The sequence below is a fragment of the Streptosporangium sp. NPDC001559 genome (assembly GCF_042893955.1).
In the GTDB taxonomy this organism is placed as follows: Bacteria; Actinomycetota; Actinomycetes; order Streptosporangiales; family Streptosporangiaceae; genus Streptosporangium.
Genome location: NZ_JBIAVG010000025.1, coordinates 1 through 57671 on the forward strand (window position 1 = coordinate 1; position 57671 = coordinate 57671).

A 57671-nucleotide genomic window follows, 5' to 3' on the forward strand; every position below is an offset into this window, starting at 1 on the left:
CGTCGAGGCCCAGCAGAAGAGCTCCGGCTCCCTCCTGCACTGGACCAAGCGCATGATCGACATCCGCAAGCGCCACCCGGTCTTCGGCCTGGGCGCCTACACCGAGCTGAACTCCTCCAACCCGAGCGTCCTGGCCTACGTGCGTGAGCTGGGCGACGACCGGATCCTGTGTGTGAACAACCTGTCGCGGTTCCCGCAGCCGGTCGAGCTCGACCTGCGCCGTTTCGAGGGTTCGGTGCCGGTGGAGACGATGGGTGGAGTTCCGTTCCCGCCGATTGGCGAACTTCCGTATCTTTTGACGCTTCCTGGGCATGGGTTCTACTGGTTCACCCTGCCGCCCACATCCCAGGAGGCGTGAGACCGTGTTGACGGAGCTCCTTTCCGGCTGGATCACCCATCAGCGATGGTTCGCCGGTAAGGGGCGCCCGATAGACGAACTCGGCGTCGACTCCGACGTCGAACTGAGCCCCGGTCTGCGCCATCTGATCATCTCGGTGCGCCAGGCCGGGGACCACGACCGCTACCAGCTTCTGCTCGGCACGGACGGCGACGCCTCAGGCCGCTACAGCCACGCCAGGATCGGCGGCGACTACTACGACGCCGTCTACAACCCCGACCTCACCGGGCCCCTGCTCACCGGGATGGCCGAGGGCCGTGACCTGGGCCCCCTGCGCTTCCGCCACCTGGAGGGCGCCTCGATCGACACCTCCCTGCGCAGTCTGGTGCTGAGCGCCGAGCAGTCCAACACCTCCCTGGTGTACGGCGAGACCTACATCTGCAAGCTGTTCCGCCGCCTCATCCCCGGGGTCAACCCCGAGCTTGAGATCGTCACCGCCCTGGCCCGCCACGGCGCCGGGCACATCGCACGGCCGTACGGGTGGATCGAGACCGACCTCGACGGGGAGACGACCACGCTGGCGATGACCCAGGAGTTCCTCGCGACCGCGAACGACGGCTGGTCACTGGCCCTGGCCAGTGTCCGCGACCTGTACGCCTCACTCGACCCCTCGGCGGAGGACGCGGGGGGCGACTTCAGCGCCGAGGCCTACCGGCTGGGCGTGGCGACCGCCGAGGTCCACCGTGAACTGGCCGTCGCCTTCCCCACCGGAGTGCTGGAGTCCCAGGACGTCAAGCAGCTGGTCGAGGACCAGCGCCGCCGCCTGGCCCAGGCGATCACCGAGGTGCCCGCGCTGGCCGCGCACGCGCGGGTGGTCGAGGACGCCTACCAGCGGATGGCCGACGTGGTCTCCGAGATGCCCGTCCAGCGTGTCCACGGTGACTACCACCTCGGCCAGGTGATGCGCACGACGACCGACTGGGTCGTCCTCGACTTCGAGGGCGAGCCCGGTCAGCCGCTGGCCGAACGCCGCGCGCTGTCGTCCCCGCTGCGCGACGTGGCCGGGATGCTGCGCTCCTTCGAGTACGCGGCCCGCCACCTGCTCGCCGACAATCCGGACGCCGAGGCACTGCGCCCCAGGGCGGCCGAGTGGGCCGCGCTGAACCGCGCGTCCTTCCTGGACGGCTACGCGGCGGGCGGCGGCAGGCTCCACCCCCAGGACACCGTCCTGCTGCGCGCCCTCGAACTGAGCAAGGCCGTCTACGAGGTCGCCTACGAGGCCCGCAACCGCCCCACCTGGCTGCCCGTCCCCATGGCCGCCTTCGAAACGGACCGCTGAGAGGCCCCGCCAGGGACGCACCGCCCGCGTCCGAGGACGGGCCGAACGGCCCCCTGCCCGTCACCGACCGCGAGCGTGGGCCAAGCCGCCCGCCGGTGCCCTGACCCGTACCGGGCCTCCGCACGAAGACTCATGGAGCACGGGCTTTCAGGACTCCAGCCGGCCCAGGTCGGCCAGGGAGCCGTTGAACAGGAAGTCGGAGGTCTGGGTCATGGCCATGACGACAAGGTCGCGGGCGGGGTGGTTGAACCAGAAGGTGCCGTAGCCGCCGTTCCAGCCGTAGCGGCCGGGGACCGAGGAGATCTCGTCCGGCTCGGTGACGACGGCCACGCCGTACCCCCAGCCGTGACCGGCGAGCACGATGTCGCCCGACGCCCGCTGCCCGGCCGTCAGGTGGTCGGTCGTGATCAGCTCGACGGACCGCTCGGACAGCACCCGGCGTCCCTGGTGGACGCCCCCCGCCAGCAGCATGCGGGCGAAGGCCAGGTAGTCGTCCACGGTGGAGACCAGACCGGCCGCTCCCGAGGGGAAGGCGGGCGGCCTGGTCCAGTCTTCGTCGGTGGTGTGCGTCTGCGGCGTCAGCTCGCCGGTCGGACCGGTCATGTAGTGGACCGGCAGCCTGCCGAGGTGTTCCGCGGGCAGGTGGAAGCCGGTCTCGGCCATGCCCAGCGGCTCGAACAGGCGTGTCCTGAACAGGTCGCCGAGCGACATGCCCGTGGCGCGGGCGACCAGCACGCCGAGCACGAGGGAGGCGGTGTTGTACTGCCAGCGCTCCCCCGGCTGGCACATCAGCGGCAGCGTGCCGAAGCGTCGCATCCACTCGTCGGGGTCGTGCGGCGTGCGGGGGTCGGGCGGGCCGGTGACGAGTTCGAGCTCCTGGGCCGCCTCGATGACGGGATAGGGCAGGTCGATCGTGGGGTACGGCGAGTCCGGCGTGACCCCGAAGACCAGGCCGTATCCCATCCGGAAAGTCAGCAGGTCCTCCACCGTGATCGGGCGTGCGGCGGGGACGGTGTCGTCGAGCGGGCCGTCGAGGCGCCTGAGCACCCTACGCCCGGCCAGTTCGGGAAGCAGCCGGTCGACCGGTTCCTCCAGCCTCAGCGTGCCGTCCTCCACCAGCGCCATGGTCGCCGCGGCCAGGACGGCCTTCGTCATCGACCCGACGCGGAAGATCGTGTCGCGCCGCATCGGCTCGTCGCCGCCCAGGGCCTTCGCCCCGATCGGCTCGACGAGCGTCTCGTCCCCCTGGGCGGCGAGAAGCACCATGCCGGGCAACTCGCCCTTCTCGACACGCGCGGCCATCGCCTGGCGCACCCGGTCGAACCCGGCTCGCAACGGAGAGGTTGTCATCGTCGTGCCTCCACGCTCAGGGCTCCCACCCACCGGTACGGCGTCACCCCAACCCTGCCATCCCCGACCGACATTTTCCGTGCGCCTTCGGGGTACGGCGGTGCCGTACCACCACTTCCGTCTCCGGAGAGAGGCGAAGAAAAGGGTGCCGTAAGCCGGAGAGAGGTTGGGAAAGAGCGGACATAAGGCTTTCCCATAGCTTTTCGCAATCGCCTGACGGGTTCACGGAAATTACCAGGACAAGCCCTTGCCGTCCTCGCGAACCGGTGAACGGGTGGGCACCGCCCATCTCAGGGCATGAATCCGGTCACGCCCTCACCACCCGTACGGCCCCGCGACGCACCAGGTGTTTCGGCTGCCCCATAGTCCTCGTGACATAACACGCGCCACGCACGCCACTCCCGGAACGGATTGAATTCACAAACCCTGGCGGACCAATTCACTGACTTCCGCGATCGCCACGGGAGGGGCAATCTTGACGGTGATCCTTCCGGCCGAAAAAACCTTCTCATCGGCTCGGGGAAAACACGAGAAAACTCATCGGAAGTCTGGAGAATCGAACATGGATCACGGAAGGAAAACAAAGGGAATCTTATCCGGATCGGGGGTGCTGCTGGCGTGCGCCCTGCTGGTCGCCGGCGTCGGAGCCGTACCGGCGCAGGCGAGCGCGGCCGCGGTGAACTGCGGCGACACACTGACCGCGGACGCCGCCCTGACCGCCGACCTGGTGTGCGCCGGCGGCGGGCTGACCATCGCGACCGACGGCGTGACCCTCGACCTGGGCGGGCACGTCCTCACCGCGACCGGCCTCACCCTGCGGGCCTCGGGCGTGACCGTGAAGAACGGCAAGATCGTGGGAACGGGCGGAGAGGCGGTGACCGTGCAGCCGGGCGCCGCCGGCGGCACCGTGGAGGCGACGCTCTCCGACGTGCAGGTCACCGCAGGGGCGACCCGGGTGCAGGACGCGACCCTGACCGTGGCGGGCAGCAACCCGGCCCTGTGCCTTCTGACGGGCCTGACGGTGCTGAAGTCCACGGCGACGGTCGAGCAGTGCGTCGTGCACGGGGAGGTCAGCGTCCAGGACTCCCCCGAGGTCACGGTGGCGTCGAGCACCCTGGCCAACGGGAAGCTGACGACCGCCAGGTCCGGTGGCGTCTACAACGGGACGGTCTTCGACAACTTCCCGGTGACCGTCGCCGCCGACGCGGGTGAGAACGTCTTCCAGGACAACCTCCTCAGGAACACCGACACCGCCCTTGAGGTCAAGGGCGGGCAGCGGACCACCTTCGACGGCAACGTCTTCATGAACAACTCCGTCGGGCTGCTGAGCACCGGCGGGTTCGCCCTCACGACCGTGAAGAACAACGTCTTCCACAGCAACAAGACGGTCGGCCTGCTGGTCAACCAGAACCTGGCCGGGGTCAACCCCGACCCGATCGCCGACAACATCTTCTTCGCCAACGGCATGACTCCCCGCAAGCTCACCGACCTGGGCGGGAACACCGTCCGCGGCGGCCTGCACCTGTTCACCGGCACCGTCACGCAGGCCGCCCTCACCGTGGCCCGCAGCACCGGCCTGGCCAACGGCGGCTTCCTCATCTGGGCCAGGCCCGGCTCGGTGACGGACGGCGGCGGCAACCGGGGTCCGTGCGGTCCCAAGCCCAAGTCCGGCCTCACCTGCGCCTGACCCTGCTCCTGTTCCGCGTGTTCCACGAAGGCGTCCGCGCCTGACCCCACTCTTTGAAGGCCTCTCGAAGGCCCCCTGAAGCGGCTCCCGCCGGGACACGGCGGGAGCCGTTCAGTAGTCCGAGGTGATCCGTCGCTCGATCCGGTGGCGGATCCCGGCCGCACGGGGGTCGTCGTAGTCGGCGAGCAGGCCGAGCGCCTTCGTCCAGTGCCGTCTGGCCGCCTCGGGGTCCTCCTCCACCAGGGACGCGCCGAGTGCGTCGAGGTCCAGGGCCTCGTGCCAGGTGTCACCGAGCATGTGGTGGATCGAGGCGGCCTGGCGGTGGAAGTCGGCCGCCTCCCCGTGCCGGTCGAGCGCGTAGAAGGTCTCGCCGGTGCCGTACCAGGCCAGTGCCTCCCGGCTGCGGTCCCCGAGGCGTCGGTGGAGCGTGGCCGAGCGCTGGAAGGAGGCCAGCGCGTCGACGAACTGCCCGGCCGCCCGCTGGGCGTTGCCGAGGGCGATGAGCCAGAAGCCCTCAAGCCGGTTGTTCCTGAGCACGAGGGCGATTTCGACCGCATCGTTCGCCGTGGCCAGCGCCTGTTCGATCTCGCCCCGCTCACGCAGGATGTCGCTGAACAGGCGCAGCGCGTTGCCCTCACCGCGTTTGCTCTCAAGAAGGCGGTGCATCTCCAGTGCGCGCCGTACGGCCTGCTCCGCCTCGGTGAGCCGTCCGGCGTGGTAGTGGGTGCTGGCGAGGTTGGCCAGGGTGGTGGCCTCCCAGTGCGCGGAACCCTGCTCCCGGAAGGCGGCGACGGCCCGCTCGAAGTGCTGCGCCGCGTCGTCCAACCGCCTCCTGCGGAGGTTGACCAGCCCGATGAGGTTGAGCGAGTGGGCCTGACCGAGCCGGTCGTCCACCTCGGTCCAGATCTCCAGCGCCTGGCGGTGGCTCTCCAGGCTCTCGTCCAGGCGGTTGATCCGGACGTAGCCGATGCCGAACTCGGTGAGCAGCCGTGCCCGCGCGGGCAGGTCGCCGAGCCGTTCCGTCGCGGCCAGGCCGAGCCTGCCGACCTCCAGCCAGTCGGCGACCGGCGCCGAGGGCGGCTGGCTGTTGGCCAGCACGACCGCCAGCTGCCAGGTCAGCTCGTCGTATCCGGCGGAGATCGCGGTCCTGGCGACCTGCAGGAGGTTGGCGTGCTCGCGTTCCGACCAGTCGACGGCCGTGTCGTAGTCGGCGAAGGTCAGCGGTCGCACACCCTCCGTGGGAGGCGTGAGCCGTATCCGGTTCTCGGCGGGGCCGATCCAGTTCTGGGCGGCGTCGGCGGTGTGCAGGTACCACTCCAGGACGCGGCGGAGCGCGGCCTGCCGGTCGTCGTAGGAGCCGTCCCGCTGCGCCTGGTCGGCGGCGTAGGCGCGCAGCAGGTCGTGGAACTGGTAGCGGCCCGGCGTCGTCTGTTCGAGCAGGTGGGCACCGACCAGGGAGTCCAGCAGCTGCCGTGTCCTGCTCGGGGTCAGCCCGCCGAGCGCGGCGGCGGCGTGCAGCCCGAACTCGGGGCCAGGGTGCAGGCCGAGCAGCCGGAAGAGCCGGGCGACCTGGTCGGGCAGCGCGCGGTAGGACCACGCGAACACCGTCCGCACGGCCCCGGCCTCCTCGTCGTCCCCGGTGCTCAGGGCGTCCCACAGGGCGGACTCGTCACGCAGGTCGGCGATCAGGTCGTCCAGCCGCATGTGGGGGTAGCTGACGGCCCGTTCCGCGGCGATCCGCAGGGCCAGCGGCAGCCGGGCGCACAGTCTGGCCAGCTCGGTGAGCTTGCTCTCGTCGTCCTCCGGACGGTATCCGGCGGTGACGGCCCGCAGCAGGGCGACCGCCTCCGGCTCGGGGAGCGTGCCCAGCGTCAGGCGGTGCGCCCCGTCGCGTACGGCGAGGATCGACAGACGACTGCGGCTGGTGACGACGACCAGGCAGCCCGCGCTGCCGGGCAGCAGGGGGCGGACCTGGCTCACCATGGCCGCGTTGTCGAGGACGACCAGCATCCTGCGGCCGGCCAGCAGCGAGCGGTAGAGCGCGGCGGCGGCGTCGAGGTCCTGCGGCACCGAGTGGGCACGGACGCCGAGGGCGACCAGGAACCGGTGCAGCGCGTCGTAGGCGGTTACCGGCTCTCCGGGGTCGTAGCCACGCAGGTTGACGTAGAGCTGCCCGTCGGGGAAGCGCTCCTGGATCTGGTGGGCCCAGCGCAACGCGAGCGAGGTCTTGCCGACACCCGCCGTCCCGGCGATCACGCACACCGAGATGACCCTGGGGTCGCCGTCCTCACCGGTCAGGACCGCGTTCAGCCGTTCGAACTCCTCGACGCGGTTGACGAACCCTCGCACGTCCGCGGGAAGCTGACGCGGAACCGGAACCGGAGCCGGGGAGGCGCCCCTGTTCCTGCCGCCGTGGTCGTGGAAGTGCACTCCCCCGCTGACGTTCCTGGCCTGCACGACGTCACGTGAGGACCCCGACAGTTCGGAGTACGAACCGCCGGGGTTTTCTTCATCTTCTCTGTGCTTTTTGACGGCTACTCCGTTTTCGACCCGACCGTGGACGAGGAGAGGGAGGTGAGCTCCCGGTCGACATAGGACCTGACGTCCTCGCCCGTCTCGTAGAGGCCTCTGATGTAGTCCTCCCAGTCCCTGACGAGGTGGGGAGTGGTGTAACGGAACGCGCCGTCGGGGACACCGCCCTCGGTGTAGAGGACGCGGTAGAGAGTCCGGCCGCCGAGGACGACCACCTCGGGAAGCGGGCCGCCGCGTTCGAAGACCGCGACCGCCTCGGCGGCGACCACCCGGATTCGCTCGCCGCACTCCGCGCGCATCCGCAGCGAGCGCAGCTCCCAGCGCATGTACGGCGTGAGCGGCGTCTCGACGACCCGCACCCGGTGGAAGAAGGAGTTGCGGAGCTCGTCCTCACGCGTCATGGCGAGCAGGCTGTCCGTGCGCTCTTCGAGCAGCCGCATCGACTCGTCCCAGTCACCCCGGCGGAAGGCGTCGTAGCTGGGAACGGCCTGCTCCTCGAAGTGCTGGCGCCGTTCGAGCTTCCAGGAGTCGCGGTTACGGAGGACCGCCTCCCGCTGCCGGAAGTCGCGCCGGTAGGCCTCTCTGACGAGCCTCTCGCCCTGGGCCGGGATGAGATGGGGAGCGCGGAGGTCAGACATCGGCGATGTCCGGCTTCGCGACGCTGAGCATGATGCCGGGGATGACGACCAGTCGCTCGTCCGGAGCGAGGGAGACGCCTTCCGGCAGACGTGGCCCGTAGACGGCGGTGAGGTCTCTGCCGATCACCGCGATGTCACCGTTGTCCAGCTGCCAGATGTCGGGGCACTCGTCTCGACCGTCGGAACGGTCAAGCTCCTTGGCCGACTTTCCCAGGCGCCGTTGGAACAACGCGGACGGGTCAGCCTCCCAGGAACGAGCCATGCCTGCCTCCCAGTCGGCTTGGCCGTACGTGTGACTTGCACGGAGCATATGCGAGACGGCCTCCCGGAACAATGGAAAGTTCGCCTTCGCCGCCGAACATCACCCAAAAAACAAACGGCTAGCCCTAAACAGGATGAAAGCAGACCAATAACCGGCAATCATCCAACCCAGCCGAGAGGCCATGGAGGCCCCTGACCTGGGGATCAACTCCACAGAAAGCCTTTTTCCCGCAAACGATCATGACCTCGTATTCCGACGTCACCCCCTTTGGGCGCCGTTTCCGGCAGACACCGGACGCCGAAGACACCAAGCACGGCACACCCGCGATATCAGCCTCCGAAAAGCCGCTTCCGGCACTCGCGGGCGCCGTCGTCCCGAGTACAGCCAGCACCACGAGAAGAGAGGTGCTGGTGGGATGTCTCCGGGTACGGCGTCGCCGTGAGGATCGACGGGCTCTTCCATCGTCCAGAAACAGGAGAGGCCCGTGGCGAAACGACATATCCCCATCGCCCTCATGATCGGCGCCGCCCTGGCCGCCGTGACACCCGTACTGCCTGCCCTGGCGGGCGGATCGCGCCCCACGGCCGCGGCGGTCTCCGACGTCCCCTGCCCGGTCGTGAAGGGAACGGCGGCCCGCTGCGGAGAGATCACGGTGCCGCTGGTCCGCGCCGACCCCTCAGCGGGCACGAACCGGATCGCCTACGCGCTCCTGCCGCGCACCGACGTCGGCCGTCCCCCTGCGGGAACGGTCATGGTGGTCAGCGGCGGTCCCGGCGAACCGGCGATCGCCTACGCGGAACGCTTCGCCGAGGACATGACCGCCCTGCGCGACGACCACGACCTGCTCCTGGTCGATCCGCGTGGCACCGGCGGATCGGAGCCGGTCGGCTGCGGTGTCCCCGCGGACTACGACCTGCTCCCCCGAGAGCGGCAGATCGACGAGGTCGAGGCGTGCGGACGACGGCTCGGAGAGCGGGCACGGGCCTACACCTCGGCGGAACTGGCCGACGACCTGGACGCCGTCCGCTCACGCCTCGGTGTCGACAGGGTCGATCTGTACGGCGTGTCCTACGGCACCTATCTGAGCGCCGTCTACGCCTTCCGGCACCCGGAGCACACCCGCAGCGTCGTCCTGTCCGGGGCCTATCCCCTGCGCTTCGACCCGCTGGGCCGCCCGAACGCGCGGGCGGTCGAACGGGCCCTGCTGCGGCTGTGCGCGCGCAGCGACGGCGCCTGCCAGGGCGAGAAGGCGGTCGCCAACCTCGAACGGCTGGCCACCCGCCTGCGGGAACGCCCCATTCCCTTCGAGATCGAGGTCTCAGGGCGCCGCCGTACCCTGCTACTCGACGAGCACATGCTCGCCTTGATCCACTTCTACGTGGCGAGCAGCAACGGCACCCCGCGAGTCTGGTCCGAGCTGCCGGCCATGGTCTCGCGGGCGGTCTCCGGTGACACGGCCCCGCTCGTCGCCCTGGCCGGGCAGCTCGCCGAGGGACTCGCCTCCCAGCCGCCGGAGAAGCGGGCCACCAGGGCTCAGGCCCTGTCGATCGTCTGCAACGACTATCCGACCGTGTGGGACCGGCGGGCCACCGTCGAGGACCGCACCGCCGCCTTCACCGGGGCGCTGCGACGGGCCGAGGGGCGGTTCGGGCCGTTCAGCGCGCGTGGCTGGACCGAGGCCGTGATGGACGGCGCCGACCTGTGCCTCAAATGGCCCCGTACCGACCGGCCCACGGGCCACGGCACCGCGCCCCGCGTCCCGGTGCTCGTGCTCTCCGGTGAACTCGACACCAACACCCCCGTCTCCCAGGGGCGCCTGGCCGCGGAGCAGTTCCCGGTGAGCACCTTCGTGGAGGTTCCCTCCGCCGGACACGTGCCGACCTGGGAGGAGACCGGTTGCGCGGCCAAACTGGCGACGGCCTTCATCCGCACCGGCTCGACCGGTGACCGCTCCTGTCTGAAGGCCATCCCGCCCCTGCCGGTCACCGGCCTCCGCTGATCTCGCCGTACGGCGAGGCCCTCTCACACGGCGGGCCTCGCCGTACGAAAAGCCGTTGAGAGGTTGTCGGGCCTCCGTGAGAGGCTGGACGGCGGTGATCAAGGCCGATCAAGATGAGAGGACCACGAGTCATGACCGACAACCGCGTTTCCCCCGCTTTCATCGCCGACGAACGCGCCATGCTGGACAACTGGCTCGACTGGCACCGCGAGACCCTGGCCGTCAAGTGCGCCGGCCTGCCCGACGAACGGCTTCGCGAGCGTTCCGTGCCGCCGTCGACCCTGTCGCTGCTCGGCCTGCTTCGTCACATGGCCCATGTGGAACGTGTGTGGTTCCGCCGGGTGCTGAACGGTGAGGACGTCCCGCTCCTCTACTCCAAGGCCGACGACTACGACGCCGACTTCAACGCCGTGGACACCGCCTCATCCGAGGAGGCCTTCGCCATCTGGCGGGCCGAGATCGACGCGGCCCGCGAGATCTCCGCCCGGGTGCCGCTCGACGCCATCGGAAAGCAGCAGCGCCACGGCCAGGACGTCTCGCACCGCTGGATCCTCGTCCACATGATCGAGGAGTACGCCCGCCACAACGGCCACGCCGACCTGCTCCGCGAACGCCTCGACGGCGCCGTCGGCGAGTAGCCCACTTCTCTCTGTCACCAAGGAGTCGCGGCCAGGTTCGTCGAAGAGAGGTGAGATTCGCACCCTGTCCGCGTGGTGGCGGACTTCGGCGACGCCGAATACACCGTCGCCTGACCGACCCGTTCACCCAGCCGTTGGTGAAGGCGCTGGGCACCATCGGAGAGCGGCAGGGCTCTCGCACCGCTGGATCCTCGTCCACGTGATCGAGGAGTACGCCCGCCGCAACGGCCACGCCGACCTGCTCCGCGAACGCCTCGACGGCGAGTGACCTTCTCCAGGGACAGACCAGGTAAGCCGGAAAGGACCGGCGGCCGTTCCGGTGGTTGAGAGCCGGTCTCCCGGTGGCGCGAGCACCGGCTTTCGCCGCCCCGCCTTGACGTGGACGGTTCCAGGTCGTCCATGGGCTGCCGGGCTGCGGATGTCGAAGTCGTCTCCCGAGGCGGGGAGGTCACCTGCCGGACGGCGAAACGACTAAAAGGGCAAGAGGGATATACACCTCCTGCCGCTACCAAGCTATAGCGCATGGGGGGGCTTGCCACAAGGCCCCGGTTCTGCCGCACAATCCTCCTTCGACACCGGAACGTACGGACATCGGGGGCTGTGGAATGCGCGTTGTGTTGGTGACCTACGGGTCGCGCGGGGACGTCGAGCCGATGACGGGGCTGGCGGTGCGGCTACGGGCGCTCGGCGCCGAGGTGCGAGTGTGCGCGCCGCCGGACTTCGCGGAACTGCTGGACGATGCCGGCGTGCCGCTGACTCCCCTCGGCTGGCCGATCCGCGCGCTGGCGACGGGGGCGATCCCCGACAAGGCGAAGGCGGGCCTGGCCGGAATCGCCGCCGAGCTGACCGCCATGGCCTACGAGGCGGTCGCCGAGGTGGCCGAGGACCGCGCCACGGTGGTGGCGACCGGTTCCTTCCCCGCCGTGGCCGGTGCGCGGGCGGCGGCCGAGAAGCTGGGCGTGCCCTATGTGTTCACGTCCCTCTCCCCGTCCTACCTGCCGTCGCCGCATCACGCGCCTCGTCCCTGGCCGGGCCAGGCGATCCCCGAGGGGGTGACCGGCAACCGGGAGCTGTGGGCCCTCAACGCCGAGCACAAGGACGCGTTGTTCGGCGAGACGATCAACGACCACCGGGCGTCGGTCGGCCTGCCCTCGGTGAACGGCATCCGCGACCATGTCTTCACCGGCCGCCCGTTCCTGGCGACCGACCCGGTCCTGGGCCCCTGGCAGGAGACGCCGGAGCTCGACGTGACGCAGACCGGCGCGTGGATCAGGCCGGACGAGCGTCCGCTTCCCGCCGACCTGGAGGCGTTCCTGGCCGCCGGGGACAAGCCGGTGTACGTGGGCTTCGGCAGTATGCCGATGCGGGGCGCGAGCGCCCAGGAGATCTCCCGGGCCGTCATCGAAGCCGTTCGGGCACGGGGTCGCCGTGTCCTGCTCGGGAGCGGCTGGGCCGACCTGACAGCGATCGACGACCGGGACGACTGCCTCGTCGTCGGCGAGGTCAACCAGCAGGCGCTGTTCGGCCGGGTGGCCGCCGTCGTGCACCACGGCGGCGCGGGCACGACAACGACGGCGGCCCGTGCCGGAGCGCCGCAGGTGATCGTGCCTCAGGTCGCGGACCAGCCGTACTGGGCGGGCCGGGTGACCGGGCTGGGCATCGGCGTGGAGCACGATGGTCCGACGCCGACCGCCGATTCGCTGTCGGCCGCGCTCAAGGTCGCCCTGGCTCCCCGGACGGGTGCCCGCGCGGCCGTCGTGGCCGAGACGGTCCGCACCGACGGGGCGGAACGGGCCGCGAGGCTCCTGCTCGACATGGCTGACCGGAGTGGGTCCGCGCTTCCCTAGAAGACGGCCCCACTCGGGTTCACCGTCAGAAGTCGAACTCGCCCTTCTTGGCGCCGTCGATGAAGGCGTCCCACACGCTCGCGCTCACCACGAACGGCGCCTGACCAGGGGCCTCGGTGTCACGGACCCCCACCCGGCCACCCGACAGCGGAGCCACCTCGATGCAGTCGCCCTGGTCGGAGCCGCTCTTGGTGGCCTTGCGCCAGGACGCGGCCTTCAGCTCGTCGCTCAGGTCCACAGTTTCTCCGCCTCTCTGATCAACGCGATGGAAACAGGCTGGGGGTGCGCCTCGGCTCGTAGAGCGTCGTATCTGCTGTGGACGAGCTCCACGTCCTCCGGGCGATCCGACACCTGCCCGTGAGCCGCAGACTGGATATACACCGTATCCGCCCGCCCAGGAAGCCTCGCGATCACGAAGCCGCCGAGGATGCCGGTCGTCACCCCGAGCGCCATGGGAACGACCTGGAGGCCGATCCGGGGGGACTCTACCGCCTCCAGCAGGCGTTCGAGCTGCCTCCGCATGACCGCCTTGCCGCCGATGGGACGGCGCAGGACGCCCTCGTCCAGGATCGCGCGGAACAGGGGCGGGGCGGCGCGGGTGAAGATCTCCTGCCGCTTCATCCGGGCGGTGACGGCCTTCTCCACCTGCTCCTCGGTGATGCCGGGTTCGCCCCGGATGACCAGCCGGGCGTACTCCTCGGTCTGCAGCAGGCCGGGGACGACGAGTGGCTGCCAGGTGTGCAGACTCTGCGCCTGCTGTTCGACGTCCAGCCAGGTTCGAAACCAGTGGGGGCTGGTGGCGTGGGTGAGCTTCTCCCACAGCAGGACCAGTTCACCGCCCGCCTGGATGGCGTTGTCGTAGCGCTCCATGAAGTTGCGGCTCGGCCTGCGCTCGCCCCGCTCGATGAAGCCCACCAGGCTCTGGCTGAACTGGGTGACCTCCGCGACCTGGTCCTGGGTGAGGCCGAACCGCACACGGCGCTGACGCATTTCAGCCCCCAGGATGACCAGAGGCTTGGCCGAAGGGTCGGACTTGGTTATCACGGACATTTCTTCTCCGTCCGCCAGGGGGATTATTACAGCGCCAGCACACCAGCACAGTCTCAGCACACGCCAGCACAATTTCAGCACAGCGCAGTACAAACTGTGGCCACGATGTGGTTCAACTTTCCGTGCCCAACGTAGCCAGTCAGGGGCACTCTGTGAAGTGGGCGGGGACGCGAAGAAGCCCCTCTGAGAGGCCTTGTCATGCAAGTAGTGCGCCCCCTCATACCGTCACCATAAAAATCACCGGATATGTCCGGATCAAAGGGGTGAAAAAATGCGCGTCGAGGGTCGGGAAACGCATTACCAGGACGGCGGCCCACCGGACAGGGAGATGTCGCTTCTGGGTAAGGAGAACGCGGAAACGGCCCTCCGGCCCTTGGCGTTTTCCAAGGACGCGCTCTCCCCCGAGAACACTCTGCTCTCCGAAAGCGCCTCCCCCGGAACCGCCGCGTTCCCCGGTGCCGCCTCCCCCAGGAATGTCCCGCTCCCCGGCGCCGCGTCCTCTCAGGAGGTGCCCTTCCTCGAAGGCCCGCCGTACGCCGGAAGCGTGCCGTACCCGAGGGAGGGGGCGTGATCTGGCGGGAGGGCTGGGGGCGGCTTGGGGGGCGGCATCGGCGCGGTGAGCCGCTCTCCGGGCCTCGGACGCGGCGGTGGGACCCCGCCAACCGGGCCGGCGCCGAGCAGCTTGACCAGATCGAGCCCGCCTGGGCCGTCTGGTACGGCGTGGCTACCCGGTGCTTCTACGCCGCGGCCGTCTGGCCGACCCCGGAACCCCTGGTCGTGTGCGCCGGTTCGGCGGACGAGCTGTGCCGCCTGATGCGCGCCGCCGAACAGACCGCACCGCCCCGCCCCAGCGTCCCGGCAAGCCTCCCGGGAGCCGTCCCGGCCGGTCCGGACGTCACGGCCCCCGGAGTTTCCCGGGTCACGGGAACTGGACGCGGGCCCTCCATCCCCACGACCCCGGGAGCCCCAATGCGCCGGACACAGGACGGGCTGCGTACCGCCTGCTGGGACCTGCCGTACGATCCGTCGATCGTCAGTGGGGCACGCCGTTCTGTGGGGGCCGCGCTGGAGTCCTGGGGGCTGGCGCATATGACGGACGACGTGGTCCTGGTGACCGGCGAACTGCTGGCCAACGCGGTCACCCACGGCGAGCCCCCGGTCAGGCTCTCCCTGTGGCTGGGGGCCGGGGAGCTGTGTGTACGGGTCACCGACCACGGCCCCGACCGGCCCCGCCACCTGGACCTGGGGGTCGAGGCCGTACACGGCAGGGGGCTGGGCATCGTGGACACCCTCGCCGACGCCTCCGGTGTCACGCCCCTGCCCGACCCTCCGGGCAAGACCGGCTGGGCCCGCTGGCGTCTGGCCGCCCGTCCCCGGCCCCCGGCCGGATGAACGAAACGGCCGTGGAGGTGGTCCCTCCACGGCCGTGTCCCCCGTCGCCGATTGGTCAGGCCACCTCGGGCACTCCGGGGTCACCCGCTCCTTCTCCGGCCGCGACGGCCGCCCGCACCGTCACGGCCCTGGCGTGGTCGTCAGTCGACGTAGTCGTTCACCTGCGACTCGTACGTGGTCAGGTTCTCGGTCGTGCTCGCCTTCAGGCCCCACCAGTGGATCGCGGAGGGCGCCACGTCGTAGGAAACGACGGAGAAGCTGCTCTCCCCGGAGCAGTCACCGTTGAGCAGGAACGTGCGGTAGATGTTGAGCGCGGGGATCTCGTAGTGCACTCCCACTTTCCATCCGTCGCCGCAGAAGGTGTCCTTCACCGTGAAGGAGTTGCGGCCCTTGGCCATGTTGTGCGTGCCGGCGTTGAACCACACCTCCCCCGCCCAGTTGCCGTCGGCGTGGTAGACGACCTGGTGGGACGTCGCCGCGTGGGCGACCCCGCTGGTGGTGGCGAGGGTGAGCGCCACGACGGCGGTGGGCACCGCGACGCGCAGTAGTCGGAAACGCATGTGAAAGTCCTTCCGATGCCGATCCTGATCCGGCCGCCGGTTCCGTTCACCGGCTGACCGGGATCCGTTTGCAGGGACGCCGGTGCTGTGGAACGGCCTCACGGTGCCGCCACGGTGCCGCCGGGGCAGGCGAGCAGTGGTGGGCCGGGAGGCCGGTCGCACCGGCCTGGCCCTGTCGTACCGTCCGGGCCGACGGCGCGGGAAGAGATCGGACAGCGGGGTGGACATCCATGCACAGCAACGAACAACCGGTGTGTCGTCGCAGGTCAACGACGTGTCAACACACCGGAGGAGAACACGGGCTTCCACCGGGAACCACAACGAACACGCTCATGCCGGTCAGGGTCCCGGGGTTGACGCCTCGAACTCCTTCGTCTCCCCGGTCGGGAACCTCACGTAGCCGAGGGCGGTCGTGGACCGGTTCATGCCGAACAGCATGCCCGACCAGAGGGGCGGGGTCTTGTCGTAGAAGCTCACGCAGTCCATGGGGTAGCAGTCACGTGTCGTCGCCGTGACGATCTCGACCCGGCCCCGCCATCCCGTGGGCATCCGCAACGCCGCCCAGTTGGTGCCGCACTCCGCCGAGTACCAGTTCTCCAGCTTGCCCACCACCTTGCCCTTGTAGGAGAAGGTGGAGGCCGCGGCCAGTTGCGCGTTCTTCCAGCATCCTGAGGCGTCGGGGTCCTTCTTGTGGCATCCGTAGCCCGGGGTGGCGCCGCCGCACGCCATCACCGGGGTGGGGTCGGGGCCCGGCGGGAAGGTCGGCCCGGACTGGTTCGTCAGGGGCTGGACGGCCGTCGCCGGGCCGCGTGCCGGGGAGGACCCGGGGAGGATCGTCGGCAGGAGCAGGAAACCCGTGGCCGTCAGGAGTGAGGAGGCCACGCTCGCCGCCAGCAGGTGCCACCAGCGCGGCCCGCCCCGGCCCGGTCGTTGGGAGGCCGGAGTCACGGGGGCGTCGGGTACGGCGGGAGCCGGCGACACGGAGCCGGGCGGGTCGTCCGTCCCGGCCGCGTCCGATACGGGCGACGACGGAGGGTCGGTGACGGGTTCCGGCCCGGCGCTCGCCGTGACGTCCGGGACCGGAGCGGGCCGAGCCGCCTCGTGTTCGGAGGCGGCGTCCCACCAGCCACGCCACCGTTCGAGGTCCTGGGAGCCGCATGCCTGGACGAACGCGGCGGCCACCTCCCAGGTCGGCAGCCGTCTGCCGCTCTCCGCGATGGACAGGGTGCTGTGCGAGTATCCCGAGACCTCCGCCAGCCTGCGCAGCGTGAGTCCCGACCTCTCGCGGGCCTCCCTCAGCCTGGCGGCGAAACGCATGGTCGGCCCGTCGCCTTCCAAGGGCGTCTTCCTTCGCGCCATCTCTCTCCCCGGCTTCACAAATGATCTTTACCGATGAGCAAAACGGTGTTGATTGTCCACGGTTACTCGATCATGTCAATTTCTCATGGATCGCAGCCATATGTTCGCCGCCTCGACAGCCCGCCCACCGGCTGCGATCGGCACGCCGGGCGGTTGACACGTCTTCGACGCCGGGGTTTGTGAACCGTTCCAAACAGGTGGGTCACAAGGAGGTTCCGGATTCGTTTTTGGGATTGCCCCGCCGGGAAAATCCCTCTAAATCCATTTAAATGCGATATGGGGATGTAGCTCGAGGTCGTGTGGTGTTAGCGGCGGCGGTGGGGGCGCTGGCCGCGGGAGTTCTGGGAGGCCTCGCGGCCCGGCTGCTGATGCGCGGGGTAGCGGTCGCCGTGGGCGTGGACACCTCCTTCACCCTGGTGGCGACGGTGATGATCACCGTCGTCTTCGTCGTGCTCGCCGTACCGGCCGCGATCACCGCGACCGCACGGCCGGGCATCAGGCGCGGCGGCAGGTGGGTGACCGTGCTGGTCACCGGCTGGACCTCGGCCAGGACCGGGTTCGCCGACGCCAAGTCCATCCTGCTGGCCGAAGAGGAGCGGCTGCCTTTGCTCGCGGCGCTGGCGGTGGCCTTCGCGGCGGTGGTCACGGCCCACGGACGGTTCGCGCAGTGGCTGACCCGCCGCCTCGCGACCTCGGGGGAACCCGCGAGGCCGTACGCGACGGACTCCGGACGCCCGGAGCCGGGGACGGAGTTCGCCGACGGCGAGGCCTTCATCCGGGGGTCCTGCCAGAGCCCCGCCCCGCCGGTCCGCCGGGCCGGCGGTCACTGAGCCCGTCAGCCTCCGGCCGCGACCCGCGCCTCCTGGAAGCGGGTGATCCGTACCACGACGATGGCCAGCAGGGCGGCGGCCAGCAGTGTGGGGATCCAGGTGAACGGGTCGAGGCCGAACCCGACGAGCGCGCCCACCTCCTCGGGCGGGCGCCCGGCGAGGCTCAGCAGCGTGACGGACGACAGCGGGATCACCCAGAAGGCCAGCAGCCACGCGATCCACCAGGCCCACACCAGCCAGGAGTGCGGTTGCCTGCCGATGCTCTCCCCCCGCACGCCGCCGGGACGGGAGGCGGCCCAGACGTCGTCCACGATCTGTTTGGGGATCCACCACCCGACGATCGGCAGCGCCCAGCCGAGCACGATGAAGATCTTGAACCAGCGGTGCGGGACCCGGGTGAGGGACTCGGCGTTCAGGCGTGCCCGTACCAGCCAGACCAGGAAGACGACGACCAGACCGGCCCTGACCAGGGCCCTGGAGGCCGTCAGCGCGACCAGGAACGCGGAGTTCGACAGCAGCGGGAGGGCGCCCTCACCCACGACCTCGACGACGGTGGCCAGGGGGTCGGCCGCGACCGCCCAGGCGGCCCCCACGAGGGTGTCGAGGCCGAGCAGGGTCAGTACGGCCGTCGCGAGCCCTCTGACCGGCCGCAGCGGGCGGGGCGGCGGAGGAAAGGCCGTCTCCGCGGGGAGCGGCCAGTGATGAGGGCGCGTGGGAACGGGTGCCCCGGCCGTGTCACCGCACATCGCCGCCCTCCAGGTGATCAACGGAACCGACGGCCAGTATTCCGCACCGCGTGATAGCGACATACAGGATTTTCCTCATCGCATATCCGCACATTTTCACGACACGCATGGTGATAGCGGACAAGGGCATGGGTCGTAACGCCCGAGTAGGGCAGGGTTAGGGGATACCGATCTACGGGAGTGATCCATGAACGCGGACTTGGACCTGGAGCGGCTCGCGGGCGGAGCGCACCACGATCCGCACTCGATCCTCGGCGCGCATCCGGGAGCCGGCGGTGTGACCGTCAGGACGCTGCGACCGCTGGCCGAGAAGGTCCAGGTCGTCGTGGACGATCGCACCCATGACATGGAGCACCTGGCCCACGGCGTCTTCGCGGTGACGATTCCCGGTCTTGACAAGATCCCCGACTACCGGTTCCTGGTCACCTATCCGGGCGCGGAGCCGTACGAGATGGCCGATCCCTACCGGCACTGGCCGACGCTGGGCGAGGTGGACCTGCACCTGATCGGCGAGGGGCGCCACGAGCGGCTGTGGGAGGTGCTCGGCGCGCGGGTCATGCGGCACGAGGACGTCGAGGGTACGGCCTTCGCCGTCTGGGCGCCGAACGCGCGGGGCATCCAGGTGATCGGCGACTTCAACCACTGGGACGGCACCGCCCACCCGATGCGTTCGCTGGGCAGGTCCGGGGTCTGGGAGGTGTTCGTCCCCGGGCTCGGCGAGGGCGAGCGCTACAAGTTCAACGTGCTCGGCGCGGACAGCGTGTGGCGGGCCAAGGCCGACCCGATGGCCAGGCGTACCGAGATCCCGCCCGCCACGGCCTCGGTCGTCGAACGGTCCTCCTACGAGTGGCACGACGAGGAGTGGCTGCGCGGGCGCGCGGCGGCGGACGCGCTGAAGGAGCCGATGAGCGTTTACGAGGTGCACCTCGGCTCGTGGCGGCCCGGCCTGTCCTACCGGGACCTGGCCGTCGAGCTGGTCGAGTACGTGGTGGACATGGGGTTCACCCACGTGGAGTTCCTGCCTGTCGCCGAGCATCCGTTCGGCGGCTCGTGGGGTTACCAGGTGACCTCCTACTACGCGCCCACGTCCCGCTTCGGCGGCCCGGACGACTTCCGGCACCTGGTGGACAGCCTGCACGCGGCGGGCGTCGGGGTGCTGGTCGACTGGGTGCCCGCGCACTTCCCGATGGACGACTGGGCGCTGGCCAGGTTCGACGGCACCGCGCTCTACGAGCACGCCGACCCGACCAGGGGCGAACACCCCGACTGGGGCACCTACGTCTTCGACTTCGGCCGCAGGGAGGTGCGCAACTTCCTGGTCGCCAACGCGCTGTACTGGCTGCGCGAGTTCCACGTGGACGGGCTGCGGGTGGACGCGGTCGCCTCGATGCTCTACCTGGACTACTCGCGGCGCGAGGGCGAGTGGCGGCCCAACGAGTACGGCGGGCGGGAGGACCTCGACGCGGTGGCCTTCCTGCAGGAGATGAACTCGCTGGTCTACCGGGACCAGCCGGGCATCATCACCGTGGCCGAGGAGTCGACCGCGTGGCCCGGGGTCTCCCGGCCCGTGCACCTTGGCGGTCTCGGCTTCGGGTTCAAGTGGAACATGGGCTGGATGCACGACACCCTGGCCTATCTGGCGCACGAGCCGGTCTTCCGGCAGTACCACCATCACCAGATGACCTTCTCCCTGATGTACGCCTTCTCGGAGAACTTCGTGCTGCCGCTGTCGCACGACGAGGTGGTGCACGGCAAGGGGTCCCTGCTCGGCAAGATGCCCGGCGACGAGTGGCAGCGGTTCGCGAACCTGCGCGCGCTCTTCGCCTTCATGTGGGCCCACCCGGGAAAGCAGCTGCTGTTCATGGGCGGCGAGTTCGGGCAGGGGTCCGAATGGTCGGAGGTCCGAGGTCTCGACTGGTGGGTGCTCGACTTCGACGGCCACAAGGGGGTGCAGCGGCTGGTGCGCGACCTCAACCGGATCTACCGGGAGACGCCCGCGCTGTGGACCCAGGACGACACCCCGGACGGTTTCCGCTGGATCGACGCCGACGACGCCCAGGGGAACGTCCTCTCCTTCGTGCGTCTGGCCCCCGACGGCTCGGCGCTGGCCTGCGTGGTCAACCTCTCCGGCGCGCCGCACGAGAACTACCGGCTGGGGCTGCCCCTTCCCGGCACCTGGGAGGAGGCGCTCAACACCGACGCCTACGACTACGCGGGCAGCGGGGTGGGCAACATGGGCGCGGTCGAGGCGGTCGAGGAGGAGCGGCACGGCCTGCCGTACTCGACGCGGCTGCGCGTGCCGCCGCTGGGCGCCGTCTGGCTCCGGCACGACGCGCCGCCGGAGAGCCCCGCCACCGAGACAGCCGGGAAGACAGCCGAGGAGGCGGCCGGGGACACCGTGAAGAAGACCTCCGGAAGGAAGGGCACCAGGAGGACCACCCGCCACTGAGGGTCCCTTGACCGACGGGACAACCGCCGGGTCAACGTCACAGGAAGATTTTTTCGGCCGGGCCGGGCCGGTCACGCAGCGTGTGACCGGCCCTTTTCCGTTCAGGCCGGGTTCGCCAAGGCTTCCGTGAACCTTAAATCCGCCTTATATCGGTCAGCGAGCCATTGACCGCCCACGAAGGAGAACCTACGCTCTGGAAACTAATAGGAAACTTTCCTATGAATTCGGGGGCTAGGAACTCTTTGACCTGGAGCGACCCTTGCGACGAATGACCATCGGCTCCTTGATCGCAGCCACAGCGCTGATAGTCCCGGTGGGGATCGGGATGGGCAGCGCCACGGCCGCCACCTCCGCCACCGCCGTCTACACCACCACCTCTGACTGGGGCACCGGCTTCCAGGGCAACGTGACGGTGAAGGCGGGCTCGACCGCCCTGACCAGCTGGAAGGTCGAGTTCGACCTCCCCGCCGGCAAGTCGATCGCGTCCGCGTGGGACGCCGACATGACCAAGAGCGGCAGCCACTACACCTTCGCGAACAAGTCGTGGAACGGCGCGCTCGCCTCGGGTGCCACGGTGAGTTTCGGCTTCACCGGATCCCCCGGCGGAGTCTCCGGTGTGACGAACTGTAAGTTGAACGGCGCGCCTTGTGAGGGCGGGGACGCCACCCCGACGCCCACTGTGACGCCGACCGTCACCCCCACCGTGACGCCGACCGTGACGCCCACGGTCACGCCGACCGTGACCCCGACCGTGACGCCCACGGTCACCCCCACCGTGACCCCGACCATCACGCCCACCGGCCCCGCCGGGAACAAGAAGGTCGTCGGCTACTTCACCGAGTGGGGCGTCTACGGCCGTAACTACCACGTCAAGAACCTGGTCACCAGCGGCACCGCGCCGAAGCTGACCCACCTGCTCTACGCCTTCGGCAACACCGCCGGTGGCCGCTGCGCGATCGGCGACGCCTACGCCGACTACGACAAGTCCTACGGTGCCGGTGAGAGCGTCGACGGCGTCGGCGACACCTGGGACAACGGCGCCCTGCGCGGCAACTTCGGCCAGCTCCGCAGGCTGAAGAAGATGTACCCGAACCTCAAGGTCATCTACTCCTTCGGTGGCTGGACCTGGTCCGGTGGCTTCACCCAGGCCGCCGCCAACCCGCAGGCCTTCGCCGACTCCTGCTACAACGTCGTCAAGGACCCGCGTTGGGCTGACGTCTTCGACGGCATCGACGTCGACTGGGAGTACCCGAACGCCTGTGGCCTGACCTGCGACAGCAGCGGCCCCGACGCCTTCAAGAAGGTCGTCTCCGCGCTGCGCGCCAAGTTCGGCTCCAGCGCCCTGGTCACCGCGGCGATCACCGCTGACGGCGCCGACGGCGGCAAGATCGACCTCGCCGACTACGCCGGTGCGACCCAGTACCTCGACTGGTTCATGCCGATGACCTACGACTTCTTCGGTGGCTGGGACGCCAAGGGCCCGACGGCTCCGCACTCGCCCCTGACCGCCTACCAGGGCATTCCGAAGGAGGGCTTCAACACTGACGCCGCCATCCAGAAGCTGAAGGGCAAGGGCATCCCCGCCAGCAAGCTGCTCATCGGCATCGGCTTCTACGGCCGTGGCTGGACCGGCGTGACCCAGTCGACCCCGGGTGGCACCGCCACCGGTGCCGCTCCCGGCACCTACGAGGCCGGCATCGAGGACTACAAGGTCATCAAGACCAAGTGCCCCTCCAACGGCACCATCGCCGGTACGGCCTACGCCTTCTGCAGCGGCCAGTGGTGGAGCTACGACACCCCCGCCACCATCACCAGCAAGATGGCCTGGGCCAAGAGCCAGGGCCTCGGTGGCGCGTTCTTCTGGGAGACCAGCGGAGACACCCCCAACGGTGAGCTGATCACCGCGCTCTCCAACGGCCTCAAGTAATATTTCGGACACTCGGCCCTCCGTGCGCGACACGCCGCGGGGGGTCGAGCCATGTCCGGCCCCGAGATGAACCCGGGCTGAGAAGATCCTTCAAATCCGGCACGTGCTATTCACTGACGACAAAGCAGTATTTAAACTCCGTATCGCATGATCAGCAGCCGGAGCTGTCCTTATCCCCCGGAGGACGTGTGCGACTTCGAGCCCTCGTGGCCCAGGTGATCGTGCTCGGCGTCGTTTTCGGCGGGGTCCCCGCCGTACCGGCCCTCGCCGAGGAGCCACCGGCCGAAGCGGTCCAGACGGCACCGAAGCCGGAGAAGCTTGAGGCCGGGCTCGCCTCCGACGAGGACGGCGCCCGCGCCATCGTCGAGCTGGCCGTCCCCGCGCAGGCCGAACAGGTCGCGGGTGAGGCACGACTGTTGCCGGAGACCGACGTCGTGCTCCAGCCCCAGGACACCTCCTTCATCGTCGTGCAGGGCACCGGTGAGTCGCTGACCGAGCTGGCCAAGGACCCCCGGGTGGTCTCCATCCGCAGGGACCGCACCTACTCCCCCAGCTCACTCGCCTCCGGCCTGACGCTCGTCGGGGCCGACCGCGCCCACACGGAGGGAGCCGACGGACGCGGCACGACGATCGCGATCGTCGACACCGGGATCGACGCCGCCCACCCCGCCCTGGGGAACAAGGTCGTACGGCAGGCCTGCTTCTCGGTCGTCGACGTGGGCGCGCGCTCCCTGTGCCCGAACGGGCAGGACACCGACACCTCGGAGCGCGCCGCCGACGCCACCACGCCCGCCTGCCTGGACGGCCAGGTCAACCTGTGCGAGCACGGCACCCACGTCGCGGGCATCGCCCACGCCGTCGCGCCGGGGGCGGACATCGTGGCGCTCCAGGTCTTCAGCCGTGTCGACGACTGCGGGGAGGCCGGTGAGCCCTGCGTCACGGCCTACGAGTCCTCGCTCCTGCTCGCCCTCGAATACCTCACCCGGCTGAAGGACACCGTCCCCGGCCTCGTCGCGGTCAACATGAGCCTCGGCGGCGGCCTCTACGGCGGCTCCTGTGACGGCGAGCCCGAGGTCCAGGAGATGAAGGGACGCCTCGACGCGCTGCTCGCGAAGGGCGTCGCGGCCGTGGCCGCCGCCGGGAACGAGGGCTCCCCCGGCGCCGGGGCACCCGGCTGCCTGTCCGACGCGGTGACCGTGGGCGCCACCGACGACGCCGACCGCGTCCCCGACTGGTCGAACCACGGCTCCGTCCTCGACCTGTTCGCCCCCGGCGTCGACGTCGACTCCTCGGTCCCCGGCGGCAGGACCGAGATCTACAGCGGGACCTCGATGTCCACCCCGCACGTCACCGGGGCGCTGGCCGTACTGGCGCAGCGGGCCGCGGAGACGGGCGCGGACGCCTCGGCGGGCGCGCTCACCGGCAGGCTCGTCGCCGCGGGCCGCCCGATCGTCTACGACGGGGTCGCCGTCCCCCGCCTCGACCTGTACGGCGCGCTCACCGGCGCCGCCCCCTCCCCCGGGGTGACCCAGAACCCCGGCGACCCGGGTGATCCCGGTCCCGGAGACCCTGGAGACCCCGACGTCCCCGAGGAGCCCGGCGACGACCCGAGCCCCGAACCCGGCACCCCGCCCGTCGGGCCGACCCAGGCGCCCGTCCCGATCCCGCTGCCGACGGTGACCGTCACGGTGACCGTGACCGCCAGTCCGGTCGATCCGCCCGCCGTCGTGGCGCCCGTCAGGCCCACGATGTGCGTGCGCGGGACGTCGAAGAAGACGCTGAGCGCCGCGAAGTGGGCCGCCGAGCTTGGCACGGGCAAGGGCACGCTGACGGACACGACGCTCCGGTGCTACCTCGGCATGGTGGGCAAGGCCAGCAGGGTCTTCCCCGAGCTGGCCGGGGCCTCGAACCCGGCCGCCGCCCGCCGGGTGCTCAAACCCGCCAAGCGGACGAAGCGGGCGGTGTTCGAGAGCGAACTGCTGGCCGCCTGGCTGAACTGGGCCAGCGGCTCCGTCAACCTCACCGCCAAGGTGAACGGGACCACGTCGGTCGGGGACGCCCTCACCACGGCGGAGGCCAGGCGGCTGCGGGGGTCGTTCCCCTCGGCGTCGGCCTCACTGCTGAGCAGGCACGTCAACGCCCGCCGCACCTGAGCCGCCGCGGGATCGGGGTGATCGGCGCCCCCGCGCCGGTTCAGAGAGGTTCGCCGCCACAGGACTCTGTCGCGGAGACGTCGCTTAGGGTGTCAAGCATGGATGCGACCAAGGTGATCATCGACACCGTCGACCGGTTCAGGCAGCGGCGGACCGCTCCGCTGGTCCTTGAGCTCGACCTCACCGAGGGGCTCTTCGAGGGGCCTCCCGCCGACCCCCTGGGCGCGATCCTGTCCATGCGCAAGACACGGCTGGCCGACGTGCTCTCCGGCCTGCGGCGCGCGGCGAAGGACCCCAGGGTCAGGGCGCTGATCGTCAAGGTCGGAACCCGGCCCCTCGGCCTGGCGACGGTTCAGGAGCTACGCCGGTCGGTGACCCGGCTCAGGGAGGCGGGCAAGCTGACGGTGGCCTTCTCCGAGACGTTCGGGGAGTTCGGCGCGGGCACCGTCCCCTACTACCTGGCCACCGCCTTCGAGAAGGTGTACCTGCAGCCCTCCGGCGACGTCGGGCTGACCGGCGTCTCCCTCGAACAGCGCTTCCTGCGGGGCGCGCTCGGCAAGCTCGGCGTCGAGTACCAGATCGGCCAGCGGCACGAGTACAAGACGGCCGCCAACACCTTCACCCAGGACCACATGACCGACGCCCACCGCGAGTCGCTGGGCCGCATCACCGAGTCGATCGTCGAGCAGGTCGTCGCGGGTGTCGCCGAGGGCCGCGGCCTCGAACCCGCCAAGGTCAGGGAGCTGATCGACCGGGGGCCGTTCATCGGCGCCGAGGCGGTCGAGGCCGGGCTCGTCGACCGGCTCGCCTACCGCGACGAGGTCTACGACGAGGTGCGCAGGGCCGCGGGCGAGGAGTCCCTGCTGCTCTACGTCGGCCGTTACGCCAAGGGGCCGATCGCGGGCAAGCTCCCGCAGCCGGGCGGCCAGACGGTCGCCCTGGTGCACGGCAGCGGCCCGATCCGGCTGGGCCGCAGCGGGCGCAGCCCTCTGGGCGGGGGCGAGGCGATGGGGTCCGACACCGTCTGCGCCGCGCTGCGCGCCGCCCGGCGCGACGAGCACGTCAAGGCCGTCGTCTTCCGGGTGGACAGCCCCGGCGGGTCCTACGTGGCCTCCGACGCCATCTGGCGTGAGGTCGTGCTCACCCGCAGGGCGGGCAAGCCCGTGGTCGTCTCGATGGGCGACGTCGCGGCCTCCGGCGGCTACATGGTCTCGATGTCCGCCGACGCGATCGTGGCCCAGCCGGGCACGCTCACCGGCTCCATCGGCGTGTTCGGCGGCAAGGCCGTCATCGGCGGCCTGCTGGACAAGATCGGGGTCTCCACCGAGTCGGTCGGCGAGGGCGCCAACGCCGGGATGTTCTCCTCGACGCACGCCTTCTCCGAGGCCCAGTGGGAGCGGATCAACGTCTGGCTCGACCGGGTCTACGACGACTTCGTCAACAAGGTGGCCGACGGGCGCGGCCTGTCACGGGAGCGCGTCCACGAGCTGGCCAGGGGCCGCGTCTGGACGGGCGCCGACGCCCACGAGGGCGGGCTCGTCGACGTGCTCGGCGGCCTTGAGGACGCCCTCGCCCTGGCCAGGCGCAAGGGTGGTCTGGCCGAGGACGCCCCGGTGCGCGCCTACCCCCGGCTCAACCCGATCGAGCGCCTGCGCCCGGCGGACTCCAGCGAGGACAAGGCCGCCGCCATGACGCGGCTGCGCCTTGAGTCGTGGGGGCCGCTGGCCCACCTGGCCGCCGAGCTCGGCCTGCCGTCCTACGGGCCGCTCATGCTTCCCGGGTCGTGGACGATCCGCTGAGCCGTACCGGCTCTCCGTGACCCTGCCACGGACGGGCGAACACCAGGGCCAGGGCGGCCAGCACGAGGGCGGCCAGCATGACCGCGGCCGTCGGCGTCGGGCTGTCCGTCCCGAACAGGCCCGCCAGCGGGGAGGCGGCGGCGCCCAGCACGAACTGGGTGCCGCCGAGGAGGCCGGAGGCCGCTCCCGGGGCGTCGTGACCGAGGGCCTGGACGATGGTCGTGCTCGCGGGCAGGACGAGACCGAAGCCGACGATGACCAGGAAGAGGCAGACCCAGGTGACGACGAGCCCGCCGCCCGTGATGAGGAGCACCGCGAGCAGTACGGCCGTCGCCGCCAGGGCGGTGCCCAGGCCCACGGCCAGCAGGGTGTTGATCCCGACCCGGGAGGCGACCCGCCCGAAGACGATTCCGCCGACCAGCATGCCGAGGGCGTTGACAGCGAAGATGAGGCTGTACTGGGTGGGTGAGACGCCGTAGACGTCCTGGAACACGAACGCCGAGCCCGCGATGTAGGTGAACAGGGCCGCGCCGCAGAAGGAGGAGGTGAGGACGTACCCCATGAGGGCGCGCCTGCCGAACAACCCGGCGATGGCCCTGAAGGTCGTGCCGACCCCGCCCGAATGCCTGCGGGAGGCGGGCAGGCTCTCCGGCGCCCAGGCCAGGACGCCCAGCACCAGCAGGACGCCGAAGCCCGTGAGCGCCGCGAAGACGACCCGCCAGGAGGCGACGCCGAGGATGGCCCCGCCGAGCACCGGGGCGGCGATCGGGGCGAAGGACACGATCACCGACAGGGTCGCGAAGTGACGCGGGGCCTCGGGAGTACCGTGGAAGCGGTCGGTGAGGACGGCACGGCCGACGACCATGCCCGCCGCTCCCGCGACGCCTTCGAGCAGGCGGGCGACGTTGAGCACGTCGACGTTCGGGGCCAGCGCGCAGACCAGCGAGAACACCGTGAACAGCGTCGCGCCGCCGAGCAGGACCTTACGGCGGCCGACGGCGTCGCTGACCGGGCCGAGCAGGATCTGCCCGACGGCCAGGCCGATGAGGAAGGCCGTCATGGACAGCTGGACCGACGACTCGGTCGTGCCGAGAGACCTGACCAGCCCGGGGAAGCCGGGGACGTACATGTCCGTGGCCAGCGGGGCGACGGCGCCGAGGGCCGCGAGCACGACGAGCAGCCGTCCGACGCGCTCCGGCGGCCGTTCACCGGTCGCTGTGTCCGTCACTGTGTCTGTCACTGTGTCTGTCACTGTGGGGGCGACGAGAGGGGGGTCCTTGGGCATGGGCGCGAACTGCTTTCTCGCCACCGGGCGAACGTGACGCCGCTACGATGGGCGACATCGGCAACAGGTAGTTAACTAGTTAACGGATATAAGTAGTTTACAGGTTAACGAATTGGAGGGCTCATGCAAGCCCCCTCCCACCGTGCGTTCGAGCGGTGGCGGCAGAAGTATCCGGGCCTCGACACCTCCTCGATGGAGGTCGTCGGCCCGCTGAAACGGGTTCAGGCGCTGCTCGACCTGGCCATCGAGCCGCTCTTCGCCGGCGCCTCGGTGACCTCCCCCGAGCTGGACGTGCTGCTCCGGCTGCGGTACGCCGAGCAGCCGACGATCGCCAGGCAGCTCGCCAGGCAGATGAGCCGCTCCCCCGCCGCGCTGAGCAAGACCCTGGCCAAGCTGGAACGGCGTGGCTACATCAGCCGCACCGCCAACCCCGCCGACCGCAGGGCCGCCCTGGTCCACCTCACCGACGAGGGCAGCGAGGTCGTGAACACGCTGTTCCCGCAACAGCTCGCCGTCGAGGTGCGTCTCCTCAGCGGCATGACCGCCCAGCAGCGAGCCCAGATCATCGAGGGGCTCACCCAGCTGGTCGAGGTCATGGAGGCGGGCCTGCGCGACATGACGGCCCCCTGAACGCGCCCCGGTACGGCGGGCTCAGCCGCCGGCCGGGCGGTAGCGGGCGCGTAGCCGTACGAGAGGGGTCAGGCCGGGGGTGACGTAGTCGACGGCCAGCACCCTGGCGACGAAGAGCGTGTGGTCCCCGGCGGGGACGACCTTGACCGTCTCGGCCTCCAGGGCGGTCACGCCGCCGTCCACGACGAGCGCCTCGCTCAGCGCGCCCCGGTGGTGCGGCGTCCCGGCCAGCAGGAGCCGGGCGCCGGGACGGCCCGCGGTGGCGAACCGGCTGGCGATCGCCTTCTGCCCGCCGGACAGCACACTGGCGGCCCAGCGGTCGCGGCGCAGCAACAGTTCGTTGAGGTAGCCGCCGCTGTCCATGCTCACCATGACCAGCTGCGGATCGAGCGAGACCGAGGTGAAGGTGCCGACGGTCGCCCCCACGTCGTCGCGCTCGTCCTTCACCGTGACGACCGTCACGGCGGTCGGCACCTGTCCCATGGCCTCGACGAACTCGTTCATTGGTCAATCATGGCGAAAACGGCGCACGGCCCGCGCCGCGGGGCGGCACGGGCCGTGCTCGAAGACCGGCGAGGGTCAGGCGAGACCGTTCTGGGTCAGCCAGTCCTTGGCCACCGTGGCGGCGTCGGCCTTGTCGATCGAGACGCGCTTCATCAGCGTGAGCAGCCCGGCGGTGTCGAGCTTGGCGGAGACCGCGTTCAGCGCGCCGGTGACGGTCTCGTTCACCCCGGCCTTGTTGACCAGGGGCGCGACGTTGCCCGCGCCGAAGACGTGCTTGGTGTCCTGCAGCGAGACCAGGCCGTTGATGATCACCTTGGGGTCGGTGGTGAAGACGTTGCCGACCTCGATCGTGCCGTCCTTGATGGCGTCGGCGGTCGCGTCACCGGTCTTCTTCCACTCCTTGAACTCCAGGCCGTAGACGTCCTTGAGGTTCTTCTCCTGGCGGGTCTGGAACTCCGGCGGGCCGCCGACGGTGGAGTTCTTGGCGATCTTGGCCAGGTCCTCGATCGTGACCAGGCCGACCTTCTGGGAGAGCTCCCTGGTCACGGTCAGCGAGTCGCTGTCCTCGGCCGCGGCGGGTTCGAGGACCTCAAGCTCGGCGGGGAGCTTCTCCTTGAGCGCGGCGACGACGTCTTCCTTGCTCTTGGCGGTCGCCGACTTGTCGATGAAGGCGAGCAGCGAGCCGACGTACTCCGGCAGGATGGTCAGGCCACCGCTCTTGACCTGCCCGTAGAGAACCTCGCGGCTGCCGATGTTGAGCTTCTTCTCGACCTGGACGCCCTTGGCCTCAAGGGCCTGGGAGTAGATCTCGGCGAGCAGGACGTTCTCCGGGAAGTTCGCCGAGCCGACGACGACCTTGCCCCCGCCACCCCCGGACGCCGGCGCGGCCCCGGAGTCTGCCGGGGTCGGGGAGGTGTTGGTGAGCGGATCACCGCCACCGCACGCGCTGAGTGTGAGCGCCGCGGCGAGGGTGACCACCACGGTGCTGAAAAGGCGCTTCATCGTGCTTTTCCCTTCTAAGGCGGGAGGTAAAGGTGACATTACCGTACGGCGTTACGCCGCCTCACCCCCGGTGAGACCACCAGTCTCTGGATCAGAACGAAGACGAGTTGGATGAGCAGGGCGAGCAGCGCGACGAGCACCGCCCCGGCGAGCGTGCGGGGGTAGTCGTTGGTGGCGAACCCGTCGACGACGTAGCGCCCCAGGCCTCCCAGCCCGACGAAGGCGGCCACGGTCGCGGTCGCCACCACCTGGATCGCCGCGAGCCGCAGGCCCAGCAGGATCAGCGGCAGCGCCACCGGCACCAGCACCCGCCCCAGGACCTGGCCGCCGCGCAGGCCCATGCCGTACGCGGCGTCCCTCAGGTCGGGGTCGACGCCCCTGATGCCCTCGTAGGTGTTGACGAGGACGGGCGGCACGGCCAGCGCGACCAGCGGGATCAGCACCGGCAGGTCGGTGCCCAGGCCGGCCAGCAGCACGACCAGCACCAGCAGGCCGAGTGTGGGCAGGGCGCGGGCGGCGTTGGCGCTCAGCACGACCAGCAGCGCCCCCCTGCCGGTGTGCCCGATCCACAGCCCGAGCGGCAGCGCCACCAGCATGGCCAGCAGCAGCGCGACCGCGGAGAACTGCAGGTGCTCGGCCAGCCGTACCGGAATGCCGTCGGGGCCCGACCAGTTGGCCGGGTCGCCGAAGAAGTCGACCAGCCAGTTCATGTCGTCCCCCTCGCCCGTGACCACGGGGTGAGCAGTCGCTGGGCCAGCACGAGCAGCGCGTCGGCGATCGCGGCCAGCAGCACGACCAGCACCACGCCCACGATGATCGGGGTGTAGAACTGCCGCTGCCAGCCGTCGATGAACAGGTAGCCGAGGCCTCCCCTGCCCACCAGCGCGCCCACACTCACCAGGCTGATGCTGGAGACCGCGGCCACCCGCAGCCCGGCCAGCACCACCGGGACCGCGATCGGCAGCTCGACCAGCAGCAGCCTGCGCAGCGGGGTGAACCCCATGGCGACCGCGGACTGGCGCACGTGGTCGGGCACCGAGCCGAGCCCGTCGACCACCGCCGGGATGAGCACCGCCAGTGAGTAGAAGACGAGCGGGACGATGACCGTCGCCCTGGTGGCCAGGCCCGTGACCGGGATGAGCATGACGAAGACGGCCAGTGAGGGAAGCGAGTAGGTCACGTTCATGACGCTCATGGTCGGCTGGTAGATCCCGCGCCAGCGGACGCAGGCCAGCCCGAGCGGAAGCGCGACGAGCAGCCCGACGACGATCGGCACCAGCGACATGACGACGTGATCTTCGAGCAGGGACTGGATGGAGGGCCAGTTACGCCCGATCCAGTCCCAGCGGACCAGCGGCTCCTCACGCATGGGCGCCCCCGGCGACCCGGTCGAGCGCCTCGTTCAGCGCCTCGCGGGTGACCACGCCCTCGGCCCGCCCGGCGTCGTCGACCGCGATCGCGCACCCCGACGGGGACAGCAGTGTCGCGTCAAGCGCCGCGCGCAGCGAGTCGCGCCCCCTGACGAACGTCCCGTACGGCGCGGGCCGCACGTCGGCGAGCGTGCCCGAGACGGGCAGGTCGGCGACCTTGACCCAGCCGAGCGGCCTGCCGTCCTCGTCGAGCACCGCCAGCCAGGGGTCGGTCGCGGCGCGCAGACCGGCGACCTCGGCGGAGACGGGCGCGGTGAGGTCGGTGCGCAGCCGTACCTCCTGGCCGGGGACGAACGACAGGCGCCTGATGCCCCGGTCGCGGCCGAGGAACTCGCGGACGAAGTCGTCGGCGGGCCTGGACAGGAGGGTCGCGGGGTCGTCGAGCTGGGCGAGGTGGCCGCCGACGCGCAGCACGGCCACCCGGTCGCCGAGTTTGACGGCCTCGTCGATGTCGTGGGTGACGAAGACGATGGTCTTGTTCAGCTCGGCCTGCAGCCGCAGCAGCTCCTCCTGAAGGCTGGTGCGCACGATGGGATCGACCGCGCTGAACGGCTCGTCCATCAGCAGCACCGGCGGGTCGGCCGCCAGCGCGCGGGCGACGCCGACACGCTGCTGCTGCCCACCGGAGAGCTGGAAGGGGTAGCGCTCGGCGAGCGCGAGGTCGAGCCCGACCCGTTCGAGCAGCTCCATCGCGCGGTCGCGGGCCTTCTTCCTGTCCCAGCCGAGCAGGTGGGGCACCGTCGCGACGTTGTCGACGATCTTGCGGTGCGGGAAGAGGCCCGCCTGCTGGATGACGTAGCCGATGCCCCGGCGCAGGGTCGGCGGGTCGATGGTCGTGACGTCGACGCCGTCGAGGAGGACGCGGCCCTCCGACGGGTCGATCATCCTGTTGATCATGCGGAGTGAGGTGGTCTTGCCGCATCCTGAGGGACCCACGAAGACCGTGATCTCGCCTGTCGGCGCCTCAAGGCTGAGACGGTCGACGGCCACGGTCCCGTCGGCGTAGCGTTTGGTGACCCCGTCAAATGTGATCATGCGCAACCTCATGCTTCTCGGCAGGGCCGCGGCCCCCCTGCCACAACCGCCCCATGATCTGTCCGACCGACAGCCTACGGTGGCCCTCCGACATTCGACCCCGTCCCCCCGGGCCAAGTCATCCGGGATCGTGAGATATCGAGCAAAAGAGCACTCAATAGTGCCCAGAATCTCGGCGTCTCACCACGATTACCCATATCGTGGACATCGACCCCTCCAGTCACACGCACCACGGGCTTTTCGCCCTCGCTTCTCACCACGACCCCAGAGGAACCGGTCTCGTGAACCAACCGATCCTCGGTCAGCGCTCGCGCGGCGAACTGATTACCGAGCTCTATGACACGCACGCCGCCGGGCTGTTCGCCTACTGCCACGACCAGCTGGGCGATCCGGGGGCCGCGGGCACGGCGCTGGCGGCCGTCTTCGCCACTGTCGCCTCCGCAGGCGCCTCCTCAGGCACCTCCGCTCTCTCCTCCTCGGGCGCCGTCTCCGACGCACGGCCGCCGCGCGCCGCGCTGTACGCGCTCGCCCGCCGTGAGATCCACCAGCGGGACGTCGTCCACTCCGTCCCGCCGCCCGGCGCCGACCCGGTCTCCCTCTTCGTCGACCGGGTGCTGCACGACCTGCGCCCGCACCAGCGCGAGGTGCTGTACCTGTCCGGCGTGTGTGAGATGGACACCGCCGAGCTGTCCTGGGTGCTCGACGTGGCCGCCGACACGGCCGACGAGCTGACCGTGAGCGCCTGCCGCCGCTTCGCCCAGTCCCTCCAGCTCGCCCTGGTCTCGGCCAGGGTCCCGGCCCACCTGGCCGACTCCTTCGGCGCGCTCGGTGTGGCCCCGATCAGGGACGTGCTCGTCCGCGCCCCGTGGGCCGTCCCGCCCGCCGGGCTGCGCGCGGCCGTCCTGGGGCTCCCCGGTGCGCCGGCGCTCCCCTCGGCCTCCCCCACACGGGCCCCCGCGCTGCCGGTGTCACTCAGGCCCCTGTGGCCGACGCCGCCCGCCTGGCCGCTGCCGCTGGCCGACACCGACGCCCTGACCAGCACCAGCGTCTTCACCACGCCGGAGCTGCCGCCGCCCTTCTCCCCCGCGGACTTCTTCCCCGCCGCGCCCTCGCGGGACAACTTCCCCGACCCCTTCTCCCCGCCGGACCCAGAAGCGGTCTCCGCGCACGAGGCGGCGACCGAGCCGATGCCCAAGCTCAAGGACTCGGTGCTGAGCGCGCTCGACGAGATCGTCCCGCGCACTCCCCGGCGCAGACTCCAGCGACCCAGGCCTCGCGGGGCGAAGCCGCTACCCGCCCCGATCCCGGGGGACGTGCTCGACGACGCGCCCGCCACCCGTCAGGAGGGCGCCGCCGAGGACCTGTTCCAGCCGTTCACCCCCGAGCCGAGGCCCCGGCAGCACTCCGACAAACTGGTCGCCGCCGCCCCCAGGGAGACGGCCCCCGAGGACTTCGCCGCCTTCGAGGCCTCCGGGGCCTCCGGGGCCGTGACGCCGCTGCCCGGCTGGCCGCTGCGGGCCGAGGAACTGGACGTCGCCGCCCCGGTCCTCCCCGAGCCGGAGGCCGTACGGCCCGGCCCGGCCGGCTGGCCGCTGCGGACCGACGAGCTGGGCGCCGCAGAGGCTCCTGCGGCCCCCATGGACTCTGTGATCCCCGTGGACTCTGTGGACTCCGTGGGGCCCGACGCCTCCGGTGACCGTGCCAGGCACGCGAGAAGGCCAGGCCGGAGCGTCAGGAGAACGGGCGCGCACCGCGGCGCGAACGCGGAGCAGCCCGGCGACGAGACCCCGGTCTCCGCGCTCCTCCACGAGAGCCTTCCCGAAGACCTTTCCGGTGCGCCGGACTCCCCTCGTGAGATCCCCGCGGAACCCGAGACCGTCGGCGTCCCGGAGAAGGCCCCCGCCACACGCCTGTCGCGGTTGGGCGGGAGGGCACGCCGCAGGCGCGGGCAGGCCAGGCGGGGCGGGCAGCGCCACGACTGGGCGTGGGAGCTGTTCGGTTTCGTCATCTGCGTGGTCTGCGTGGCGATCGCGATGCTCGTCTTCTTCGCGATGCCCACCCCGCTGACGCCCTGACGCCCGGCCCGGCGCTCTCAGTGGTCGGGGAAGGCGAGACGGACGGTGCCCGAGACGTGTGTTCCGAGGCCGATCTGTCCCAGGATCCGCACCGTGAGCCTCTCGCCCTCACGGGACATGACGGTCCCGGTGAGGGCCAGCGTCTCCCCTGCGTGGGCGGGAAGGCCGAGCTTGACGTTGATCCCGCGGACCAGCGCCTCCGGTCCCGCCCAGTCGGTGACGTACCGCTCGACGAGGCCCATCGTGGTCAGGATGTCGAGGAGGCCGCCCTCAGGGTGGTCGCGGTGCGGTGGGGCGAGGCCCGCGGTCGAGGTCAGCGTGATCGTGGCGGTGGGCAGAAGGGTTCCGACCTCGACGACCGCCGCCTCCTTCCCGGGAGACCCGCACCTGCGAGCCGACTCGTCATCCTGCTGGCGGTACGTCACACACGACGGCATACCGATACCCACTTCTCCAGGTGGGCGGCCCACGACGCCGCCACCGCCCACACACCTTCCGGCAGTTACCACCACCGTCCCTCCCGGCGCCGGGGGTCACGGCGCACGGCGAGGCCGCGGGTCCTCGCCGTGACAACCGCGCTCCCGCGACGTGCCACGCCGTACGGCCCGGCGGCCCGGTCGGTGGGGGAAGGACCGCACCCGACGCGTCCCGGGCCCGGCGTCCGCCCCCGGCACACCCTTCCAGAAGAAGGCGGTCCCGCCTTTCCCCCTGTCTTCCGGAGGGTACGGCTCGCATGTGTCGGGCTGGTTTTTCCCTCCCCAGGGCGAAAATCCAGTACCCGAGGGCTTCCATGCAGTTGGGTAGAACCAATTACATTTTTCTTCCCGCCCCATACCTGCCCCAGGTTGGCAACAGGGCTCCATAACACGCGTGACATGTGGAGACAGGGGCCCCTGTAACTGACAGATAACCCACCGGAGCGGGCGAAGGTCAGATAACGTGTTCTCATGCGTACCCCGCGTGCGGCCATGGGTCTCCCGGTCACCCCGCGCCCCGGCGGAGCTCCGGCCACCGGCGGCGCCGGACCGGCCATGATCGAGGGGGCACCCGGCATGCAGAGCGAACCGCACCCGAGCGGTGTCCGCGCGAGAAGCCAGCACCAGCGCCGCAGGCGCATCGTCCAGGCCGCCGCCGCGCTGGCCTCCCGCGGTGGCGTCGAGGCCATGCAGATGCGCACCGTCGCCGAGCGCGCGGGGGTCGCCCTCGGCACGCTCTACCGCTATTTCCCCTCGAAGATGGACCTGGTCGTCGCGGTCGTCAGTGACGAGATCGACCTGATCGAGGGCAGCATCGAGCGCAGACCCCCGGCCACGACCGTCCCCTCTGGCCGTGCCGTGGACGTGCTGATGCGCGCGACCCGGGGCCTGATGCGCGAGCCCGAGCTGGCCGACGCCCTCGTCCGTTCGCTGATCACGGCGGAGATCGGCACCCCGTTCGCCGAACGGGTGACCGGCCTGCTGCTGCGCGTCTCCGGGCACGAGCTCGACGCGCGGACGGCGACCGAGGAGCAGCGCGTCCTTGCGGGTTCGCTGACGAGTGTCTGGGTGCACGAACTGCTGGCGATGCTCAGGGGGCAGCGGACCCACGACCAGGTCCAGCGCCATCTGGAGATCACCGCGACCCGGCTGCTCGCCGATTTCCCCGCCCCGCCTTCACCCTGAGCGCCGGCACGCGTTACTGTCGGCGAGGCGAACAGACTAACGTTCTAGAGCGACGCGCCGGGAATTCCCTGGACCGTGGAGCCGCCGGGACGACGCCGACAGACAGGGAGCGCCGCCGTTGAAATCCCTCCGCAGGCCCTACAGCGAACAGCGTCCGACCGACATCGGCGGCGGGGTGTGGAGCGTGCCCGTGCCGATCCCCGGCAACCCCCTCGGATACACGTTGATCTACGCGATCGAGTCCCCCGCCGGGCCGGTGCTGGTCGATGCGGGCTGGAACCACCCCGACGCCTGGCTGGCCCTGCGGGACGGGCTGGCCGCGACCGGCATGGACATCCGCGAGGTCAGGGGGGTCGTCGTCACCCACTTCCACGCCGACCACGCCGGACTCGCCGGTCAGGTGCGGCAGGAGTCCGGGGCCTGGATCGCCATGCACGAGGCCGACGCCGAGCTGGTCAGGACCATGCGCGAGGCCGAGGAGGACGCCCAGCGCACCCAGCGGGCCGGGATGCTGCGCCGGGCGGGAGCCGGTGCCGCCGAGATCGAGGCGGTGACCACGGCCTACCGTCCCGAGCCCCCCGCCGCACCGGACAGGACGCTGCGCGACGGCGACATGATCGACCTTCCCGGGCGCAGGCTCCGCACCGTCTGGACCCCCGGTCACACCCCGGGTCACGTCTGCCTGCACCTGGAGGACGCCGACCGGCTCTTCACCGGGGACCACGTGCTGCCGAACATCACCCCGCACATCGGCGTCTACCCCTACGACCGGACCGACATGGACCCGCTCGGTGACTTCCTGGCCTCGCTGGAGAAGGTGGCGGAGCTGGGACCGCTCGAAGCCCTGCCCGCCCATGAATGGATATTTCAGGACACGGCGGAGCGGGCGCGGGCGATCCGCGCTCATCACGAGGAGAAACTCACCTCCCTGATGGCCCTGCTGGCCGAGGCGGGTGAGCCGCTCACCATCTGGGAGGTCGCCTCACGGATGACCTGGAAGCGCTCCTGGGACGACCTGCCCTCCATGCTGCGCGGCATGGCCGCCGCCGAGGCCGCCGCCCACCTGCGCGCCCTTGAGGTACGGGGCCGGGTCCGCCGTACCACCGAGGGGAGCGCCAAGGGGGACCCCAAGGAAGATATGGTGCGCTTCGCCGTACACTCATAGACATCCGATGTCTGAGAGTGACCAGGGAGGACGAAGCGTGGCGGTCACCGACACCGCTATCGACAGGATCAAGCAGATGATCCTGGAGGGCGAGATCCCCCCTGGCGGCAGGCTTCCGAAGGAGGCCGACCTGGCCGAGCGACTCGGCCTGTCGCGCAACTCCCTGCGCGAGGCCGTCCGCGCCCTGGCGCTGATCAACGTGCTGGACGTACGGCAGGGCGACGGCACCTACGTGACCAGCCTGGAGCCTCGTCTGCTGCTGGACGCGATGGCGTTCGTGGTCGACTTCCACCAGGACGACACGGCGCTTGAGTTCTTCCAGGTCCGCCGGATCCTGGAGCCCGAGGCGACCGCGATGGCCGCCACCCGGATGACCGAGGCCGAGATAGCCGAGCTGCACGAGATCCTCACCCGGCTGCCCGAGAACCCGAGCGTCGAGCAGCTGACCGCCAACGACCTGGAGTTCCACCGGCGCATCGCGGCGGGTTCGGGGAACGCGGTGCTGTGCTCCCTCATCGAGAGCCTCTCGGGACCGACCACGCGGGCCAGGCTCTGGCGGGCCCTGACCAGGGAGAACGCCCTGACCAGGACGCGTGAGCAGCACACCGCGATCTACGAGGCCATCGCCGCCCGGCAGCCCGAGGTCGCGCGCGCCTGGGCCACGGTCCATGTCGCCGGAGTCGAGGAGTGGCTTCGTAGCGTGCTCGCCTGAGTGGATATCGCATCATAAAAGATCACAAAGCCGTACTCTTGGGGCGGAACGATTCCCCGACGACGAGGATGCCCCCCATGCAGCCACTCGATGGAGCCGACTTACGGGTGGTGGCCGCCCTTCAGGTGAACGGACGCGCCACCTGGGACCGCATCGGAAGAGTGCTGGACGAGTCGACCCGCAACGTGGCCAGACGGGCCACCCGGCTGACGGAGGCGGGCGTCCTGTCCGTCGTCGGAGTGGTCGACGACCGCCGGATCGGCTCGGCGATCCTGCGGCTGCGCTGCCGGCCCGGTTCGGTGATCGACGTCGGCGCCGCGCTGGCCGAGCTGCCCCAGACCCGGTTCGTCTCGCTGGTCTCCGGCTCCGCCGACTGCACCGCGGAGCTGTGCGTGGCCGACGACGCCCTGGTCGATCTGATCTTCCGGGACATCCCCTCGATCGACGGGGTGGTCGAGAGCACCACCTACCCGGCGCTGCGTTACTTCAAGACCCCCCAGGAGTGGCACGTGGACGTGCTCACCCCGCAGGAGGTCGAGGGACTCCTCGAACAGTGGACACCGCTGCCCGAGCGCTTCCAGCGCGCCGGTGACACCCCCTCCGCCGAGGACGAACGGATCATCGCCGCGGTCGCCGCGGACGGCCGGGCCACCCACGCGGAGATCGCGGCGGCCACCGGCATCAGCGAGTCGACCGCCCGCCGCAGGCTGGACTCCCTGCTCCGCAGGGGCATCCTGCGCATCCGCGCGGAGATCGAGCCCGCCTACCTGGGCCTGCCGATCGAGGCCGCGCTCTGGCTGCGGGTCGCGGAGCGGGAGGTCGAGGTGGTCGGCCACGCCCTGGCCAGGCTGCCGAAGGTGAGATACGTCCTGGCGGTCGCGGGCGACCACCAGCTCGTGGCCCACGTGGCCGTCCCCGGCCGCTCCGAGCTCTACGAGATCCTCAGGGAGATCGGCGGGCTGACCGGGATCAGGGCGATCGAGACGACGATGACGCTCCTGCCGCTGAAACGCGGCTTCATCATCAAGCGGGACGGCATCGCCGACCGCTGGGCGGGTCCGGTCGGCTGATCCGGGTCTCTCAGGCCGGTGCGGGGGCACCGGTTCTCGCGGACCGGAGGCCACGCGCGCCGCAGGGAAGATGCGCATACGGTTCGCCCTAGGAGGGACTCAAATGGACATCAATCTTGTGGACAAGGACGTCTACGCGCGCGGCGGCGCACCCCACGACCAGTTCCGCTGGCTGCGCGCCAACGCCCCCGTCTACCTGCACGAGGGCGAGCCCGAGCGGGAGTGGCCGCCGTTCTGGGCGGTGACCAGGCACGCCGACGTGGTGCACGTGTCGCGGCGCTCCGACCTGTTCTCGTCGAGCAGGAGACTCGCGCTCTTCGACGAGATGCCCGAGGAGCAGCGCGAGCTCCAGCGGCTCATGATGCTCAACCAGGACCCGCCCGAGCACACCCGGCGGCGCTCCCTGGTCAACCGGGGCTTCACCCCGCGCATGATCAACGCCCTCGAGCAGCACATCCGCGACATCTGTCACCAGCTTCTCGACGAGGTCACCGGGCTCCCGACGGTGGACTTCGTGCGTGACATCGCGGCCCCGCTGCCGCTCTACGTGATCTGCGAGCTGCTCGGCGCCCCCGTCGAGGACCGTGACAAGATCTTCAACTGGTCCAACCAGATGATCGGGGCCGACGACCCCGAGTACTCCTCCGGCCCCTCCGCCGGTCAGGCGGCGGCGGCCGAGGTGTACGCCTACGCCAACGCGCTGGCGGCGGAACGGCGCGAACGGCCCCGCGAGGACATCGCGACCAAGCTGCTCCTGCCGGACGTCACCGGGGAGACCCTCGACGAGAACGAGTTCGACCTCTTCGTGCTGCTGCTGGTCGTCGCCGGCAACGAGACCACCCGCAACGCGGCCTCCGGCGGGATGCTGGCCCTCTTCGAGCACCCCGAGCAGTGGCGGCGGCTGGTGGCCGACCGCGCGCTCGCCGCCCCGGCCGCCGACGAGATCGTCCGCTGGGTCTCCCCCGTCAACCTCTTCCGCCGTACGGCCACCGCCGACACGGTGATCGGCGGCCAGGAGATCAAGGAGAACGACAAGGTCGTGGTGTTCTACGGCTCCGCGAACCGGGACGAGGAGGTCTTCACCGACCCCGACGTCTTCGACATCGGCCGCTCTCCCAACCCGCAGATCGGCTTCGGCGGAGGTGGTGCCCACTTCTGCCTCGGCAACCACCTGGCCAGGATGGAGCTCCGGGTGCTCTTCGAGGTTCTCGCCGAGCGTTTCCCCGGCCTGGCCCAGGCGGGTCCCGCCCGGCGGCTGCGCTCCAACTTCATCAACGGGATCAAGGAGCTGCCGGTCACCCTCTCCTGACCTGCGCCCCCGCCTGCGGCGGCCGCCCACCGGTCCGCCGCGGGCCCTCAGGCGCGCAGGCCCAGCGTGAGCCGCAGGGTCAGGCCGGTGTTGCGGCGCAGGCCGAGGCGGCGCACGGCCAGTTCGAGCGCCTCGCGCTGGCCGACCAGCACCACCCACGCCTTCGCCCTGGTGACCAGGGTGTAGAGCAGGCCCCTGCGCAGCATCACTCCCCCGGCCTCGGCCACGACGGGCGCGACCACGAAGGGGTACTCGCTGCCCTGGGAGCGGTGCACGCTGATCGCGTAGGAGTGGGTCAGCTCGTCGAGCTCGTCGAAGGTGTAGCGGACGGTCTCCCCGTCGCCGGTGCGCAGCTCCAGCACCCGGTCCTGTGGGAGCACCGCCGTGACGGTCGCGGTCTCCCCGTTGAAGACGCCCTTGTCGTAGTTGTTGCGGATCGGCATGACCCGGTCGCCGACCCGGAAGACCGACGGGCCCGACCAGTGCTCGGCCGTGCCCTCGCGTGCGGGGTTGAGCCGCTCCTGAAGACTTCGGCCCAGCTCGGCCGTACCGGTCGCGCCCTTGCGCATCGGGCACAGCACCTGGACCTGGTCGCCGCCGACGCCCTGTTTGCGGGGGATGGCCTCGGTGGCCAGGTGGACCACCCGGTCGGCGACCAGCTCCGGGTCGTCCAGCTCCTCGAACCAGAAGCCGCCCCCGCCGGGCAGGTCGGGCAGCCGGCCCGACCTGATCCGGTGGGCCGCCCTGACGATGCCGCTGTCCTGGGCCTGCCGGAAGACGTGGGTCAGCCGGACGCGTGGGATCTCCTCGACTCCGAGCAGGTCGGCCAGCACGTTGCCCGGCCCGATGCTGGGCAGCTGGTCCCCGTCGCCGACCAGCAGCAGGTGGCCGCCCGAGGGGATGGCCGCCACCAGGCGGGTGGCCAGCTGCAGGTCGAGCATCGACGCCTCGTCGACCACGATGAGGTCGGCCTCCGTCGGCAGCCGCTGGAAGAGCGTCCCCTCCTCGGGGTCCGCCCGCTGGGCGAGCATCCGGTGCACGGTCATCGCGGGCAGGCCGGTCAGCTCGGACAGGCGCTTGGCCGCCTTGCCGGTCGGCGCGGTCAGGGTCACCCCGCCGCCCATCGCCCGCACGGTCGCCGCGATCACCCGCACCGTGTGGCTCTTGCCGCAGCCGGGGCCTCCGGTGAGGACCGAGACGGTGCTGGTCAGCGCGAGGTTCACCGCGGCCCGCTGGTCCTCGTGCAGGCTCTCGTCGTCGGGGAAGGGCCGCAGCGGCAGCGTCGAGGCGGCCCGCAGCAGCCTGGTCAGGTGCGTGGCGAAGGCGACCTCGCGACCGTGCTGCTCCTTGGCGTAGACCACGAGGCCGGGCCCCGCGGGTGACTCCTCGACGACGACCGCGCGCTCGGCGGCCAGCGCGTCGACGGCCCGTCGTACGGACTCCTCCTCCTGCTCGACGAGGGCGGCGGCCGAGGGGAGCAGGACGGTCAGCGGCAGGTAGCAGTGCCCGTCGCGGGCCGCGGCCGTCTCCAGGCGGTCGAGCACCGCGGCCTGGAGACGGCGCGGGCTGTTCTCCGGCACCCCGGAACGCAGCGCGATCCGGTCGGCGGTGTGGAAGGCGATGCCCCTGACCTGGCCGATCAGCCGGTACGGATCACGGGTGAGGATCTCGCGGGCGTCGTTTCCATAGACCTGGTAGATCTTGGCCGCGAGCAGCGGGCTGATCCCGAAGCCCTGCAGGACGACCATCAGCTCGGCGACCGCCTTCTGCTCGGCCCACGCCTGGACGATCTGCGCCTGCCGGGTCGCGCCGATGTTGACGACCTCGGTGAGGCGTTCCGGCTCGGTGTCGATGACCGTGAGCGTCCGCTCGCCGAAGTGGCTGACGATGGCGTGGGCCAGGCGGGGCCCGATGCCGCGGACCAGGCCGGAGCCGAGATAGAGCCTGATCGCGCGCACGGTCGAGGGGACGACCCGCTCACATCGCCTGACCAGCAGGCGGCTGCCGTGACGGGGGTGCTCGTCCCACTCACCGGTCAGCCTGAGCGTCTCGCCCGGCTGCACCCCGGCCAGGGCCCGCCCCGAGGCGACGAAGGCCGCCGGGGCGCCCTCCTGGTCGTCCGCGCTCATCCGCGCGACGGTGTACTCGTCGTCGCGGACGTAGACCAGCTGCTCGACGGAGGCTTCGAGCTCCGTCGCGCGCGCTGTGGCGAGCACGGTCACCGTGCGCTCCCCGGGAATCGTGTGCGGCACCTCTTCTCCAGGACACTAGCGGGCGACTGCGACAAGTCTCAGGTGGCGCGGGACTCCAGCGCGTCCAGGATGAGGTCGACGGCGGCGTCGAAGGTCGTCTCCGCGTTCCCTTCCGGGTCCAGCCCGGCGAGCAGGCCACTGGTCTCGGCGGTCAGCAGGCCGGAGACGAAGGTGTAGAGCACCGTGCGGACGCGCACCAACTCCCCGGCGGGGACCCCGGCGGCGGCCAGGACCCGGTTGAAGACCTCCCACATGCCGCCCTCCTGTTCGACGAGGTCGGGGTGGGCGTTGACGTAGGACCACAGGGCCGGGTGCGAGAGCGCGATGGAGCGGTAGGCGTGGGCCAGCGCGCGCAGCTGGTCCTGCCACGGGGTTCCGTCGTCGGGGGGCAGGCGCAGCCCGAGGGCGACGGCCGTACAGGCTCCGCGCAGCAGCGCGTCCTTGTTCTCCACGTGGTGGTAGAGCGACATCGGGTTGACGGCGAGCTCGGCCGCCAGCTTCCGCATGGACAGGCCCTCGACCCCGCCTTCGTCGACCAGCCGCAGAACGGCCGCGTATATCTCCTGGGTTGTCAGGGGCTGTCCCCTTCGCGCACTCACTGCCATACACCGTATGGTAGCTTGAGACATACAGTGTATGGCTGGCGGTTCCGGGAGGCCGCCCGGTAAAGGAGGAGTTCCATGTCGGTGACCCGTTCCATCCCCTCCCCCCAGGGGCTCCCTCTGCTCGGCAACACGCTGCAGATCCCCTCGCACTCGCCCGACGAGCACTTCAGGAAGCTCGCCGCCGAATACGAGAAGGAAGGCCTCTTCCAGCTCGAACTGCTCGGCCGCAAGGTCCTGTTCGTCTACGGCCCCGACATGGTCGCCGAGCTGTGCGACGAGACGCGCTTCTACAAGGGCATCGACCCGCCGCTGTCCATCGTCCGCGACTTCGGCGGCGACGGGCTGTTCACCGCCCGCCACGACGAGCCGGTCTGGGGCCACGCGCACCGCATCCTGATGCCCGCCTTCAGCCAGCGCTCGATGAAGGCCTACTTCCCGCAGATGCTGGAGATCGCGCAGAACCTGGTCGGCAAGTGGGCCGTCTCCGACGAGGTCAACGTGCCCGACGACATGACCAGGCTGGCCCTGGACACGATCTCCCTCACCGGGTTCGACTACCGGTTCGACTCCTTCCAGTCGCCGGAGCTGCACCCGTTCCTGCAGGCGATGGGCCGCTCGCTGACCGAGGCGATGCTCCGCAACCGGCAGCTCCCCCTGGTCACCAAGCTCAAGAAGCGGCAGGACACGGCCTACCGGTCCGACATCCAGGTCATGCAGGACCTGGTCGACGACGTCATCAGGCAGCGCAGGAGCACGGGCAGGAGCGACACCAAGGACCTGCTCGGCCTGATGCTCAAGGCCGCCGACCCGCAGAGCGGCGAGCGGCTCTCCGACGAGAACATCCGCAACCAGGTCCTGACCTTCCTCATCGCCGGGCACGAGACCACCAGCGGCCTGCTGTCGTTCGCGCTGTACAACCTGCTGCGCAACCCGCACGTGCTGGCCAGGGCCTACGCCGAGGTCGACCGGCTGCTGCCCGGCGACACCGTCCCGACCTACGACACGATCATGAAGCTCGACGTGATCCCGCGCGTCCTCGAGGAGACGCTGCGCCTGTGGTCCCCGATCCCGGCGTTCTCCGTCAAGCCCTTCGAGGACACCGAGCTCGGCGGCTATCCGATCAGCAAGGATCATGTCGTCGTCGTCCTGCTCGGTCAGCTGCACAAGCACCCCGGGGCGTGGGAGCGCCCCGAGGAGTTCGACATCGACCGCTGGCTCCCCGAGAACAGGAAGGGCCACCACCCGGCCGCCTACAAGCCCTTCGGCAACGGCGAACGGGCCTGCATCGGCCGCCAGTTCGCGCTGACCGAGGCCAGGCTGGCCCTGGCCATGGTGCTGCAGCGCTTCGCGATCTCCGACCCGGACGCCTACCGGATGAAGATCAAGCAGACGCTCACCCTCAAGCCCGAGGACTTCACCGTCCGGGTCAGGGAGCGCAGGGCCCACGAGCGGGGCACCGCGGAGACCGCGGAGACCGTCCGGGAACAGCCGGTCGAGGTGGCCGTCACGGGAGTCGGCCTCACCGTGGCGTACGGTTCCAACCTCGGCACCGCCGCCGACGTCGCCGAACGGCTGGCCGAGGTCGCGGGACGCTCCGGCTTCGCGACCACGCTGACCACCCTGGACGAGCTCGAACCGCCCTCCGAGGGGCTGCTCGTGGTGATCACCTCGACCTACAACGGCAAGGCCCCCGACAACGCCCAGCGGTTCGACGCCCTGGAGGGGCTGCCCGCCATGGACGGGGTGCGCTTCGCGCTGCTCGGCTGCGGCAACACCCAGTGGCCCACCTACCAGGCCTTTCCCAGGCGTGTCTTCGACAAGCTCACCGCGGCGGGAGCCGTACCGCTCGTCGAACGGGGTGAGGCGGACGCCGACGGCGACTTCGACGGCGACGTCTCGGCGTGGACCTCAGGGCTCTGGGCGGCGCTGGCGGCCGAGTACGGCACGTCGGCGGCCAAGGCCGGTCCCCGCTACGAGATGGACGTCCTCACCGAGGCCGACGTGCGGCCCGCGGTCGTCTCCCCGCAGGCGGTCCCGCTGACCGTGGTCTCGGCCGAGGAGCTGACCGGCGACCCCACCGGCCTGTGGGACTTCTCCCGCGAGCTGCCGAGGCCCGGGGTGCGCTCGATCGTGGCCGAACTGCCTGAGGGGACGTCCTACACGGCCGGCGACCACATCGCCGTCTTCGCCAAGAACGCCCCCGAGCTCGTCGAGTGGGCGCTGCGTCAGCTCCACGTCCCTCGTGACCAGGTCGTACGGCTGCGCGCCAGGGGGACGACCCACCTGCCCGTCGACACCCCGGTGACCGCGGGACTGCTGCTGACCGAGTTCGCCGAGCTCCAGGAGGTGGTCACCCGCTCCGACCTGGCGACCCTGGCCGAGCACACCCGGTGCCCCTGGACCAGGGGCCAGCTCGCCGAGCTTGAGGCCTCCTACGCCGACGAGATCCTCGCCAAGCGGGTCTCGGTGCTCACGCTGCTCGAACGCCTCCCGGCGATCACCCTGCCGCTGCCGGTCTTCCTGGAGATGGCCGGGCCGATCAGGCCGCGCTACTACTCCGTCTCCTCCTCTCCGCTGGCCGACCCCCGGCGGATCAGGATCACCGTCGGCCTGGTCGAGGGTCCCTCCTGGTCGGGTGGCGGTTCCTACCGGGGCATGTGCTCGGCCTACCTGGCGGACCTGGAGCCCGGCGACGTCTTCTATGGATATGTACGGGTTCCCAGCCCGCCGTTCCGGCTGCCGGACGACCCGGCGACGCCGGTGATCCTCGTCGGCCCCGGCACCGGTTTCGCCCCGCTGCGCGGCTTCCTTGAGGAGCGGGCCCTGACCGGGGCGTCCGGTCCCGCCGAGGTCTTCTACGGCTGCCGCCACCCCGAGCACGACTGGCTCTACCGCGCCGAACTGCTCGGCTGGCAGGAGGCCGGGATCGCCCGGGTGCACACGGCCTTCTCCGCGCTCGACGGGCACCCCTTCAAGTACGTCCAGGACGCGGTCACCGCCGAGGCGGACCGGGTGTGGGAGCTGCTCGAACAGGGCGCCCACGTCTACGTCTGCGGGGACGGCCTCCGCATGGCGCCCGCCGTACGGCGTGCCCTGGCGGAGATCCACCACGACAGGACCGGAGGCGACGGCGAGGCGTGGCTGCGCGAGCTGGAGGCCCAGGGCCGGTACCAGCAGGACGTCTTCGCCTGACCCGGCGGTGAGATAGGACATTCCACCCCATATCTAAAGTGCCCTTTCGCGGAACGTCGACTATGGTCGAGGTGATGAGGGAACCGCGGTGGGGCACACCCAGGCCCACCGCGGTCACGGCGGTGGGTCTGCTTCTCGTTCTTCTGCTGGCCGCCGTCTCCCCCTCCCCGTGGTCCGGCGGCTGGAGACCGGCGGACGCGGGCACCGGCTTCTGGGTCCCCGGCACCGACACCGCCGGTCACTCCACCGCGCCGAGACTGCTCGCCGGTGGGACCGAGCACCTGCCGACGCCGGGACAGCTCCGCTCCCTCCTCGCCGTCGGCGCCACGGTCGCGACCCCCGGGCCGCTGCCCTCCACCTGGCGCCCGACCGGCCCCGCCGCCGCGCCCAGACACGACGTCCAGCGCGCCGTCACCTCACGCAGCCCGCCGTACGCCTGATGGCGCCCTTGATGCCCGCTGGCTCTCCGTAGGCGAGACGACGCGTGGAAGGCCCGTCCCCGGGCAGTCCACGTCCATGATCGCGTCAACGACGACGGCCTGAGGGGGCAGCGCTGCCCCTTTTCTCTTCTTCCCTGCCCCGACGGGGACCGCGTCGAGCGGTGGCCGGCCGGGGTCCCACAGTCGTGCGGTGCTTTCGCGCCGCCCTGCCTTTCGAGTTCCGGCTTTCCCGGCGGCGACCGTGTCCAGTCGTGACCGGCCCCGACCGCCGTGAGTCATCCAAGGAGTCGATGTCCCATGGGCGACATCAGGTCGACAAGCAGGCTGCTTGAGGACTACCAGCGTCACACGACGCATCTGGAGGAACTGCGCGCGCTCCTACACGAACGGCTCGGCGCCGCGCGGGACGCCATGACCGAGAACGAGACCGAACCCGGGACCGGGAGCGAGCCCGCATCCCCAGGGGAGCCCGTCTCCCTGTCCACCAGGCGTGCCGCCCGTGCGGCGCGGACCGTCGTGGAGATCGAGGCCGCGATCGAACGGCTCGACTTCGGGGTCTACGGCACCTGCGAGCACTGCGGGACCTTCATCGCGCTGCGACGGCTGCGGCAGGTGCCGCAGACCCGGCACTGCGACGACTGCGACACCCCGCGCGCCCGCCCCTCGGGGCCGGCCCTGGCGAGCTTCCCGACCCTCAGAAAGGACCAGAACACCATGATCTCCGACGTCCACCTCAGCAGCGTCCAGCTCGACAGCATCCGCGAGGAGCTCGAAGGACAGCTCCTGCGGTGGACCAGGCAGCTCTCCGAGCTGGAGGCCGCGGTCGGCGACGACTCGGTCGAGGTCTCGGAGAAGTCGGCCCTGCTGGCCGACATCGTCTCCGCCGAGCGCAGCGCCTCCGTCCTGCGCACCACGCTGGGCGAGATCGCCGAGCTGACCTACGGCCGCTGTGACGGCTGCGGCTCCGGCATCCCGTTCGAGCGGCTCAAGGCCCGTCCGCTGGCGCGCTTCTGCATGCAGTGCCAGCGGCGCCACGAGAACGGCTGATCCGGCCCCGGCGACCGGGGTCCGTCGAAGGCGGTCCGCTCAGCCGCCGACACGGGCCTCGGTCCACGCCCGGGCGAGGATCTCCTCGACGGTCTCCTCGGGGGTCTGTTCCGAGGTGTCGAGCCAGAGGCCGAGACGCGGGGTCCGCTCGCGCAGAACGGCGTCGAGCGGACCGGCCTTCCAGTGGACGTAGGCGTCCTTGGCCCGCGCGGCCTCACGCGCCTCGACGACCTCGGCCCTTGGGGCGAGCACGACCACCAGCAGGGGACGGGCGCGGACAAGCCTGGTCATCTCGGTGAGGTGCTCGCCCAGCACGACGTCCTGGGCCACCACGGTGAACCCGGCCGCGAAGTACTCGTCGCAGGTGGCCGCGGTCAGCCGGTGCCGCAGACGCAGTTGCGCCAGTGCCTCGGCGGAGGGTTCGGGAGTCATCTCGGCCCTGCCGCCGACCACCATGCGGCGGAACACGTCGCCGCGCACGTGCGCCGAGCGGGGCAGCCGCTCGGCCAGCCGCTGCGCCACCGTGGACTTGCCCGCCGCCTGGATACCCGTGACCAGCAGGACGGCCCGCCGCCCGGCCTCCCCGCTCAGGGCCATGAGGAGTCCTGCTCGGGGTCTCCGCCCTCGGACAGCAGTTTCAGGTCGGACTCGACCATCATCGTGACCAGCTCCTCGAACGAGACCGAGGGCTCCCAGCCGAGCTGTTCACGGGCCTTCTTCGGGTCGGCGCACAGGAGGTCGACCTCGGCCGGGCGGTGCAGGGAGCGGTCGGTGACCACGTACCGCTCCCAGTCGAGCCCGGCGGCGGCGAAGGCCGCCTCGACCAGCTCACGAACCGTGTGCGTACGGCCGGTGCCGATCACGTAGTCCTCCGGCAGGCCCGCCTGCAGCATCAGGTGCATCGCCCGCACGTAGTCGCCCGCGTATCCCCAGTCGCGGCGGGCCTCCAGGTTGCCCAGGCGAAGCCGGTCGGCGAGGCCGAGCTTGATGCGGGCGGCCCCGAGGGAGACCTTGCGGGTCACGAACTCGGCGCCCCTGCGCGGGGACTCGTGGTTGAACAGGATCCCCGAGACCGCGAACATCCCGTACGACTCACGGTAGTTCTGGGTGAGGAAGTGGCCGTAGGCCTTGGCGACGCCGTACGGCGAGCGGGGGTGGAAGGGGGTGATCTCGGTCTGCGGAGTCTCCCTGACCTGGCCGAACATCTCCGAGGACGACGCCTGGTAGAACCTGATCTGGCCGGATTCCGCGGGGGTGCGTGAGGAGGAGACACCCGAGCAGACCCTGATGGCCTCAAGCATGCGCAGCACGCCCATCCCGGTGACCTCGCCGGTCAGCTCGGCCTGTTCCCACGACATCGGCACGAACGAGATGGCGCCCAGGTTGTAGACCTCGTCGGGCTGGACCTTCTCAACGGCGGAGATCAGCGAACCCTGGTCGAGGAGGTCGCCCCGGACGAGACGGACGTCCCGCAGCAGCCTGCGCACCCGGGAGACACGGGGGTTGGCCTGTCCCCTGACGAGCCCCCAGACCTCGTAACCCCGATCGAGCAGGCACTCGGCCAGATAGGAACCGTCCTGCCCGGTGATACCGGTGATCAGCGCGCGCCTGGCCAAGGCGTCCTCCTCGCTTGTGAAGCTCGTGAAGTGGGACTTCCGCTCGGCTGAGTGCCGTGTGACGGCGAATGTACCGCCACTCCCGTCGCCGGGCACGACTCAGGGCCCCAGTACCCTAGAACACGTTCCACCGAACGTCGTTCGGTTAGTGTGATGCCGCAGTTGGCGCGCGACAGAAGTGGCTTTAGCACCGTTTCCACATTAGGTGGAAGAGAGATACCGAATGGTAAGATCCGAATACTGAGGTCATCTTTCACGGTACCTGTCCCCTTCCGGACAGGCTGAGGAAGGGGTTGCCGTGCCTGACGCGGACTCCCTGCGGGTCGCGCTGCTGTCGTACCGGAGCAAGCCGACCTGTGGCGGGCAGGGCGTTTACCTGCGTCATCTCAGCCGTGAACTGGTCGCCCTCGGGCACCACGTCGAGGTCTTCTCCGGCCAGCCGTACCCCGAACTGGACGAGGGGGTCGTCCTCAACAAGATCCCCAGCCTGGACCTCTACCGTGACGAGGACCCCTTCCGCACCCCCAAGCTGGGCGAGTACCGCGACTGGATCGACCTTCTCGAGGTCGGGACCATGTGGACCGCCGGGTTCCCCGAGCCGCTGACCTTCACCCTGCGGGCCCGCCGCGAGCTGGCCAAGCGCGTCGGGGACTTCGACGTGGTGCAGGACAACCAGACGCTCGGCTACGGCCTGCTCGACATCCAGAAGCTGTTCCCCGTGGTCGGCACCATCCACCACCCGATCAGCGTCGACCGCAGGATCGAGTTGCGCGAGGCCCCGCTGCGCAAGCGCCTCACGCTCAGAAGGTGGTACGGCTTCGTCAAGATGCAGGCCAAGGTCGCCCCCAGGCTGAACCCGATCCTGACCGTCAGCGAGTCCTCGCTGGCCGACATCCACCGCGACTTCAACGTGCCGCAGGCCAACATGCGGCTCATCCCGCTCGGGGTCGACACCCGCTACTTCCACCCGCGCCCCGAGATGCCCAAACGGCCTGGCTCGATCGTCGCGGTCGCCAGCGCCGACTCCCCCATGAAGGGCGTCGCCACCCTGCTGCGGGCGGTCGCCAAGCTCGCCACCGAGCGCGAGGTGAACCTCACCGTGGTGAGCAAACCGACCCCCGGCGGACCGACGGAGAAACTGGTCTCCGAACTCTCCCTGCGCGAGCGGGTGAGGTTCGTGCACGGCATCTCCGACACCGAGCTGGGCGAACTGATCGCCACCTCGGAGGTCTCGGTCGTGCCCTCCCTCTACGAGGGCTTCTCACTGCCCGCCGTCGAGCACATGGCCTGCGCCACCCCCCTCGTCGCCTCACGGACGGGGGCACTGCCCGAGGTCGTCGGCGACGCCGCCGTCCAGGTCGCCCCCGGAGACCCCGAGGAGCTGGCCGCCGTACTGCGGCGCCTGCTCGACTCCCCCGAGGAGCGGGCCGAGGTCGGGCGCAGGGGCTACGACCGGGTCATGGAGCGCTACACCTGGCGCGTCGTCGCCCAGCGCACCGTGGACGCCTACCGCGAGGCCATCGCCGCGCACAACGCCCGGTGACCGACCACTTCACAAGGAGCGGCAAGTGCTGACCGTCGACTTCGACCGGCTGCCCGTCGGACCCGGCCTGCGCGTCCTCGACCTGGGCTGCGGGGCGGGACGGCACGCCTTCGAGGTGCTGCGCAGGGGCGCGGACGTGGTGGCCTTCGACATGGACGCCGAGGAGCTCGAAGGCGTCGCGGGCATGTTCGCCGCGATGGCGAAGGAGGGCGAGGTGCCCGAGGGCGCGGTCGGCGAGACCGTGACCGGCGACGCGCTGAAGATGCCCTTCGAGGACGCCACCTTCGACCGGGTGATCGCCGCCGAGGTGCTCGAACACATCCCCGACGACATGAGCGCCATGCGGGAGATCTTCCGGGTGCTCAAGCCCGGTGGCCGGGCCGCGATCACGGTGCCGAGTTTCCTGCCGGAACGGATCTGCTGGGCGCTCGACGAGGCCTACCACACGGCCCCCGGCGGACACGTGCGCATCTACACCCTCGCCGAGCTGAGCGCGAAGCTGAAGGCCGTCGGCATGGAGATCGGCTCCCACCACCACGCCCACGGGCTGCACGCGCCGTACTGGTGGATCAAGTGCGCGGTCGGCGTCGGCAACGACGACCACCCGCTGGCCAAGGCCTACCACGAGCTGCTGGTGTGGGACATCATGAAGCGTCCCGCCGTCACCCGGATCGCCGAGACACTGCTGAACCCGTTCATCGGCAAGAGCGTGGTGCTCTACGTGCGGAAGCCCGCGTGACCCGGTACCGCCCCGCGCCCCGAGGCGACCGGAGCGGCCGGTGAGGCGGGAACTGGTCGTCGAGACCGCCCTGAGCATCGCGGCCGTGCAGGAGGCCGACGGCGGCGTCCCCTGGCCCGAGGGGCACGTGGACGCCTGGAACCACGTCGAGTGCCTGATGGCCATGGGCGTCGCCGGGCTGAGCGGCCCCGTGCGCAGGGGTTACGACTGGCTGGCGCGCCACCAGCGCGCCGACGGCTCGTGGCCGATGAAACTGGTCGGCGGCCTGGCCGTCGAGCGCGGCGGGGAGTCCAACCACGCCGCCTACGTCGCGGTCGGCGTCTGGCACGAGCTGCTGGTCACCGGGGACGACGGCTTCGTCCGTGAGATGTGGCCCGTCGTCAGGTCCGCGCTGGACTTCGTGGTCGGGCTGCAGACCACCCGGGGCGAGGTCGTCTGGGAGCGCGCCGCCGACGGCGAGCCCGCGGGATACGCCCTGCTGACCGGCTGCGCCTCCATCCACCAGGGGCTGCGCTGCGGCGTGCTGCTCGCCGAACACCTCGGCGACCCGCAGCCCGACTGGGAGCTGGCCGCCGACCGGCTCGCCCACGTGCTCTGCGACCACCCCGAGGCGTTCGCCGACAAGAGCCGCTTCTCGATGGACTGGTACTACCCGGTCCTCGGCGGCGCGGTGCGGGGCCCCGCCGCGCGGGCGCGACTCGCCGCCGAGTGGGCCGTCTTCGTCGAACCCGGCCTCGGCGTGCGCTGCGTCTCCGACCAGCCGTGGGTGACCGGCGCCGAGTCGTGCGAGCTGGTGCTCACCCTGGACGCCCTCGGCGACCGGGACGAGGCGCTGCGGATCTTCACCGACATGCAGCACCTCAGGCACGAGGACGGTTCCTACTGGACCGGCTGGCAGTTCGCCAACCAGAAGTGGTTCCCGCACGAGCGTTCCGCCTACACCGCCGCCGCCGTGGTCCTCGCCGCCGACGCCCTGTACGGCCTCACCCCGGCCTCCGGCCTGTTCAGGGACGTGCGCGGCGCCGTGGACGGCCGAGCCGCCGACCGCCCGGCCCAGGACTGCGGCTGCAGCCACGCCGGTTCACCCGCCTGACGGCCCGCGTCCGAACCCCTTCACCCGAATCTCTTCACCCGAATCCGAGGCGGTACTTGAAGGCTCGGGGACGGCTCACTACGTTCGGGCACGTGAGCGACACGGAGGGCGACGGAGAGTTCGCGAGGAGCGACGGCGGCGTGACGACGGTCGCCGCACCCCATCCAGGAGTGCCCGATCCCGGGGCGCCGGAGCCGGAGACGGACGGGCGCACCGTCCCCGTCCGCCCTCCCTGCCCTCCGCCCCGTGCCCCGTCACCCGCCCTGCCACCCGGCGAGCCGGCACCGGGCAGGCCGCGCGGCCTGCCCGGATTGTTCTGGCAGGACCCCGATCAGACCGGGTTCGGGGTGCGGCGTTTCCGGCTCGGCCCGGCCAGGGAGCACCTGGAGAGCGCCGGGCGGGCGGGCGTCGCCGGGCACAACGCGGTGATCGCGGGCGAGCCGGAACGGATCGACGGCCTGCGTGAAGAACTGCGCGGCTTCGCCTACGAGGGGGCGGGCATGGCCTGCGCGTCCCTCGACGTGCTCACCGCGTCCGGCGGCAAGCGGCTCAGGAACCTGCTCAGCGGCCAGGGCGTGCGCTACCCGCACATGATCCACCTGGGCGCGGGCCGGGGATACGCCCGGCTGCGGATGCGCCCGATGTGGGGCATCCACTCCGTCCACCCCCTGCTGCGCTGGCTGGCCTTCGACGGCTTCGGCTTCCACCAGGGCTTCTACGCCGCCGACCGGACGGTCGGGCGTCAGCGTACGGCGGGCCTGCTCGACCGGACCAGGCGGGCGATCTTCGACCAGGGGGTCGGCCGGATGCTCTGGTTCCACGAGTGCGCGGGCGTCGAGGACGTCGTCCTCCGGGTGGCCGAGTTCCCCCTCGGCCGCCGCGCCGACCTGTGGAGCGGGATCGGACTCGCCGCCGCCTACTCGGGCGGCGCGCGGGCCTCCGAGCTGGAACGGCTCAGCGCCGCGGCGGCCGAGGACGGCTTCCGCGCCCACCTCGTGCAGGGCGCCGCCTTCGCCTGCTCGGCCCACCTGATCTCAAGAACCGTGCCCGAGCACACCGCCGAGGCCGTCCTCACCCTGTGCGAGGTCGGCGTCGAGGAGGCGGGCGGCTGGACGGACACCGCGCTCGTCGCCCTCGGGCACAACGCGCACACCGGCGACCACTACCAGGCGTGGCGGGCCGGGGTCAGGAAGGCCTGGGCGAGGCGCAACCGCGGCTCGTGACCGAAGCACGGCCGGGCGCGACGTCCAGGGACACGGCGAACGCCGTGCCCCCGGTTCGTCCGGCCGCCCTGGTGGCGCTGGCGGCCGTCGCCGTCGGGTGGGCGCTGACCGGTACGGCGGAGCCCCCCGCCCCCTCCCCCACCACTCCGGTCTTCTCCTTCGCCGCCGACCGGCTCGGCGGTTCCGCGACGGGAGTGGCGCTCTTCGACCTCGACGGCGAGATCGTCTCCGACGACGTCTGCCTGGTCGACCCCCGTCACGGCGGGGTGACCGTGGCCCCCGTGCCGGGCACCCACGGCGGCTACCGGCCGTTCAGGCTGACCTCCCCCGGCCCGCGCGGGGTGCCCGTCGGATGCCTGCCCGCCGACCTCGACGAGAACGGCGCGCAGGACCTGATCGTCTTCTACCGGGACCGTTCCCCCTCCCTGTTCGTCCGCCTTCCGGGAACACACCCCTCCGCCACCGCCTTCGCCCATCGTGAGCCCGCCGTACGGCCCGGGCCGTGGGACACGGCCGCCGCGACCGTCGGCGACTTCGACGGTGACGGCCACCTCGACCTGGTCCTCGCCGCCGGGACAGCCTCGGGCGGCTCGTCGCCGGACGTCCACGACGGCGGGGCGCGGCTGTACCTCGGGACGGGGACGGGCACGTTCACCGAGGCTCCGCGGGCGTTCGGCGAGGCCGGACGGGCGGGCGGGACGCTCGCGCTCGGCACCCGGGACCTGGACGGCGACGGGCTGCCGGAGCTGTACCTCGCCAACGGCCTCGGACCCGACACGCTGCTCGTCAACGAGTCGACACCGGGCAGGGCCGCCTTCCGGACGGCGTCGGGCACCCGGGACCTGACCACGCCGAGGTCGTCCGTCCTGGGCCAGGACTCCTCGGACAGCGGGGCGGTCGCCTTCACCGACCTCGACGCCGACGGCGCGCAGGACATCGTCATCGGGCGGGGCCCCGACGAGATCGGGCCCGTCTTCGTCTCCACGGCCCTGCCCGGACTGCGGGAGCACCTGCACGGGGGCGAGGCGCCGTACGAGGACCGAGCCGGGGAGCTGGGGCTCGGCCGTACCGGACGGGTGTGGGACATCGAGACCGCCGACCTCGACAACGACGGCCACGACGAGATCATGTACGCGGTCGCGGCGCCCGGGGGCGTCGCCCTCTTCACGAGGAGCGCGGACGGCCGTCACACGAACGTGACCGGACCGGTGCCTCCCGGGGGCGACTCGACGGCCCTGGCGGTCGGCGACGTGGACGACGACGGCCGTCTCGACGTCGCGGTCTCCGGCCCTCTGACCCCGGCCACGCTGTACCGCAACCACGGTGTCACGGCCCCCTTCGTCGGCCTGCGCCCCCGCCTGCCCGCCGGCCCCTGCGGTGCGGCGCGCGGCGCGGGAGGCCTGACGCGCCCGGCGATCGGGGCGGAGGCCAGACTGCGGCTGCCGGACGGAGGCACACTCGCCAGGCAGCTCTACCCCGCCGCCTCGGCCCCCGAGTTGCTCCTCGGTCTCGGCGAGACCGACACGGGCGAGGCGGCCCTGCCCGTCGCCCTGTCCTGGCGTGACGAGTGCGGCGTCCCGCGCACCGCCACCGTCTCCCTTGACCCCGGCTGGCACGACCTCCTGTTGACCCCCCAGGGCGTGTCGGAACTGAGGAGCCCATGACCGTGCCCACAACAGTGCCCATAACAGTGCCCGTGACGGTGACCGCTCTGCGCGGGCTGGCGGTCTCGGTGACCGTGGTGACCCTCGCCGGACACCTCCTGCTCGGGTTCGAACAGGCCTACCTGGCACCGGTCGTCGGAGTCCTCACCGGCGTGACCGCCGAACTGGCGCTGGAGACCGTGCGGGCCTGGACGTCCCGCGACAGACCCCGCTACCTGACCGACCGCGCCTTCCTGCTGCCGTCCTACGCCGAGAGCCTGCTGTGCGCGATGCTCCTGTACGGCCAGGCCCACCTGGCCGGGATCGCGCTGGCCGCCCTGGTGGGGGTCGCGAGCAGGCACGTCCTGCGGGCCGGGCGGCCGGGGACGCCCTTCGTGAACCCGGTCGCCCTGGGGGTGACCGTCGCGGCGCTGCGCCCCGGGGTCGAGATGGCTCCGCCGTACCAGTTCACCGCGTGGGTGCCGGAGGCCCCGCAGCCGTTCGTACCCCTGGTGCTCCTGGCCCTCGGCATGACGTTCGTACGGTCCTCCGGGCGGTTGCCGCTGGTGCTGGCCTGGGCGGGGAGTGTGGCCCTGGCCCGGCTGGTCACGGGTTCCGGTCTGGGTCACAGCCTCTTGGCGGTGACGGACGCGGCGTTCGTCCTGCACACCTGCTTCGTGCTGCCCGAGGCGCGCACGACGCCGTCCCGGCCACGTGAACAGGTCGTGTTCGGCCTGTTCGCCGCCGTGCTGTACCTGGCGCTGCCCGGCCCCGGGCCCATGGCGGCGCTGCTGGTGGTCTGCGCGCTGCGGGGGGCCCATCTGACCGTGCTGAGGCGGCGCGGTCAGCCGATGCCGGGGCCGACACGCTCCAGGACCCGCAGTGAGCCCTCCCGCCTGACCTCCCTGAACGCCCCGGAGGCCAGGGCGCGCAGATAGACGCGGTGGGGCTCCTGCCCGCCCTCGGCCGGGTCGGGGTAGATGTCGTGGAAGACCAGCGCCCCGCCCTGGAGGACGTGCGGGGCCCACCCCTCGTAGTCGCCGGTCACCGGCTCCCGCGAGTGACCGCCGTCGATGAAGAGCATCGCCAGCGGGGTGCTCCAGAGCGCGGCCACCCGCTCGGAGCGGCCGACGACGGCGACGACCTCCTCTTCGAGGCCCGCGGCGGCGATCGTGTGGCGGAAGGTCGGCAGAGAGTCCATCCTGCCGAAGCGCGGGTCCATCAGCGTGGGGTCGTGGTGCTCCCAGCCTGGCTGGATCTCCTCCGAGCCCCGGTGGTGGTCGACGGTGACGACCACGGAACCGGCCAGCCTGGCCCCCGCTCCGAGGTAGACGGCCGACTTCCCGCAGTAGGTGCCGATCTCGCAGATCGGACCGCGCGGGCCGTACTCGACGGCCGTCTCGAAGAGGGCGAGGCCCTCGGCGTGGGGCATGAACCCCTTGGCGCCGAGCGCGGCGTCCAGCAGGTCCTCGGGCATGGTCACGTCGCTCACCGCAGCAGGCTATC

Annotated in this window: 51 protein-coding genes; 30 read left to right on the top strand and 21 right to left on the bottom strand. The window is 70.9% G+C overall.

Features of this window, described 5'->3' with window-relative positions; translation table 11 throughout:
* Positions 1-358 (top strand): alpha-glucosidase C-terminal domain-containing protein (locus ACFYY8_RS38200; protein ID WP_390049770.1); only part of this gene is annotated, 358 nt, incomplete at its 5' end.
* A 4-nt stretch (positions 359-362) separates the two neighbouring features.
* On the top strand, positions 363-1676 hold the full coding sequence (locus ACFYY8_RS38205) for a phosphotransferase (protein ID WP_390049771.1): 1314 nt from the start codon (positions 363-365) through the stop codon (positions 1674-1676).
* Between the two features lie 147 nt (positions 1677-1823).
* Here ACFYY8_RS38205 and ACFYY8_RS38210 read toward each other — a convergent pair whose 3' ends face one another.
* Complete coding sequence (locus ACFYY8_RS38210) at positions 1824-3026, bottom strand: serine hydrolase domain-containing protein (protein WP_390049772.1); 1203 nt, start codon at positions 3024-3026, stop codon at positions 1824-1826.
* A 562-nt stretch (positions 3027-3588) separates the two neighbouring features.
* Between ACFYY8_RS38210 and ACFYY8_RS38215 the strand changes: the two genes are divergently transcribed.
* Positions 3589-4713 carry a right-handed parallel beta-helix repeat-containing protein gene (locus ACFYY8_RS38215; protein WP_390049774.1) on the top strand — a complete coding sequence of 375 codons (1125 nt, stop codon included), beginning with the start codon at positions 3589-3591 and terminating at the stop codon, positions 4711-4713.
* A 111-nt stretch (positions 4714-4824) separates the two neighbouring features.
* On the opposite strand, the gene ACFYY8_RS38220 is transcribed toward ACFYY8_RS38215, so the two are convergent.
* From ACFYY8_RS38220 to ACFYY8_RS38230, 3 genes are all read right to left on the bottom strand, one after another.
* Positions 4825-7170, bottom strand: coding sequence for an ATP-binding protein (locus ACFYY8_RS38220; protein ID WP_390049776.1), 2346 nt, complete (start codon positions 7168-7170; stop codon positions 4825-4827).
* Between the two features lie 77 nt (positions 7171-7247).
* The gene (locus ACFYY8_RS38225) at positions 7248-7883 is read right to left on the bottom strand and encodes a DUF6879 family protein (RefSeq protein ID WP_390049778.1); all 636 of its coding nucleotides are present in this window, start codon (positions 7881-7883) and stop codon (positions 7248-7250) included.
* Positions 7876-8145, bottom strand: a complete 270-nt coding sequence (locus ACFYY8_RS38230; RefSeq protein ID WP_390049780.1) for a hypothetical protein — start codon at positions 8143-8145, stop codon at positions 7876-7878. Before ACFYY8_RS38230 ends, ACFYY8_RS38225 begins: the two co-directional genes overlap by 8 nt.
* Before the next feature lie 484 nt (positions 8146-8629).
* On the opposite strand from ACFYY8_RS38230, the gene ACFYY8_RS38235 reads away from it, so the two are divergent.
* The 4 genes from ACFYY8_RS38235 to ACFYY8_RS38250 all read left to right on the top strand — a co-directional run bounded on the left by ACFYY8_RS38235 (position 8630) and on the right by ACFYY8_RS38250 (position 12629).
* Positions 8630-10144: an alpha/beta hydrolase gene (locus ACFYY8_RS38235; RefSeq protein ID WP_390049782.1), complete on the top strand. Its 1515-nt coding sequence runs from the start codon at positions 8630-8632 to the stop codon at positions 10142-10144.
* A 131-nt stretch (positions 10145-10275) separates the two neighbouring features.
* A complete protein-coding gene (locus ACFYY8_RS38240; protein ID WP_390049784.1) occupies positions 10276-10782 on the top strand; it encodes a DinB family protein in 507 nt (168 codons plus the stop codon).
* A 64-nt stretch (positions 10783-10846) separates the two neighbouring features.
* Complete coding sequence (locus ACFYY8_RS38245) at positions 10847-11050, top strand: DUF664 domain-containing protein (RefSeq protein WP_390049971.1); 204 nt, start codon at positions 10847-10849, stop codon at positions 11048-11050.
* Positions 11051-11387: 337 nt separating this feature from the next.
* Complete coding sequence (locus ACFYY8_RS38250; RefSeq protein ID WP_390049786.1) at positions 11388-12629, top strand: glycosyltransferase; 1242 nt, start codon at positions 11388-11390, stop codon at positions 12627-12629.
* Positions 12630-12654: 25 nt separating this feature from the next.
* Here the strand turns inward: ACFYY8_RS38250 and ACFYY8_RS38255 are convergent, their stop codons facing one another.
* Together ACFYY8_RS38255 and ACFYY8_RS38260 are read right to left on the bottom strand one after the other, a co-directional pair.
* Complete coding sequence (locus ACFYY8_RS38255) at positions 12655-12867, bottom strand: DUF397 domain-containing protein (protein WP_390049788.1); 213 nt, start codon at positions 12865-12867, stop codon at positions 12655-12657.
* A complete protein-coding gene (locus ACFYY8_RS38260) occupies positions 12858-13679 on the bottom strand; it encodes a helix-turn-helix domain-containing protein (RefSeq protein WP_390049790.1) in 822 nt (273 codons plus the stop codon). The genes ACFYY8_RS38255 and ACFYY8_RS38260 overlap by 10 nt, the downstream gene beginning before the upstream one ends.
* A 271-nt stretch (positions 13680-13950) precedes the next feature.
* On the opposite strand from ACFYY8_RS38260, the gene ACFYY8_RS38265 reads away from it, so the two are divergent.
* Both ACFYY8_RS38265 and ACFYY8_RS38270 read left to right on the top strand, forming a co-directional pair.
* Positions 13951-14250, top strand: a complete 300-nt coding sequence (locus tag ACFYY8_RS38265; protein ID WP_390049792.1) for a hypothetical protein — start codon at positions 13951-13953, stop codon at positions 14248-14250.
* Positions 14247-15071: an ATP-binding protein gene (locus tag ACFYY8_RS38270; protein ID WP_390049794.1), complete on the top strand. Its 825-nt coding sequence runs from the start codon at positions 14247-14249 to the stop codon at positions 15069-15071. The genes ACFYY8_RS38265 and ACFYY8_RS38270 overlap by 4 nt, the downstream gene beginning before the upstream one ends.
* Positions 15072-15211: 140 nt before the next feature.
* Here the strand turns inward: ACFYY8_RS38270 and ACFYY8_RS38275 are convergent, their stop codons facing one another.
* On the bottom strand, positions 15212-15631 hold the full coding sequence (locus ACFYY8_RS38275; protein WP_390049796.1) for a hypothetical protein: 420 nt from the start codon (positions 15629-15631) through the stop codon (positions 15212-15214).
* A gap of 339 nt (positions 15632-15970) precedes the next feature.
* The gene (locus ACFYY8_RS38280; protein WP_390049798.1) at positions 15971-16969 is read right to left on the bottom strand and encodes a helix-turn-helix domain-containing protein; all 999 of its coding nucleotides are present in this window, start codon (positions 16967-16969) and stop codon (positions 15971-15973) included.
* A gap of 323 nt (positions 16970-17292) precedes the next feature.
* On the opposite strand from ACFYY8_RS38280, the gene ACFYY8_RS38285 reads away from it, so the two are divergent.
* The gene (locus ACFYY8_RS38285; protein WP_390049800.1) at positions 17293-17820 is read left to right on the top strand and encodes a hypothetical protein; all 528 of its coding nucleotides are present in this window, start codon (positions 17293-17295) and stop codon (positions 17818-17820) included.
* A 5-nt stretch (positions 17821-17825) separates the two neighbouring features.
* Here ACFYY8_RS38285 and ACFYY8_RS38290 read toward each other — a convergent pair whose 3' ends face one another.
* Positions 17826-18566, bottom strand: coding sequence for a DUF4328 domain-containing protein (locus ACFYY8_RS38290; RefSeq protein WP_390049802.1), 741 nt, complete (start codon positions 18564-18566; stop codon positions 17826-17828).
* 187 nt (positions 18567-18753) lie between these two features.
* Between ACFYY8_RS38290 and glgB the strand changes: the two genes are divergently transcribed.
* From glgB to sppA, 4 genes are all read left to right on the top strand, one after another.
* Complete coding sequence (glgB, locus tag ACFYY8_RS38295) at positions 18754-21015, top strand: 1,4-alpha-glucan branching protein GlgB (protein ID WP_390049804.1); 2262 nt, start codon at positions 18754-18756, stop codon at positions 21013-21015.
* 283 nt (positions 21016-21298) lie between these two features.
* A complete protein-coding gene (locus ACFYY8_RS38300; RefSeq protein WP_390049806.1) occupies positions 21299-22942 on the top strand; it encodes a glycosyl hydrolase family 18 protein in 1644 nt (547 codons plus the stop codon).
* A 188-nt stretch (positions 22943-23130) separates the two neighbouring features.
* Positions 23131-25095: a S8 family serine peptidase gene (locus ACFYY8_RS38305; protein WP_390049808.1), complete on the top strand. Its 1965-nt coding sequence runs from the start codon at positions 23131-23133 to the stop codon at positions 25093-25095.
* A 98-nt stretch (positions 25096-25193) separates the two neighbouring features.
* Positions 25194-26894, top strand: coding sequence for a signal peptide peptidase SppA (sppA, locus tag ACFYY8_RS38310; protein WP_390049810.1), 1701 nt, complete (start codon positions 25194-25196; stop codon positions 26892-26894).
* Here sppA and ACFYY8_RS38315 read toward each other — a convergent pair.
* Positions 26863-28122 carry a multidrug effflux MFS transporter gene (locus ACFYY8_RS38315; protein WP_390049813.1) on the bottom strand — a complete coding sequence of 420 codons (1260 nt, stop codon included), beginning with the start codon at positions 28120-28122 and terminating at the stop codon, positions 26863-26865. The genes sppA and ACFYY8_RS38315 overlap by 32 nt on opposite strands.
* Before the next feature lie 180 nt (positions 28123-28302).
* Here ACFYY8_RS38315 and ACFYY8_RS38320 point away from each other — a divergent pair, with 180 nt between their 5' ends.
* A complete protein-coding gene (locus tag ACFYY8_RS38320) occupies positions 28303-28809 on the top strand; it encodes a MarR family winged helix-turn-helix transcriptional regulator (RefSeq protein ID WP_390049816.1) in 507 nt (168 codons plus the stop codon).
* A 21-nt stretch (positions 28810-28830) separates the two neighbouring features.
* On the opposite strand, the gene ACFYY8_RS38325 is transcribed toward ACFYY8_RS38320, so the two are convergent.
* The 5 genes from ACFYY8_RS38325 to ACFYY8_RS38345 form a co-directional block, all read right to left on the bottom strand.
* On the bottom strand, positions 28831-29313 hold the full coding sequence (locus ACFYY8_RS38325) for a flavin reductase family protein (protein WP_390049818.1): 483 nt from the start codon (positions 29311-29313) through the stop codon (positions 28831-28833).
* Positions 29314-29388: 75 nt separating this feature from the next.
* On the bottom strand, positions 29389-30315 hold the full coding sequence (locus ACFYY8_RS38330; protein ID WP_390049820.1) for an ABC transporter substrate-binding protein: 927 nt from the start codon (positions 30313-30315) through the stop codon (positions 29389-29391).
* Positions 30316-30353: 38 nt separating this feature from the next.
* The gene (locus tag ACFYY8_RS38335; RefSeq protein ID WP_390049822.1) at positions 30354-31025 is read right to left on the bottom strand and encodes an ABC transporter permease; all 672 of its coding nucleotides are present in this window, start codon (positions 31023-31025) and stop codon (positions 30354-30356) included.
* A complete protein-coding gene (locus ACFYY8_RS38340) occupies positions 31022-31684 on the bottom strand; it encodes an ABC transporter permease (RefSeq protein WP_390049824.1) in 663 nt (220 codons plus the stop codon). The genes ACFYY8_RS38335 and ACFYY8_RS38340 overlap by 4 nt, the downstream gene beginning before the upstream one ends.
* The gene (locus ACFYY8_RS38345) at positions 31677-32780 is read right to left on the bottom strand and encodes an ABC transporter ATP-binding protein (RefSeq protein WP_390049826.1); all 1104 of its coding nucleotides are present in this window, start codon (positions 32778-32780) and stop codon (positions 31677-31679) included. Before ACFYY8_RS38345 ends, ACFYY8_RS38340 begins: the two co-directional genes overlap by 8 nt.
* Positions 32781-33061: 281 nt before the next feature.
* On the opposite strand from ACFYY8_RS38345, the gene ACFYY8_RS38350 reads away from it, so the two are divergent.
* On the top strand, positions 33062-34855 hold the full coding sequence (locus ACFYY8_RS38350; protein ID WP_390049828.1) for a hypothetical protein: 1794 nt from the start codon (positions 33062-33064) through the stop codon (positions 34853-34855).
* 17 nt (positions 34856-34872) lie between these two features.
* Here ACFYY8_RS38350 and ACFYY8_RS38355 read toward each other — a convergent pair whose 3' ends face one another.
* Positions 34873-35280, bottom strand: coding sequence for an acyl dehydratase (locus tag ACFYY8_RS38355; RefSeq protein ID WP_390049830.1), 408 nt, complete (start codon positions 35278-35280; stop codon positions 34873-34875).
* Between the two features lie 627 nt (positions 35281-35907).
* Between ACFYY8_RS38355 and ACFYY8_RS38360 the strand changes: the two genes are divergently transcribed.
* From ACFYY8_RS38360 to ACFYY8_RS38380, 5 genes are all read left to right on the top strand, one after another.
* Positions 35908-36516, top strand: coding sequence for a TetR family transcriptional regulator (locus tag ACFYY8_RS38360; protein WP_390049973.1), 609 nt, complete (start codon positions 35908-35910; stop codon positions 36514-36516).
* Positions 36517-36634: 118 nt separating this feature from the next.
* Positions 36635-37681: an MBL fold metallo-hydrolase gene (locus tag ACFYY8_RS38365; protein ID WP_390049832.1), complete on the top strand. Its 1047-nt coding sequence runs from the start codon at positions 36635-36637 to the stop codon at positions 37679-37681.
* A gap of 37 nt (positions 37682-37718) precedes the next feature.
* Positions 37719-38393, top strand: coding sequence for a FadR/GntR family transcriptional regulator (locus tag ACFYY8_RS38370; RefSeq protein ID WP_390049834.1), 675 nt, complete (start codon positions 37719-37721; stop codon positions 38391-38393).
* 77 nt (positions 38394-38470) lie between these two features.
* Entirely contained in the window at positions 38471-39463 is a 993-nt protein-coding gene (locus tag ACFYY8_RS38375; RefSeq protein ID WP_390049836.1) for an Lrp/AsnC family transcriptional regulator, read from the top strand.
* 103 nt (positions 39464-39566) lie between these two features.
* On the top strand, positions 39567-40772 hold the full coding sequence (locus ACFYY8_RS38380) for a cytochrome P450 (protein ID WP_390049838.1): 1206 nt from the start codon (positions 39567-39569) through the stop codon (positions 40770-40772).
* A gap of 47 nt (positions 40773-40819) precedes the next feature.
* Here the strand turns inward: ACFYY8_RS38380 and ACFYY8_RS38385 are convergent, their stop codons facing one another.
* Positions 40820-43024 carry an ATP-dependent RecD-like DNA helicase gene (locus ACFYY8_RS38385; RefSeq protein ID WP_390049840.1) on the bottom strand — a complete coding sequence of 735 codons (2205 nt, stop codon included), beginning with the start codon at positions 43022-43024 and terminating at the stop codon, positions 40820-40822.
* A gap of 38 nt (positions 43025-43062) precedes the next feature.
* A complete protein-coding gene (locus tag ACFYY8_RS38390; RefSeq protein WP_390049843.1) occupies positions 43063-43629 on the bottom strand; it encodes a TetR/AcrR family transcriptional regulator in 567 nt (188 codons plus the stop codon).
* 75 nt (positions 43630-43704) lie between these two features.
* Here ACFYY8_RS38390 and ACFYY8_RS38395 point away from each other — a divergent pair, with 75 nt between their 5' ends.
* The 3 genes from ACFYY8_RS38395 (at position 43705) to ACFYY8_RS38405 (ending at position 48308) form a co-directional block, all read left to right on the top strand.
* The gene (locus tag ACFYY8_RS38395; RefSeq protein WP_390049845.1) at positions 43705-46821 is read left to right on the top strand and encodes a bifunctional cytochrome P450/NADPH--P450 reductase; all 3117 of its coding nucleotides are present in this window, start codon (positions 43705-43707) and stop codon (positions 46819-46821) included.
* A 74-nt stretch (positions 46822-46895) separates the two neighbouring features.
* Positions 46896-47261 (top strand): hypothetical protein, encoded by a 366-nt coding sequence (locus tag ACFYY8_RS38400; RefSeq protein ID WP_390049847.1) that lies wholly within the window; start codon positions 46896-46898, stop codon positions 47259-47261.
* Positions 47262-47558: 297 nt separating this feature from the next.
* Positions 47559-48308 (top strand): TraR/DksA family transcriptional regulator, encoded by a 750-nt coding sequence (locus tag ACFYY8_RS38405; RefSeq protein ID WP_390049849.1) that lies wholly within the window; start codon positions 47559-47561, stop codon positions 48306-48308.
* Positions 48309-48347: 39 nt separating this feature from the next.
* Here ACFYY8_RS38405 and ACFYY8_RS38410 read toward each other — a convergent pair whose 3' ends face one another.
* On the bottom strand, positions 48348-48905 hold the full coding sequence (locus ACFYY8_RS38410) for an AAA family ATPase (protein ID WP_390049851.1): 558 nt from the start codon (positions 48903-48905) through the stop codon (positions 48348-48350).
* A complete protein-coding gene (locus tag ACFYY8_RS38415) occupies positions 48896-49924 on the bottom strand; it encodes a GDP-mannose 4,6-dehydratase (protein WP_390049853.1) in 1029 nt (342 codons plus the stop codon). Before ACFYY8_RS38415 ends, ACFYY8_RS38410 begins: the two co-directional genes overlap by 10 nt.
* A gap of 298 nt (positions 49925-50222) precedes the next feature.
* On the opposite strand from ACFYY8_RS38415, the gene ACFYY8_RS38420 reads away from it, so the two are divergent.
* The 6 genes from ACFYY8_RS38420 to ACFYY8_RS38445 all read left to right on the top strand — a co-directional run bounded on the left by ACFYY8_RS38420 (position 50223) and on the right by ACFYY8_RS38445 (position 57103).
* Positions 50223-51467 carry a glycosyltransferase family 4 protein gene (locus tag ACFYY8_RS38420; protein ID WP_390049855.1) on the top strand — a complete coding sequence of 415 codons (1245 nt, stop codon included), beginning with the start codon at positions 50223-50225 and terminating at the stop codon, positions 51465-51467.
* Between the two features lie 25 nt (positions 51468-51492).
* Entirely contained in the window at positions 51493-52206 is a 714-nt protein-coding gene (locus ACFYY8_RS38425) for a methyltransferase domain-containing protein (RefSeq protein WP_352015142.1), read from the top strand.
* A 40-nt stretch (positions 52207-52246) separates the two neighbouring features.
* Positions 52247-53299 carry a prenyltransferase gene (locus ACFYY8_RS38430; RefSeq protein ID WP_390049857.1) on the top strand — a complete coding sequence of 351 codons (1053 nt, stop codon included), beginning with the start codon at positions 52247-52249 and terminating at the stop codon, positions 53297-53299.
* A 92-nt stretch (positions 53300-53391) separates the two neighbouring features.
* Positions 53392-54522 carry a DUF1702 family protein gene (locus ACFYY8_RS38435; RefSeq protein WP_390049859.1) on the top strand — a complete coding sequence of 377 codons (1131 nt, stop codon included), beginning with the start codon at positions 53392-53394 and terminating at the stop codon, positions 54520-54522.
* Entirely contained in the window at positions 54519-56186 is a 1668-nt protein-coding gene (locus tag ACFYY8_RS38440) for an FG-GAP repeat domain-containing protein (RefSeq protein WP_390049861.1), read from the top strand. Before ACFYY8_RS38435 ends, ACFYY8_RS38440 begins: the two co-directional genes overlap by 4 nt.
* Positions 56187-56218: 32 nt before the next feature.
* Positions 56219-57103 carry a hypothetical protein gene (locus ACFYY8_RS38445; protein WP_390049863.1) on the top strand — a complete coding sequence of 295 codons (885 nt, stop codon included), beginning with the start codon at positions 56219-56221 and terminating at the stop codon, positions 57101-57103.
* Here ACFYY8_RS38445 and ACFYY8_RS38450 read toward each other — a convergent pair.
* Complete coding sequence (locus ACFYY8_RS38450; protein ID WP_352015208.1) at positions 57010-57642, bottom strand: class I SAM-dependent methyltransferase; 633 nt, start codon at positions 57640-57642, stop codon at positions 57010-57012. The genes ACFYY8_RS38445 and ACFYY8_RS38450 overlap by 94 nt on opposite strands.
* Between the last annotated feature and the right edge of the window lie 29 nt (positions 57643-57671).

Excerpts from the sequence above, each read along its gene's own strand:
- ACFYY8_RS38210 (WP_390049772.1), bottom strand. The coding sequence starts at position 3,026 with ATGACAACCTCTCCGTTGCGAGCCGGGTTCGACCGGGTGCGCCAGGCG.
- ACFYY8_RS38215 (WP_390049774.1), top strand. The coding sequence starts at position 3,589 with ATGGATCACGGAAGGAAAACAAAGGGAATCTTATCCGGATCGGGGGTG.
- ACFYY8_RS38225 (WP_390049778.1), bottom strand. The coding sequence starts at position 7,883 with ATGTCTGACCTCCGCGCTCCCCATCTCATCCCGGCCCAGGGCGAGAGG.
- ACFYY8_RS38230 (WP_390049780.1), bottom strand. The coding sequence starts at position 8,145 with ATGGCTCGTTCCTGGGAGGCTGACCCGTCCGCGTTGTTCCAACGGCGC.
- ACFYY8_RS38240 (WP_390049784.1), top strand. The coding sequence starts at position 10,276 with ATGACCGACAACCGCGTTTCCCCCGCTTTCATCGCCGACGAACGCGCC.
- ACFYY8_RS38250 (WP_390049786.1), top strand. The coding sequence starts at position 11,388 with ATGCGCGTTGTGTTGGTGACCTACGGGTCGCGCGGGGACGTCGAGCCG.
- ACFYY8_RS38260 (WP_390049790.1), bottom strand. The coding sequence starts at position 13,679 with ATGTCCGTGATAACCAAGTCCGACCCTTCGGCCAAGCCTCTGGTCATC.
- ACFYY8_RS38265 (WP_390049792.1), top strand. The coding sequence starts at position 13,951 with ATGCGCGTCGAGGGTCGGGAAACGCATTACCAGGACGGCGGCCCACCG.
- ACFYY8_RS38275 (WP_390049796.1), bottom strand. The coding sequence starts at position 15,631 with ATGCGTTTCCGACTACTGCGCGTCGCGGTGCCCACCGCCGTCGTGGCG.
- ACFYY8_RS38290 (WP_390049802.1), bottom strand. The coding sequence starts at position 18,566 with ATGTGCGGTGACACGGCCGGGGCACCCGTTCCCACGCGCCCTCATCAC.
- glgB (WP_390049804.1), top strand. The coding sequence starts at position 18,754 with ATGAACGCGGACTTGGACCTGGAGCGGCTCGCGGGCGGAGCGCACCAC.
- sppA (WP_390049810.1), top strand. The coding sequence starts at position 25,194 with ATGGATGCGACCAAGGTGATCATCGACACCGTCGACCGGTTCAGGCAG.
- ACFYY8_RS38320 (WP_390049816.1), top strand. The coding sequence starts at position 28,303 with ATGCAAGCCCCCTCCCACCGTGCGTTCGAGCGGTGGCGGCAGAAGTAT.
- ACFYY8_RS38325 (WP_390049818.1), bottom strand. The coding sequence starts at position 29,313 with ATGAACGAGTTCGTCGAGGCCATGGGACAGGTGCCGACCGCCGTGACG.
- ACFYY8_RS38330 (WP_390049820.1), bottom strand. The coding sequence starts at position 30,315 with ATGAAGCGCCTTTTCAGCACCGTGGTGGTCACCCTCGCCGCGGCGCTC.
- ACFYY8_RS38335 (WP_390049822.1), bottom strand. The coding sequence starts at position 31,025 with ATGAACTGGCTGGTCGACTTCTTCGGCGACCCGGCCAACTGGTCGGGC.
- ACFYY8_RS38340 (WP_390049824.1), bottom strand. The coding sequence starts at position 31,684 with ATGCGTGAGGAGCCGCTGGTCCGCTGGGACTGGATCGGGCGTAACTGG.
- ACFYY8_RS38345 (WP_390049826.1), bottom strand. The coding sequence starts at position 32,780 with ATGATCACATTTGACGGGGTCACCAAACGCTACGCCGACGGGACCGTG.
- ACFYY8_RS38360 (WP_390049973.1), top strand. The coding sequence starts at position 35,908 with ATGCAGAGCGAACCGCACCCGAGCGGTGTCCGCGCGAGAAGCCAGCAC.
- ACFYY8_RS38375 (WP_390049836.1), top strand. The coding sequence starts at position 38,471 with ATGCAGCCACTCGATGGAGCCGACTTACGGGTGGTGGCCGCCCTTCAG.
- ACFYY8_RS38380 (WP_390049838.1), top strand. The coding sequence starts at position 39,567 with ATGGACATCAATCTTGTGGACAAGGACGTCTACGCGCGCGGCGGCGCA.
- ACFYY8_RS38390 (WP_390049843.1), bottom strand. The coding sequence starts at position 43,629 with ATGGCAGTGAGTGCGCGAAGGGGACAGCCCCTGACAACCCAGGAGATA.
- ACFYY8_RS38395 (WP_390049845.1), top strand. The coding sequence starts at position 43,705 with ATGTCGGTGACCCGTTCCATCCCCTCCCCCCAGGGGCTCCCTCTGCTC.
- ACFYY8_RS38400 (WP_390049847.1), top strand. The coding sequence starts at position 46,896 with ATGAGGGAACCGCGGTGGGGCACACCCAGGCCCACCGCGGTCACGGCG.
- ACFYY8_RS38405 (WP_390049849.1), top strand. The coding sequence starts at position 47,559 with ATGGGCGACATCAGGTCGACAAGCAGGCTGCTTGAGGACTACCAGCGT.
- ACFYY8_RS38410 (WP_390049851.1), bottom strand. The coding sequence starts at position 48,905 with ATGGCCCTGAGCGGGGAGGCCGGGCGGCGGGCCGTCCTGCTGGTCACG.
- ACFYY8_RS38450 (WP_352015208.1), bottom strand. The coding sequence starts at position 57,642 with ATGCCCGAGGACCTGCTGGACGCCGCGCTCGGCGCCAAGGGGTTCATG.